Here is a 41985-nt window from a genome sequence, read left to right on the forward strand (position 1 = left end):
ACCCCGGCAAACCCAAAAACGGCGGCTCCCCGGCCCATTACCCCGCCGCACGGGGGGGTGGGGTAGGCCACAAACCCGCCCCCCGCACCCCCTGTTCCCCTCCCCTCACCGGTCACCTCACTCATTCGGGTGACTATCCGGGTCGATACGTCCGGATCAGGCCACACGGTCGACAGAATCAGACCGGCCTCTCGAGGCCGGTCTGCGCTGTCCGGGCCTATATGGGGGGCCATCGGCATGATCCGCTTCAAGCCTGGGGCTCCCCGCAGGGTGCCACCCCGGTTCCTGTCCTCACGGGTACCCACCCTCGCGGTGCCCACGGCGCTGGGCGCCACCGCGGTCGCCTACCGGCTGACCTGCCCGCTCGCCCACGACGAAGCCCTCGGCGCGCGCCTCGTCAGCAGCGCCGTGATGTGCGCGATCGTCACCGGCCTGGTGATGCACGTCCGGCACCGGCTGCTGCGCGAACTGCGGCTGGCCCGCCGGGCCGCGGAGGCCGCGCAGAGCGCGCTGCTGCGGCCGCCGCCCCCGCGGGTCGACGGCCTGGCCGCCGCCGCGGTCCACCTCTCCGCCGACCCCGGGGCCCGGATCGGCGGCGACCTGTACGAGGTGGTCGCCACCGAGCACGGCGTACGGGCCGTCATCGGTGACGTCCGCGGCCACGGACTCGGAGCCGTGACGACCGTCGCCGCCGTCCTCGGCAGCTTCCGCGAGGCCGCCCACGACGAGGCCGAACTGGCCGGTGTGCTGCGCCGGCTGGAGCGGGCGATGGCCCGGCACCTGCGGGAGCGCGCCCACGGCGGGCACGATCCGACGGGCGTCGCCGCCCAGGACGGTCCACTCGGCGAGGAGTTCGTCACCGTCCTGCTGCTGGAGATCCTCCCGGACGGGGGCGTACGGGCCCTGAACTGCGGCCACCCCTGGCCGTATCTGCTGACCGGCGCACGGGCCGAACCGCTCGCCCGTACCGATCCGCTCCCGCCGCTCGGCCCGTTCCCGCTGCCGCCCGAACTCCCCGCCGTGTCCTGCGGACCCCTGCTGCCCGGCGACGCGCTCGTCCTGCACACGGACGGAGCCGAGGAGGCACGGGACGCCGAGGGCCGGTTCTTCCCGCTGCGGGACGTCCTCACCCAGGCCGCGCGTGAACACCCGCTCACACCCCGGTCCGTGCTGTGCACGGTCCTCACGGCGCTGCTGCGGCACACCGCCGGCCCGCCGAAGGACGACGTGGCCCTGCTGGTCCTGAGGAACGAGCGGCACGGGGGAGGAGGCGTCCCCACAGAACTACGCACCACCATGCGGCAGACCACCACGCACCCGCACCCGACGACTCGCCTCCAGTCCCCGGCGTGACCGGCGGCGCCACGCCGTCCGTCCCGCCACGGAGTGTCGGGCAGGCAGCAGGGCGGACGGCGTGGAGACGGGCCGCCGCACTGTACGAGGGGGAGCCGACGGCCCGGCCGGCCTCTTTCGAGGCAGTTCAGTCAACCGGCCGGACACGTTCGGCGACAGCGCGCGCACACTGCGGATTCGAGCACTCCGTTCACACCCCGTGTGAACGTACAGCCACTACTCTGTCCGGCACCGAGCCACCGGGGGCCCGAATGCAGCCCAATTCTCTGCTCGACGCGATCCTGGACGAGGCCGGGGTCTCGCACGCGGGCCTGGCCGCGCACGTCAACCAGGCCGGACGGGCACGCGGCCTGTCGCTCCGCTACGAGCACACCGCCGTGGCGCGCTGGCTGAAGGGACAGCGGCCCCGGGGACAGGTGCCCGACCTGATCTGCGAGGTGCTCGCCGCCCGGCTGCACCGCCAGGTCACCCTCGACGACATCGGCCTCGGCGTGCCCGGCGGACCCTCCGCCCCGCACACCGGCTCGCTCTGCGGGTTCGTCGAGCGGGCCACCGCGCTGTGGCGCTCCGACCAGCAGCGGCGCCCGCACGTACTCGGCGCCCCCGCCGTCACCGGCACGCCCGCCGTCATGCCCGTATGGGAGTGGGAGAACCCGCCCGAGGACGTGGACGTCTCCCGCGGCGGCCGGCACCGGGTCACCCCCGGCGACCTCGACATGCTGCGCGCCGCCCGCACCCACTACGAGCAGATGTACCGCAAGGCGGGCGGCGTCGCGACCCGCGCCCGGATCGTCGGCTTCCTCGACGCCGAGGCCGCCCCGCTGCTGCGCGGCCGCTACACCGACGCCACCGGCCGCCAGCTGCACCGGGCCACCGGCGGCCTGGTGGCGGTCGCCGGCATCTGCGCGTACGACTCCGACGCGCACGGCCTCGCCCAGCGCTACTTCCACCAGGCGCTGCGACTGGCGAAGGCCAGCGGGGACCGGGGACTCGGCGCCTATGTGATCGCGCTGCTCGTCAACCAGTCGCTGTACATGCGGGAGTACCGGCAGGCCGTCGCCTTCGCGGAGGCCGCGCTGCGCGCCGCCGGCACCGACATCACCCCGGCCCTCGCCTCGGACCTGTACGCGATGCAGGCCAAGGCGTACGCGCACCTCGGTGACGGCAGCAGCGCGCTGTCCCGCATCCGGCGGGCCGAGCGGGCCGCCGAGCGGATCCGGCGCGGAACCGAACCCGACGAGACCGGCTATGTCCAGCCCGGTCTGGTCAACGTCCAGGTGGCGGAGGCGCTGCTCAGCCTCGGCGAGCTGGCGGCGGCCGGGGAGCACGCGGCGGCGGCCGTGGACAACCCCGCGCACGACCGGGGCCGGGTGCACCGGCTGGCCATGCTGAGCACCATCGAACTGCGCCAGGGCAACGCCGACAAGGCGGTGGCCATCGCGGTGCAGATGGCCGAGCAGGCCCGGGGAATGGAGTCGCAGCGACTGCGGGACAGACTGCGCGAGGTGCGCGAGCACCTCGTCCGCAGCGGCTGCGCGGGCACCGCCGAGGCGGCCGAACTCATCGACGGGGCACTGCGCGTACCGCTGTAGCACGGGCCCGGTCCAAGGCCCCCCGTGCCCGGCCGCGCGCCTCCGCCGCGCCCGCCGCTGCGCCACGGGCTGCCTCCCGTGCGCCTGCCTGCCGGACTGCCGCTGCTGCGATATTGCCCCCTACCCGTCGGAAGGTGGCAGAACCGTGCAGTGGGCGAAGCGGAACGAACAGAATGTGTACTCAAATCGCTGGTTCAGCGTCAATCTCGCGGATGTCGAACTGCCGGACGGCCGGCATCTCGACCACTTCCTCATCCGGCTGCGGCCCGTCGCCGTGGCCACGGTGGTCAACGAGGCCAACGAGGTCCTCCTGCTGTGGCGCCACCGCTTCATCACCGACAGCTGGGGATGGGAACTCGCGGCCGGAGTGGTCGAGGACGGCGAGGACGTCGTCCGGGCCGCCGCGCGGGAACTGGAGGAGGAGACCGGCTGGCGGCCGGGACCGCTGCACCACCTCATGACCGTGGAGCCCTCCAACGGCCTCACCGACGCCCGGCACCACGTCTACTGGTCCGACGAGGGCGAGTACGTCGGACACCCCGTGGACGACTTCGAGTCGGACCGCCGGGAGTGGGTGCCCCTGAAAGTGGTCCCCGACCTGGTCGCCGCCGGCGAGGTCCCGGCCGCCGGCATGGCGGCGGCGTTACTCCTGCTGCACCACCTCAGGCTCGGCCAGGACGGCAGGCCCTGAAACGCCGAAGGCCCGGCACCCCGCGGGGTGCCGGGCCCTCACGGAGCTCAGTACGTGTAGAAGCCCGAGCCGCTCTTGCGGCCCAGCCGGCCCGCGTCGACCATGCGCTGGAGCAGCGGGGGAGCGGCGTACAGCGGCTCCTTGTACTCCTCGTACATCGAGTACGCCACCGAGGCCACCGTGTCCAGGCCGATCAGGTCGGACAGCTTCAGCGGGCCCATCGGGTGGGCGCAGCCCATCTCCATGCCGTTGTCGATGTCCTCGCGGCTGGCGATGCCCGACTCGAACATCCGGATCGCGGAGAGCAGGTACGGGATCAGCAGCGCGTTCACCACGAAACCGGAGCGGTCCTGGGCGCGGATCGCGTGCTTGCCCAGCAGCTTCTCGGTGAAGGCCTGGGCGCGGCTCAGCGTGCCCTCGGAGGTGGTGAGCGCCGGGATCAGCTCGACGAGCTTCTGCACCGGGGCCGGGTTGAAGAAGTGGATGCCGATGACGTGGTCGGGCCGCGAGGTGGCGACCGCCAGCTTCACCAGCGGGATGGAGGAGGTGTTGGAGGCCAGGATCGCGTCCGGCCGGGTCACCACCTGGTCCAGGACCTGGAAGATCTCGGTCTTGACCTGCTCGTTCTCGACCACGGCCTCGATCACCAGATCACGGTCGGCGAACTCGCCGAGGTCCGTGGTGAAGCTCAGCCGGGCCTGCGTGGACTCCAGCTCCTCCGCGGAGATCTTGCCGCGCTCGGCCGCCTTCGACAGGGAGTTGAACAGCCGGGTACGGCCGATCTCCAGGGCCTCGCCGGTGGTCTCGGCGACCTTGACGTCCAGTCCGGCACGGGCGCACACCTCGGCGATCCCCGCACCCATCTGACCGCAGCCCACCACTCCGACGCGTTCGATGTCGGTCACATCGGTCCTTTCGCTCCTGCTTATGGCCGTGGCAGGTCGCCGGGTCGCGGGTCCTGCTCCGTCCGTGCACGTTACTCCGAAGTATCGATGATCGATCGCGGGGGTGGGGCATCCTGGGCGCAGGGCCGTGTCCGGCCAGGGGTTCGTCGGTGTTCCGGGGGAGGGCGCGATGGGGCGGGTGCCACGCAGGATGTTCGCGACGGCGGCGCTGGCCGCGCTGGCGACGGTGCCACGGGCGTCCGCCGCGCCGCGGCCACGCGCGGCACCGTCCGCGGCGACCGGTGAGATGCGGGGCATGTGGGTGGCCACCGTCACCAACCGGGACTGGCCCTCCCGGCCGGGGCTGAGCGCCGCGCGGCAGCGCGCCGAGCTGCTCGACCACCTCGACACGGCCGTCCGCAACCGCCTCAACACGGTGATCTTCCAGGTACGGCCCACCGCCGACGCGCTGTGGCCCTCGCCGTACGAGCCGTGGTCGCAGTACCTCACCGGCACCCAGGGCACCCACCCCGGCTGGGACCCGCTCGGCACGGCCGTCGCGGAGGCCCACGCCCGGGGTCTGGAGCTGCACGCCTGGTTCAACCCGTACCGGGTGGCCCTGCACACCGACCCCGCCCGGCTCACCGCCTCCCACCCCGCCCGCCGGAACCCGGGCTGGACCGTCCCGTACGGCGGCAGGCTCTACTACAACCCGGGTCTGCCCGAGGTCCGCGCCTTCGTGCGGGAGGCGATGCTCGACGCGGTGCGCCGCTACCCCGTCGACGCGGTCCACTTCGACGACTACTTCTATCCGTACCCGGTGGCCGGGCAGACCTTCGACGACGACCTCGCCCACGACACCCACGGCGGCGACTTCCCGGACCGGGCGGCCTGGCGGCGGGACAACGTCGACCGGCTGGTGCGCGAGACGGCCGCCCTGATCAAGGAGATCAGGCCCGGCACCCGCTTCGGCATCAGCCCCTTCGGCGTGTGGCGCAACGCCGACGTGGACGAGCGGGGCTCCGACACGCACGCGGGCGTGCAGACGTACGACGACCTGCACGCCGACACCCGCCGGTGGGCGCGGGAGAACTGGATCGACTACATCTGTCCGCAGCTGTACTGGAACATCGGCTTCGCCGCCGCCGACTACGCCGAGCTGCTGTCCTGGTGGGCCGGGGTCGTCCGGGACTCCGGGACGCAGCTGTACGCGGGGGAGGCCCTCTACAAGGCGGGCGACCCGGCCCAGCCCGCGGCCTGGCGGGACCCGGCCGAACTCTCCCGCCACCTCACGCTGGCCGCCGAGCACCCCGAGGTGCGCGGGCACGTCTTCTTCGCCGCCCGCGAGGTGGCGGCCGATCCGGTCGGGGCGATGGCGCGGGTGGTCGCCGACCACTACCGGCGGCCGGCCGCGCCTCCGCGCTGATCGCAGGGGTGTCGTCCGGACCTCGCCGTGCCGGGAGGGGCCCGGCACGCACTCCTCCGGCGCCCCTGCTCGGCTCGACCGCATGGCGCCACCGATCCGAACGACGCCTCCTACCGCTGTCGCGTCGCCCTGTGCCGGATCTCGGTGTCGGGGCCGGGTGAGCACACGCCCTCGTGTCCGTCCTGGAAGCGGACGCGGTAGGGCGGGTTCCCTTCCTGGCCCATCACTTCGACGATCTCTCCGACCTTGTCGTGCTGGCCGACCACCCTGCCGTGCTGGACAAGCTGGTCACCCTCGGTTGCGCGCATCGGGGCCTCCTCTCAACCGCGTGCCCGCTGGGTGACGGCGATGCACACGAGCACAGCCGCGGCCGTCAGCGGGGCGGCCACCGTCAGCTGCTCGCTCAGCAGCAGCACCGACCACACCAGTGTGAGCAGCGGCTGGGCCAGCTGCAACTGGCTGGCCTTGGGGATGCCGATGGCCGCCATGCCCCGGTACCAGACGATCAGCCCGAGGAACTGCGAACCCGCCGCCACCCACAGCAGGCCGGCCACGCTGTGGGCGGTCGGTGTCACCGGCTCGACGGTCAGCGCGACCGCGGCGACGGGCAGGGTGAGCGGCAGGCACAGCATCAGCGCCCAGCCGATCACCTGCCAGCCCGGCATCACCCCGGCCAGCCTGCCGCCCTCGGTGTAGCCGGCCGCGCACACCAGGAGCGCGGCGAAGAGGTACAGGTCGGCCGTGGTCAGAGCGCCGCCGCTCTGCTGCACGGTGAACGCCAGCACCGCCGCCGCGCCCGCGAGGGCCGCCGTCCAGAAGGTGCGTGAGGGGCGGGAGCCGACGCGCAGGGCGGACAGCAGTGCCGTGGTCAGCGGGAGCAGGCCGACCACGACGGCCGCGTGCGCGGTGGTCGAGGTCTGCAGGGCGAGGGTGGTCAGCATCGGGAAGCCGAGCACCACTCCGGCGCCGACCACCGCGAGGCCGGGCCAGTGCTTCCGGTCCGGCGGCGGCACGCGCAGCGCCAGCAGACAGCCGCCGGCGATGAACGCCGCGAGCACACTGCGCACGGCCACCAGCGACCAGGGCCCGAACCCTTCGAGACCCCAGGCGGTGGCCGGGAAGGTGAGGGAGAAGGCGATCACGCCGAGGGCGGCCTGGAGGGTGCCGAAGCCGCGGCGGTCGCGGGGGACGGTGACTGCTATCGGCGATGCGGCAGTAGCGCTACTCTGTGCTCTCATGCATGAGCGTAGCAGTGTCGGTGAACTGGCGGAGCAGCTGCGAAGGGAGCTGAACCGCTACTCTCCCGGTGGAAAACTCCCGTCCAGCCGGGCCCTGGTGGAGCGGTACCGGGTGAGTCCGGTGACCGTCTCCCGGGCGCTGGCACAGCTCGCCGCCGAGGGACTGGTGGTCACCCGGCCCGGCGCCGGCGCCTTCCGCGCACAGCCCCGGGCCACGGCCGCGCCCGCCGGGGACACCTCCTGGCAGGAGGTCGCCCTCAGCGCCGACGGCGCCGCCGACCTCGTACCGCGCTCGGTGGACGCCTCCGGGGTGCTGGTCTCGCTGGCGGCGCCACCGCCCGGCGTGATCGAGTTCAACGGCGGCTATCTGCACCCCTCCCTGCAACCGGAGCGGGCCATGGCGGCGGCACTGTCCCGCGCCGGACGCAGACCGGGCGCCTGGGGACGGCCGCCCATGGAAGGGCTGCCCGAGCTGCGCGAGTGGTTCGCGCGCAGCATCGGCGGGCCGGTGACGGCGGCGGGCGTGCTGGTCACCTCGGGCGGGCAGTCCGCGCTGACCACCGCCCTGCGCGCACTCGCCCCGCCGGGCGCCCCCGTCCTCGTCGAGTCGCCCACCTATCCCGGCATGCTCGCCATCGCCCGCGCCGCCGGACTGCGTCCCGTGCCCGTTCCGGTGGACGCGGACGGCGTACGGCCCGCACTGCTCGCGGACGCGTTCCGCGCGACCGGCGCCCGCGTCTTCGTCTGCCAGCCGCTGTTCCAGAACCCCACCGGCGCCGTGCTCGCCCCCGGCCGGCGCGGCGAGGTGCTGCGCATCGCCCGCGAGGCGGGCGCCTTCGTGGTCGAGGACGACTTCGTACGGCGGCTGGTGCACGAGGACGCGGGCCCGCTGCCGCGCCCGCTGGCCGCCGACGACCCCGACGGGGTGGTGGTGCACGTCTGCTCGCTGACCAAGGCGACCTCGCCCAGTTTCCGGGTGAGCGCGCTCGCCGCGCACGGCCCGGTCCTGGAACGGCTGCGGGCCATCCAGATCGTCGACACCTTCTTCGTGCCCCGCCCCCTTCAGGAGGCCACGCTGGAACTCGTCGGCTCGCCCGCCTGGCCGCGCCATCTGCGCGCGATCTCGGCCGCGCTGCGGGCCCGCCGGGACGCGATGACCGCCGCGCTCCGCCTCCACCTGCCCGAACTCGCCCTGCCGCACATCCCGTCCGGCGGCTACCACCTGTGGCCGCGGCTGCCCGCCGGCGCGGCGGAGTCCGCCCTGACCGCCGCCGCCCTGCGCGCCGGCGTCGCCGTCACCCCCGGCCGGCCCTACTTCAGCGCCGAACCCCCGGCCGGCCACCTCCGTCTGAGCTTCGCGGCGGTGGCCGGCACCGAGGAGATCACCGAGGGCGTACGGCGTCTGCGCACCGCCTGCGACGAGGTGCTGGGATAAGGGTTCGACGCCGTACGGCCCGACCTGCGAGCATCCGGCCATGACCGACTCCCCGCGCCTGCCCGAAGGCTACGAGATCACCACCGACCCCGCCCGCGTCGACGCCGAGCGCGTGCACCGGTGGCTGTCCACCGACGCGTACTGGGCGCTGGGCCGCTCCCGTGAGAAGCAGGACCGGGCGATCGAGGGCTCGCTCAACTTCGGCGTCCACGACACCCTCTCGGGGGAGCAGGTGGCGTACGCCCGGGTCATCACCGACCGGACGACCTTCGCCTGGCTGTGCGATGTGTACGTGGACCCGTCGGTGCGCGGCAAGGGCGTCGGTACGGCCCTGGTGGCGGCCGTGCGGGAGGAGCTGCGGCCCTGCGGGCTGAAACGGATCATGCTGGCCACGCACGACGCGCACGAGGTCTACGCCAGGCTCGGGTTCCGGCCACTGGAGCGGCCCGACCAGTGGATGGCGCTCGTCGAAGGATGACGGAGTGTTTCGGGGCACTTGTCCGCCCCGTCCTTACCGGCCGGTGAAGCCGGATGCACCTTGAGTGACGGCTCGGTGACACCTCTTGACCCGCGCACCTCGGCGACTCACGATCGCCGCATGGCACTTCGGGTCACGTTCGTCGCCGCCGCGGGGAGCTCCTCGGTGCTCGCCGAACGCTTCGAGGACGACCGGCCGCTGGACCAGGCCGGCTGGAGCGAGGTGCAACGGGTCGCGCACGAGCTGCTGCCGCTCGCCGCGGCCGATCTGCGCTACTGCTCCCCGGCCCCGCGCAGCCGCGCCACCGGGGAGGGTCTCGGATACGCGCCGCTGGTGCAACTCGCCCTGCGCGACTGCGACATGGGCCGCTGGCGGGGGCTGACCCTGGGGGAGGCGATGGCCCGGGAACCGGAGGCCGTGGACGCCTGGCTCGCCGATCCGCGGTCCACCCCGCACGGCGGGGAGTCACTGCTCGACTTCATCGGCCGCGTCGGCGGCTGGCTCGACACCCGGCCGGTCGAGGACGGCTGCCGGGTCGTCGCGGTGGCCGAGCCGTCGGTGATCCGCGCGGCCCTGGTGTACGTGCTCAAGGCCCCGCCGGCCACGTACTGGAACATCGACGTCCGCTCGCTGTCGGCGACCGGTGTCGCCGGCCGGGCGGGCCGCTGGAACCTGCGCCTCGAAGGGGTGTCCGCTCAGCCCACGCGCGCGTAGCCGGTGGTGAGCTCCAGGTCCTTGGCGGGACCGCGCACCCGCCAGACCGTCCGCCAGTGGTCCGCGTCCCGGACGGTGAACTCGCCCCGGTAGAGGTCGGCCGAGCAGGGGTGGTCGGCGACGTGCCGTCCCGAGGTGAGGTCCAGGTCGTGGAAGGGGCGCCCGTCCGCGAATCGTACGTCCGCCGTGCCGCCCGGTCCGGGCAGGAAGCGCAGGGTCCGCTCGGCGGGCCGGGTGACGCCCCGCCAGGTGAAGTCGCCGGACTCGCTCTGCAGCAGACCGCCGCCCTCCAGCGGGCCGAAAACGACCGTCCCCTCGAAGCGGCCCTCCTCGCCGTTCGCCAGATCCCGCACGGTCCGTTCCGCCCGCCAGTGGCCGCTCAGATAGCCCAGTGCGTCGGGCACTGGCCAGAACTCGCCCATCCCGCCTCGCTCCCGCGTGGTGTCCGTTGTCGCACGACCCATTGACGTGCTCCTGTCTCCTCTTTATCTTGCCGTTCGAAGTGCTGACCAATGATCGATATATCGAACACCTCCTAGAGTCACCCACTCCTAGAGAGAGCCGCCGAGTGTCCATGTCACGCACAGCACGCCACCGCGCCCGCCTCAGACTCGGGCTCACCGCCACCGCGCTCCTGACGGCCACCGCCCTCGTCCCGGCCCCCGCACACGCCGAGGCCGCCGCCGACTACACGATCACCGTCGACCCGGAGGCCAAGGGCGCGGAGATCGACGACACGATGTACGGCGTCTTCTTCGAGGACATCAACCGGGCCGCCGACGGCGGTCTGTACGCCGAACTCGTGCAGAACCGGTCCTTCGAGTACTCCACCGCCGACAACGGTTCCTACACACCCCTGACCTCCTGGTCGGTGGGCGGTACGGCCGAGGTGGTGAACGACTCCGGCCGGCTCAACGAGCGCAACCGCAACTACCTCTCCCTGGCGGCCGGTTCGTCGGTCACGAACTCCGGCTACAACACCGGCGTCCGGGTCGAGGAGGGCGAGCGGTACGACTTCTCGGTGTGGGCCCGCGCCGAGGGCGCCACCACCCTCACCGTCACGCTGAAGGACGCCGCCGGTGAGCTCGCGAGGGCCCGCAAGGTGGCCGTCGAGGGCGGCTGGGCGAAGTACGAGGTCACCTTCAAGGCGTCCCGCACCAGCAACCGCGGCCGGCTCGCCGTCGCCACCACGGACGCGGCGGCCCTCGACATGGTGTCGCTCTTCCCGCGCGACACCTACAAGAACCAGTCCAACGGCCTGCGCAAGGACCTCGCCGAGAAGATCGCCGCCCTGGAACCGGGCTTCGTCCGCTTCCCCGGCGGCTGCCTGGTCAACACCGGCTCCATGGAGGACTACAGCGAGGCCTCCGGCTGGCAGCGCAAGCGCTCCTACCAGTGGAAGGACACCGTAGGCCCGGTCGAGGAGCGCGCCACCAACGCCAACTTCTGGGGCTACAACCAGAGTTACGGTCTCGGTTACTACGAGTACTTCCGCTTCGCCGAGGACGTCGGCGCCATGCCGCTGCCCGTCGTCCCCGCCCTGGTCACCGGCTGCGGCCAGAACAAGGCCACCGACGACGAGGCACTGCTGAAGCGGCACATCCAGGACACCCTCGACCTGATCGAGTTCGCCAACGGCCCGGCGAACTCCACCTGGGGCAAGGTGCGCGCCGAGATGGGACACCGGAAGCCCTTCGGCCTCACCCACATCGGGGTCGGCAACGAGGAGAACCTGCCGCGCGAGTTCTTCGCCCGCTTCCAGCGGTTCCGGGCCGCCATCGAGGCGGAGTACCCGGACATCACCGTCGTCTCCAACTCCGGCCCCGACGACTCCGGTACGACCTTCGACACCGCCTGGCAGCTCAACCGCGAGGGCGAGGTCGACATGGTCGACGAGCACTACTACAACAGCCCGCAGTGGTTCCTGCAGAACAACGACCGCTACGACTCCTACGACCGAGGCGGCCCCGAGGTCTTCCTCGGTGAGTACGCCTCCCAGGGCAACGCCTGGAAGAACGGCCTCGCCGAAGCCGCCTTCATGACCGGCCTGGAGCGCAACGCGGACATCGTCAAGCTGGCCTCGTACGCGCCGCTGCTCGCCAACGAGGACTACGTCCAGTGGTCGCCGGACATGATCTGGTTCAACAACCACGCCTCCTGGGGCTCGGCGAACTACGAGGTCCAGAAGCTGTTCATGACCAACGTCGGCGACCGCGTGGTCCCGTCGGAGGCGAGCACCACCCCGGACGTCAGCGGCCCCATCACCGGAGCCGTCGGCCTGTCGACGTGGGCGACGAGCGCGGCGTACGACGACGTGAGGGTGACCTCCGCCGACGGCACGTCGCTGCTGACCGACGACTTCTCCGGTGACGCCTCGCAGTGGACGCACAGCGGTGGCGGAAGCTGGAGCGTCCAGGACGGGCAGTACGTGCAGACCGACGAAGCCGCCGAGAACACCCTGGTCACGGCGGGGGACCCGGCCTGGCAGGACTACGACCTGCATGTGAAGGCCACCAAGAAGGCCGGCAAGGAGGGCTTCCTCGTCGCCTTCGGCGTCAAGGACACCGGCAACTACTACTGGTGGAACCTCGGCGGCTGGAACAATACCCAGTCCGCCGTCGAACAGGCCTCGGACGGCGGCAAGTCGACGCTGATCTCCAAGGCCGGCTCGATCGAGACGGGCCGCGCCTACGACATCGACATCAAGGTGCGGGGTCGCCAGGTGACCCTCTACCTCGACGGACAGGAGTGGGGCAGCTTCACCGACGACAAGCCGGCCGAGCCGTTCCGCCAGGTGGTCACCGAGGACGCCCGCACCGGCGACCTGATCGTCAAGGTCGTCAATGCCCAGCCGTCCGAGGCCCGCACGGCGATCGACCTCGGCGACGCGAGGGTCTCCTCGCGGGCCCGCGTGACCACCCTGGCCGCCGACGCGGACGCGGTCAACACCGAGACGGACGCCCCGGTCGCCCCGGTGACCTCCACCTTCCGGGGTGTGGCGAGCGAGTTCACGTACACCTTCCCGGCGAACTCGGTGACGTTCCTGCGGATCGGGCGGCGGTGACCCCCGGCCCGCCGGGAGACCGGCGGGCTAGGCTCTCGTACTCATGAGCGTCGTGAGGGTCTGGAAGGGGGTGCGGCGGGCCGACAGGTCCGTCGCACCCTTCGTCGTGGCGGGCAACGTCCTGGTGGGCGGCGTGCTCCTGTGGCTGGCGATCGGCGGGATCGGGAACCCCGCCACCCGCGAGGAGGAGACCGCCGCACAGGACCTGGCGCTGCGGATCTTCGGCTGCTGGCTGCTGGGCGGAGTGACGCTGTTCGCCGTGCTCGGCATGGTCCGCTCCCTGCTCGGACACCTCGCCGCCCTGCTCCTCACCCCCCTCGTGATCACCGCCGCCCTGATGGCCCTGGCCTGACCCCCGCCGCCGACGGCCGCGGGATCGTTCCGGGACCGCATTGCATAAACGTGCAAGGAAACGTATAGTCATGCCATCCAGGAGGAGGGTTTTCCATGGTGGTACGTGCGGCGGTGGCCGGAGCGAGCGGGTATGCGGGCGGTGAGCTGCTGCGTCTGCTCCTCGCGCACCCCGAGATCGAGATCGGTGCCCTGACCGGCAACTCCAACGCCGGGCAGCGGCTGGGCGCGCTCCAGCCGCATCTGCTGCCGCTGGCCGACCGCGTACTGGAGCCGACCACGCCCGAGGTGCTCGCCGGGCACGACGTCGTCTTCCTCGCGCTGCCGCACGGCCAGTCCGCCGCCGTCGCCGAGCAACTCGGCGAGGAGGTGCTCGTGGTCGACATGGGCGCCGACTTCCGGCTGCGGGACGCCGCCGACTGGGAGGCGTTCTACGGCTCCCCGCACGCCGGCACCTGGCCCTACGGCCTGCCCGAACTGCCGGGTGCCCGCGCCGCGCTGGAGGGGTCCAAGCGCGTCGCGGTGCCCGGTTGCTACCCGACCGCCGTCTCCCTCGCCCTCTTCCCGGCGTACGCCGCCGGCCTCGCCGAACCCGAGGCGGTGATCGTCGCCGCCTCCGGCACCTCCGGCGCAGGCAAGGCGGCCAAGCCCCACCTGCTGGGCAGCGAGGTCATGGGCTCCATGTCGCCGTACGGCGTGGGCGGCGGGCACCGGCACACCCCCGAGATGATCCAGAACCTCAGTGCGGCGGCGGGCGGGCGGGTCTCCGTCTCCTTCACGCCGACCCTCGCGCCGATGGCCCGCGGCATCCTCGCCACCTGCACCGCGAAGGCGAAGCCCGGCGTCACCGCCGAGTCCGTGCGCGCCGCCTACGAGAAGGCCTTCGCCGACGAGCCCTTCGTCCACCTGCTGCCCGAGGGCCGGTGGCCCGCGACCGCGTCCGTTTACGGTTCCAACGCCGTTCAGATCCAGGTCGCGTACGACACCGCCGCCGGCCGGATCATCGCGATCAGCGCCATCGACAACCTGACCAAGGGCACCGCGGGCGGTGCCCTCCAGAGCATGAACATCGCCCTGGGCCTCGACGAGGCCACCGGGCTGACGACGATCGGAGTTGCGCCGTGAGTGTGACGGCAGCGAAGGGATTCACGGCGGCGGGCATCGCCGCCGGGATCAAGGAGAACGGCAACCCCGACCTGGCCCTCGTGGTCAACAACGGCCCCCGCCGCGCCGCCGCCGGCGTCTTCACCTCCAACCGCGTCAAGGCAGCGCCCGTGCTCTGGTCCGAGCAGGTGCTGAAGAGCGGGCAGTTGTCCGCCGTCGTCCTCAACTCCGGTGGTGCCAACGCCTGTACGGGACCGAAGGGCTTCCAGGACACCCACGCCACCGCCGAGAAGGCGGCCGAGGTGCTCGGCACCGGCGCGGGCGAGATCGCCGTCTGCTCGACGGGACTCATCGGCGTACTGCTCCCCATGGACAAGCTGCTCCCGGGTGTCGAGACCGCCGCCGGCCGGCTCTCCGAGCACGGCGGTGAGAAGGCCGCCATCGCCATCAAGACCACCGACACCGTCCACAAGACCTCCGTCGTCACCAAGGACGGCTGGACCGTCGGCGGCATGGCCAAGGGCGCCGGCATGCTCGCCCCCGGCCTCGCCACCATGCTCGTCGTCCTCACCACCGACGCCGACCTCGGCTCCGACGTGCTCGACAAGGCCCTGCGGGACGCGACCCGGGTCACCTTCGACCGGGTCGACTCCGACGGCTGCATGTCCACCAACGACACCGTGCTGCTGCTCGCCTCCGGTGCCTCCGGGGCCACGCCCGGGTACGAGGAGTTCGCCGAGGCCGTACGGGCCGTCTGCGACGACCTCGGGCAGCAGCTCATCCGCGACGCCGAGGGCGCCAGCAAGGACATCAAGGTCGAGGTGATCAACGCGGCGACCGAGGACGACGCCGTCGAGGTGGGCCGCTCCATCGCCCGCAACAACCTCCTCAAGTGCGCCCTCCACGGAGAGGACCCCAACTGGGGCCGCGTCCTCTCCGCGATCGGCACCACGAAGGCCGCCTTCGAGCCCGACGAACTGAACGTCGCCATCAACGGCGTCTGGGTCTGCAAGAACGGCGGCGTCGGCGAGGACCGCGAACTGGTCGACATGCGCTACCGCGAGGTCCACATCGTCGCCGACCTCGCCGCCGGTGACGCCACCGCCACCATCTGGACCAACGACCTCACCGCCGACTACGTCCACGAGAACAGCGCGTATTCGTCATGACCAGCACCCGCAAACACACCGCGCTGCCCAAGGCCCAGATCCTCATCGAGGCGCTGCCCTGGCTGACCCGCCACCACGGCAGGACGGTCGTCATCAAGTTCGGCGGCAACGCCATGATCGACGAGGACCTGAAAGCCGCCTTCGCCCAGGACGTCGTCTTCCTGCGCCACGCGGGCCTCAAGCCCGTCGTCGTGCACGGCGGCGGCCCCCAGATCAGCCGCGCGCTCGACCGGCACGGCATCGTCAGCGAGTTCAAGGCCGGCCTGCGCGTCACCACCGAGGACGCCATGGACGTCGTACGCATGGTGCTCGCCGGACAGGTGCAGCGCGAGCTGGTCGGGCTGCTCAACCGGCACGGCCCGCTCGCCGTCGGCCTCACCGGCGAGGACGCGCACACCCTCACCGCCACCAAGCACCGGCCCGAGATAGACGGCGAGCTCGTCGACATCGGACGGGTCGGCGAGATCACCGACATCGACACCGGCGCGATCGAGGCCCTGCTCGCCGACGGCCGCATCCCGGTCGTCTCGTCGATCGCCCGCAGCCAGGACGACCACCATGTCTACAACGTCAATGCTGATACGGCGGCTGCGGCACTCGCTGCTGCACTGGGCGCCGAGACCCTCATGGTCCTCACGGACGTCGAAGGACTCTACGAGGACTGGCCGAACAGCGACGAGGTGATCAGCCGCCTCACCGCGTCCCAGCTCGAGAAACTCCTGCCGGAGCTGTCCTCCGGCATGGTGCCGAAGATGGAGGGCTGTCTGCACGCCGTACGCAACGGCGTGACCACCGCCCGCGTCATCGACGGCCGGGTCCAGCACTCGATCCTGCTGGAGATCTTCACGGACGAGGGCATCGGCACGATGGTCGTGCCCGACGAACAGGGGGAGTCGTGACCAACGCAGAACTCACCGCACGGTGGCAGGGCGCGCTGATGAACAACTACGGCACGCCCCGCCTGCCCCTCGTACGCGGCGAGGGCCCGAAGGTCTGGGACGCCGAGGGCACGGAGTACCTCGACTTCGTCGGCGGCATCGCGACCAACGCCCTCGGCCACGCCCACCCGGCGATCGTCGAGGCCGTCAGCCGGCAGATCGGCTCCCTCGGCCACATCTCCAACTTCTTCATGGCCGAGCCGACCGTCGCCCTCGCCGAGCGGCTCCTCCGGCTCTTCGGCCGGGACGGCAGGGTCTTCTTCTGCAACTCCGGCGCCGAGGCCAACGAGGCCGCCTTCAAGATCGGCCGGCTCACCGGGCGGACCCACGTCGTCGCCACCGAGGGCGCCTTCCACGGCCGTACGATGGGCGCCCTCGCGCTCACCGGACAGCCCGGCAAGCGGGAGCCGTTCCAGCCGCTGCCCGCCGACGTCACCCACGTGCCCTTCGGCGACGCGCAGGCACTGGCCGCCGCGGTCACCGAGGAGACGGCCCTGGTGATCATCGAGCCCATCCAGGGCGAACTCGGCGTCGTCGTCCCGCCCGCCGGCTACCTGAAGGCGGCCCGCGCCATCACCGCCGCCACCGGCGCGCTGCTCGTCCTCGACGAGGTGCAGACCGGCATCGGCCGCACCGGGCACTGGTTCGAGTACCAGGCCCACGAGGGCGTCCTGCCGGACGTCGTCACCCTCGCCAAGCAGCTCGGCGGCGGCCTGCCGCTCGGCGCCACCGTCGCCTTCGGCCGCGCGGCCGACCTGCTCCGGCCCGGCCACCACGGTACGACCTTCGGCGGCAACCCGGTCGCCTGCGCCGCCGGACTCGCCGTTCTCGACACCATCGAGGACGAGGGGCTGCTGGAGAACGTCAAGCGGCAGGGCGAGAAACTCCGCGACGGGATCGAGGGGTCCGGCCACGCCTTGATCGACCATGTCCGGGGCTCGGGCCTCCTCCTGGGTATCGTGCTCACCGAGCCGCTCGCGCCCCAGGTGCAACAGGCGGCTCAGGACGCCGGTTTCCTCGTGAACGCGCCCGCCCCCGATGTCGTACGGCTGATGCCGCCGCTGAACCTCGGCGACGACGCGGTGGACGCCTTCCTCGGGGCGCTGCCCGGCATCCTGGACCAGGCCGGTACGGCGGGCGGGGAAGGACGATCCGGAGAATGAGACGACGATGAGCCAGGAGCAGGGGCAGCAGGCCGGGCCCGCCGTGCCGCAGACGCGCACCGCACGCCACCGCCGGATCGTGGACATCCTCAACCGGCAGCCGGTGCGGTCGCAGAGCCAGCTCGCGAAGCTGCTCGCGGACGACGGGCTGAGCGTCACCCAGGCGACGCTGTCGCGGGACCTGGACGAGCTGAACGCGGTGAAGATCCGCAACAACGACGGCGACCTGATCTACGCGGTGCCGAGCGAGGGGGGGTTCCGCACCCCCCGGGCGCCGCTGGGGGAGTCCGCCAAGGAGGAGCGGATGCGGAGGCTGTCGCAGGAGCTGCTGATCTCCGCGGAGGCCTCCGCGAACCTGGTCGTCCTGCGCACCCCGCCCGGTGCGGCCCAGTTCCTGGCCTCGGCCATCGACCAGGCGGAACTCCACGACATCCTCGGCACGATCGCCGGCGACGACACGCTGCTGCTGATCAGCCGGGAACCGACGGGAGGCCAGGCCCTGGCGGACCACTTGCTCCGCCTGGCCCAGAACGGCCACTGATCGCTCCGCGGATTTCCGGTACGTCCCCTGCGGGCCGTACGCGGCCGGTCGCGCAGTTCCCCGCGCCCCCGGAGGAGTTGCGGTACGGCCGGCCGAGTACTCGCGTTCCCGCGGCTGTGGTCTGCCGGCTGCGGGCCGTCCGTGGCCGGTCGCGCAGTTCCCCGCGCCCCCGGGGGAACTGCAGTACTCCCGACCGCGGGGCCCCGCAGCCACGGCCCCGCAGCCTCGGCCACCGCCCCCGCAGCCGCGGGCAGTCGTGCCGCTGGGGCGGCACGGGTGGGCGCGGCGGCACCTCGCGAACGCGGGCGAGTGAAACGTCGGTACCTCAGCCGCAGCACCGCTCACCCCGCAGCACCGCTCACCCCAGCCACCCCGCCAGCCCCCCGGTGCACCGCACCTCGTCGCCCGCCGTGATCAGCAGCGCCTCGACGTCCGGGAGGGACTCCAGCCACCGCAGCCCCTCCCGCGACCCCATCGCGAACGCCGCCGTGGCCCAGCAGTCCGCCCACGTCAGGCGAGGGGCCACGACCGTCACCGCGACCAGGTCGGTCACCGCGGAACGGCCCGTGCGCGGGTCGACGATGTGATCGCCCCGCTCGGCCGTGCCGGACGTCGCCACAGCCAGTTCCGAGGCCCCGGCCGCGGAGACGACGGCGGCGAGACCGCCCGGACGCAACGGGTCCGACACCCCCACCCGCCACGGCCGCCCCGCCCCCGGCGCCCCCAGCAACTGGACGTCCCCGCCCCCGTTGACACTCACCCCCGTCACCCCCGCGGCAGCGAGCCGCCGCGCCGCCCGCTCCGTGGCCCAGCCCTTCACCACGCCCGTCGGATCGAGCCGCCCCCGGTAACGCGGACTGAACCAGCCCTCGCTCACCCGCTCCGCCTCCGCCGCCAGCTCCAGCACCTCGGCGACCTCGGCATCGCACTCCCCGACGCTCAGCTCACCCCGCGCCAGCCGGGAGACCTGGCTGTCGTCGCGGTACGTGCTGAACACCTCGTCGACCCGGTGCAGCCCCGCGACCGCCTCCTGGAGCGCCGCGCGCACCACAGCGGGTTCCCCGCCGCGGACGTCGAGGGAGAAGACGGTCCCCATCGTCTCCTCCGTGTGACGCACCGCGGCGGGAGCCTCGGCCGGCTCGGCCACCGTGTCAGCCACCGGCCTTGTCCAGCGCCGACTGAAGCGACTGTTTGTACCCCGCGCTCGTGTACGTGGCCCCCGACACCGCGTCGATCCCCGCGTCGCCGGCCGCCACCGCCGCCTGGTTGAGCTTCGGCACCGCGTCGGAGTTGACCTGGTCGCTCTGCCCGCCCTCGGGCTTCTGCACCGCCTCCGCCTCGGTGATCCTCCCGCCGCTGACGGTGATCCGCACCTGTACCGGCCCGTACTGCGTCTGCGCCACGTCCCCGGTGACGGTCCGCGCCTGCGCGCTCCCGGCACCGTCCGATCCGGAAGACCCCGAGGACCCCGAGGACCCGGCCGCCCGCGCCTTGTCCAGCGCCGACTGCAACGACTTCCTGTACCCGGAACTCGTATAGGTCGCCCCCGACACCGCGTCGATCTCCGCGCTCTGCGCCGCGACGGCCGCCTGGTTGAGCCTGGGCACGGCGTTGGAGGTGATCCGGTCGCTCTGCCCGCCCTCGGGTGCCTGCACCGCCTCGGCCTTGGTGATCTTCCCGCCGCTCACCGTCAGCCGGACCTGCACCGCGCCGTACTGGGTCCGCGCCGCGTCACCGGTGACGGTGCCGTTCCCGATGGGCTGGGCGGCGCCGCCCTGCGGCGACTGGGCCGCCACGGGCGGGGCCGCGCCGCCGGCCGCGGCGGCCGAGCCGGGATCGGACGCCGGCTTGAGCGACAGCAGCAGCACGATGCCGGACACGGTGGCGGCGGTCGCGAGCACGGCACGCCGGACGGGGTGACTCTTCCTCATCGCTTCTCAAGCTCCTGGTGGCTGTGGATGACCCGGGTGGATGGCCCGTCGCTCACATCTCGAACGACTCGTGATGGATACGGCGCGCGGGGACCCCGGCGCCGCGCAGCGCTTCGTACACCGACTGCGCGAACCCGGGCGGACCGCACATGAACACGTCGTGGCGGTCGACGTCCGGGATCTTCCGCTGCAGGCTCTCCGCCGAGATGTCCGGGCGCTCCCCGTCGGGGCTGTTCACCGCGTACATCAGCCGGGCGCCCCGCTCGTCGGCGATCTTCGCCAGCTCGCCCCACAGCGCCAGGTCCTGTGTGCTGTTGGCCCGGTACAGCAGCGTGATGTCACCGGAGGCGCCGGGCAGCGTCTCGAACAGCGCCCGCATCGGGGTGATCCCCACTCCGCCCGCCACCAGCAGCACCTTGCCACGGCTGCGGCGCTGCGCGGTCAGCGCCCCGTAGGGGCCCTCCGCCCACACCTTCGTGCCGGGCTCCAGCTCGCGCAGCCGTGAGGTGTGGTCGCCGATCGCCTTGACCGTGATCCGCAGCATGTCCGGGCGGGGCGCCGCCGACAGCGAGTACGGGTGGGAGCTGAACCGCATGCCCGGCGCCTTGAACCGCCAGCGGAAGAACTGCCCGGCCTCCGCGCCCATCCGGTGCAGCCTGCGCCCGCCGATCAGCACGGACACGATGCCCGGCGTCTCCTCGACGACCGCCTCGACCCGCATCCGGTGCCGCATGTTCAGCCGTACCGGGGTGATGATCCGGTACCACAGGACCAGCGCGGTCACGATGCCGTACAGCCCGTACCAGAAGGTCTTCGCGGTCGGCTCGACGGCGAACTCGTTGCCGGTGGTGATCTGGTGCCAGAACGTCAGGAAGACCGACGCGTACGTCAGCAGGTGCACGTGGTACCAGCCGTCGTACGGCAGCCGGCGCCGGATCGGGCCGATGGAGAGGAAGGCGATGACGAACAGCAGACCGGTGCCGATGGCGGCCTTGCCCATGTCCGGCAGCGTGTTGATGGAGGTGATGGTCTGCTGCACGATGTCGCCGAGGCTCCTGCCCGCCTGGCGGGCGTAGCCCCACATGATCAGGAAGACGTGCGCGATCACCAGGCTGACGGTGTAGCGGCCGCTCATCGCGTGCCAGCGGGCGACCCGGTCCGAACCCACCCGGCGCTCCAGCGCGGGCACCCGCGCCATCTGGAGCACCACCAGGGCCATCAGATAGCCGGCGAGCAGACCGGTGATCCGGCCCGCGGCGACGATCTTCCCGGTGGTGTCCGCGATGGACGGCGTGTTGGTCCACCACAGCCACAGCACGGCCACCGCGCCCGCGCCGACGGCGAGCAGCAACGGCACGGCGGGGGAGCGGCGCGGACGGATGCGGCGCATCGTCTGGCGGCGGGCGGCACGGCCGCCGGCGAGCGTGGTGGTCACGGTTCCTCCGTGGGGACTTGACCCTTGGCCCACAGATACGTGCCGTCACGCAGGAGTGTTCAGAGGGAATCCCGGTTCAGTGGCGAGTGATCGCCGTGCGCCCGCTCCTGATCCCGATCCCGATGTACGGACCCCGCGCGGAACCGGCCGCCACCCAGCGGCCGTCCTCGCGGTCCCACCAGGTGACCGTGCCGGTCCTGGAGCCGGTGCCCGGTGCCACCGCGGTGATCAGCCGGGTGCCGCCCCCGGTGTCCGCCATCCGGTCCGGCGGCGGCGCGGACGGCCGGCGCCGAGCGGGAGCAGGGACAGGGGGACGAGTACGGCGGCGGGGGCGGCACCCGGGCGCATGGCTCAGACGGTGGAGGGCGGCAGGGGCAACGGCAGCCCGGGGAGTCCGTCCAGGCTGGTCGCGATGTACTCCTTCTTGGTGAAGTACGCGTCGAGCGAGGCGTCGTCCTCCCGCGCGAACCGCTTCGCGTGCAGGTCCCGTTCGCTCTCGTACGCCATGAAGGGCACCCCGTATCCGCAGGTGTCCCGGATCAGTTCGGCCGTCACGACGACGACGGCGCGCAGGCCGTGGAGCGAGGGGTCGATGCCGGGGAAATGGGTGAGCAGTTCCCCGAAGCGGGGGTCGTCCCGGAAGACGGGCTCCCCGCGCCCGTGCACGCGCACGATGTTCGGCGGCCCCTGGAACGCGCACCACATCAGGGTGATCCGGCCGTTCTCCCGCAGATGGGCGATGGTCTCGGCGTTGGAGCCGGCGAAGTCGAGGTAGGCGACGGTGAGCTCGTCGAGGATCGCGAAGGACCCCTTGAGCCCCTTGGGCGAGAGGTTGACCGTGCCGTCGGCGGACAGGGGGGCGGTGGCGGTGAAGAAGACCGGCTGTTCCTCGATGAAGGTGCGGAGGCGGCCGTCTATGCGCTCATAGGTCTTTCCCATGTCCACCGATTATGGGACCAGGTCTTTCGTTTGTCTAAGCAATTGGTGACCGGCCGGGGAAAAACCGTGGCCGCCCCGGCCGGCGCTTGTACGGGGCGGCCACGGCGCCTGTCACCTCACTTGGTGAGTGTGCAGGCGGCCAGGGAGTCCAGCCCGGAGGGGCGTTCGGCGGTGCGGCCGATGGCGGTGGCGATGCGGTTGATGACGGCGACGCGCTTGTCCTCCAGGGGGCCGAGGATGGCGTTCTGGACGAAGTTGGGTCCGCCCTGTCCGACGGTGTCGACGAGGCGCTGGTCGGCTTCGGCGATCTGCTTGTCGAGGTCGTCGAGGTTGCGGTCGACCTCGGCCTGCGCGGAGGCGGGGATGGCGGGCAGTTCGGGGGCCACGTCCGGGCAGGAGACCGTGCCGACGCCGGTGTCGTTCCCGGTCTGGCCGGTGTCCTCCCCGGCGCCCTGACCGGCGTCCTGCCCGCCGTTCTCGGCCGGCGGTGTCGTCGCCTCCTCGCCGGCGCCCGCCTCGTCCTGCCCGGCCTGCCCCTCCGCGTCGAGCGAGCACGGGGCGAGCGCGTCGAGTCCGGAGGGGCGTTCGGCGGTGCGGCCGATGGCGGTGGCGATGCGGTTGATGACGGCGACGCGCTTGTCCTCCAGGGGGCCGAGGATGGCGTTCTGGACGAAGTTGGGTCCGCCCTGTCCGACGGTGTCGACGAGGCGCTGGTCGGCTTCGGCGATCTGCTTGTCGAGGTCGCCGAGGTTGCGGTCGACCTCGGCCTGCGCGGAGGCGGGGATGGCGGGCAGTTCGGGGGCCACGTCCGGGCAGGAGACCGTGCCCGGCCCCGCCAGCGTCCGGACGTCCGCGTCGCCGCCGTCCCCGGACGACTCACCGGCGAGTGCGGAGCCGGCGATCACCGCGCCGGACAGCGCCAGCGCGGCGGCGCCGCCGATGAAGCCGATACGGCGCTTGTTGTACTTCGGAAGGGCCCTGGACATGCGGATGCCTCACTCGGGTCGGGGGTGTCACGGGTGTCTGTCGTGCTGTCTCGATCGGTCCGACGCGGCGCCTGCGTCCGGCGACAAGTACGCGAAAGCGGTTTCCGATGTTCAGCCCGGCCCCGGATTCGCGAGCAGATTGACGATTCATGCGGACTCCTGCATACTCATGCATGTCAGCGAATGCACTGTAAGGAGAAACCCGTGACCGAGCGCGTCGTACTCGCCTACTCGGGCGGTCTGGACACCTCCGTCGCCATCGGCTGGATCGCCGAGGAGACGGGCGCCGAGGTCATCGCCGTTGCGGTCGACGTCGGCCAGGGCGGCGAGGACCTGGACGTCATCCGCAAGCGCGCCATCGCCTGCGGTGCCGTCGAGGCCGAGGTCGCGGACGCCAAGGACGAGTTCGCCGAGGAGTACTGCCTCCCGGCGATCAAGGCCAACGCCCTCTACATGGACCGCTACCCGCTGGTCTCCGCGCTGTCCCGCCCGACGATCGTCAAGCACCTCGTCGCCGCCGCGCAGAAGCACGGCGCCACCACCGTCGCCCACGGCTGCACCGGCAAGGGCAACGACCAGGTCCGCTTCGAGGCCGGCATCGTCGCCCTCGCCCCCGACCTGAAGTGCATCGCCCCGGTCCGCGACTACGCCATGACCCGCGACAAGGCCATCGCCTTCTGCGAGGCCAAGGGCCTGCCGATCGCCACCACCAAGAAGTCCCCGTACTCCATCGACCAGAACGTCTTCGGCCGCGCCGTCGAGACCGGCTTCCTCGAGGACATCTGGAACGCGCCGATCGAGGACGTGTACGAGTACACGCAGAACCCCGCCGTGGCGCGCGAACCCGACGAGGTCGTCATCACCTTCAAGGAAGGTGTGCCGGTCGCCGTCGACGGCAAGCCCGTCACCGTCCTCCAGGCGATCCAGCAGCTCAACGAGCGCGCCGGCGCCCAGGGCATCGGCCGGATCGACATGGTCGAGGACCGCCTCGTCGGCATCAAGTCCCGCGAGGTGTACGAGGCCCCCGGCGCGATCGCCCTGATCACCGCCCACCAGGAGCTGGAGAACGTCACCGTCGAGCGCGAGCTCGCCCGCTACAAGCGGCAGGTCGAGCAGCGCTGGGGCGAACTGGTCTACGACGGCCAGTGGTTCTCCCCGCTCAAGCGCGCCCTGGACGGCTTCATCACCGAGGCGAACCAGCACGTCAACGGTGACATCCGGATGACCCTGCACGGCGGCCGCGCCGTCGTCACCGGCCGGCGCTCGGAGTCGTCGCTGTACGACTTCAACCTGGCCACGTACGACACGGGCGACACGTTCGACCAGGCCGCTGCCAAGGGGTTCATCGACATCTACAGTCTGTCGGCGAAGATCGCCGCGAAGCGGGATCTGGCCTGACCGGTCAGGTTGTCGCTGTGGAAGGGGAACTGCGGGCCCGCTGCGGCTGGTCGCGCAGTTCCCCGCGTCCCTATGGGGCGCGTGGTACATCACCATCTTTGAGGAGCGCAGGCAGTGAGCAGCAACAGCGGTGACGTACGGCTCTGGGGCGGCCGTTTCGCCGACGGTCCCGCCGAGGCCCTGGCGAAGCTGTCCGCGTCCGTCCACTTCGACTGGCGGCTCGCGCCCTACGACATCGCCGGCTCGCGTGCCCACGCCCGCGTGCTGCACACGGCGGGGCTGCTCACCGAGGACGAGCTGACCCGGATGACCGCCGGTCTCGACCAGCTCGAAGCGGACGTCGCGGACGGCTCCTTCACCGGCACCATCGCCGACGAGGACGTGCACACCGCCCTGGAGCGCGGCCTGCTGGAGCGCCTCGGCCCCGACCTCGGCGGCAAGCTGCGCGCCGGCCGGTCCCGCAACGACCAGGTGGCCACCCTCTTCCGCATGTACCTGCGCGACCACGCCCGCATCGTCGGCGGTCTGATCGCCGACCTCCAGGACGCGCTGACCGGCCTCGCCGAGGCCCACCCGGACGTGGCCATGCCCGGCCGCACCCACCTCCAGCACGCCCAGCCGGTGCTCTTCGCCCACCACGTCCTCGCCCACGTCCAGGCGCTGTCCCGGGACGCGGAGCGGCTGCGCCAGTGGGACGAGCGCACGGCGGTGTCGCCGTACGGCTCGGGCGCGCTCGCCGGTTCCTCCCTGGGCCTGGACCCGGAGGCCGTCGCCGCGGACCTCGGTTTCGAGCACGGCAGCGCGGCCAACTCCATCGACGGCACGGCCTCCCGCGACTTCGTCGCCGAGTTCGCCTTCATCACCGCGATGATCGGCGTGAACGTCTCCCGGATCGCCGAGGAGATCATCATCTGGAACACGAAGGAGTTCTCCTTCGTGACCCTGCACGACGCCTTCTCCACCGGCTCGTCGATCATGCCGCAGAAGAAGAACCCGGACATCGCCGAGCTGGCACGCGGCAAGTCGGGCCGCCTCATCGGCAACCTGACCGGCCTGATGGCCACCCTCAAGGCCCTGCCGCTCGCCTACAACCGCGACCTCCAGGAGGACAAGGAGCCGGTCTTCGACTCCATCGACCAGCTGGAGGTCCTGCTCCCCGCCTTCACCGGCATGATGGCCACGCTCACCGTGCACCGCGAGCGCATGGAGGAACTGGCCCCGGCCGGCTTCTCCCTCGCCACCGACATCGCCGAGTGGCTGGTCAAGCAGGGTGTGCCGTTCCGCGTCGCGCACGAGGTGGCCGGCGAGTGCGTCAAGGTCGCCGAGTCCGAGAACAAGGAACTGGACGAACTCACCGACGAACAGTTCGCCAAGATCTCCACCCACCTCACCCCGGACGTCCGCTCGGTCCTCAGCGTCCCCGGCGCCCTCGCCTCCCGCGACGGCAGGGGCGGCACGGCCCCGAGCGCGGTCGCGATCCAGCTGGCAGAGGTGAAGGCGAACGTGGCGGCCCAGCACGAGTGGGCGAACGCAAAGCGGCAGAGCTGATCGGACGCCGCTGGGGGCAGCTCCCCAGGGGCGCGGGGCCGTACCGAGGTGCGGCTCCGCCGCGTGGGCGCGACAGGCCATGACGCACCCGCACCCGCGAAACAACCGCAGGACCCGAGCTCTTGGGCGAAGCCAAGGTCATCGGGGGTTACGTTGGTCGGGAACCGTACCGGTCCCGACCAACGGAGCCCGCGATGCCCTTCGCCCGACTGGCAACAGCGACAACCCCCACCTGCCACCTCGGCCTCGGCCTCGCCGCCATCGGCCGCCCCGGCTACATCAACCTCGGCCGGGACAACGACCTCGGAGAGGACCGCAGCGTCGAGACGCTGCGCACCCGCAGTCACGAACTCCTCGACGCCGCCTACGCCCAGGGCGTCCGCTACTTCGACGCCGCCCGCTCCTACGGCCGCTCCGAGGAGTTCCTCGCCGACTGGCTGAAGAAGAGGACCGACGTCGACGACATCGTCATCGGCAGCAAATGGGGCTACACCTACACCGCCGACTGGACCACCGACGCCGAGCGGCACGAGGTCAAGGACCACTCCCTCACGGCGTACGAGCGTCAGCGCGCCGAGACCGAGGAACTGCTCGGCGACCGGCTCGACCTCTACCAGATCCACTCGGTGACCCCCGAGAGCCCCGCCCTCACCGACAAGGAGCTGCACGCCCGGCTCGCGGAGGCGGCCGGGCAGGGCCTCACCGTCGGCTTCTCCACCAGCGGCCCGGCCCAGGCGGACGCCATCCGCGCCGCCCTCGCCGTCACGGTCGACGGCGAGCCCCTCTTCCGTACCGTCCAGTCGACGTACAACGCCCTGGAGACCTCCGCCGGGCCCGCGCTCGCCGAGGCCCGTGACGCCGGGCTCACCGTGATCGTCAAGGAGGGCATGGCCAACGGCCGGCTCGCCGCCGCGAACGCCCCGGAGGCGCTGCGGACCGTCGCCGAGGAGACCGGGCTCGGCTGTGACGCCGTCGCCCTCGCGGTGGTCCTGCGGCAGCCGTGGGCCGGTGTAGTGCTCTCCGGCGCGGCCACCACCGTCCAGCTCGCCTCCAACCTGCACGCCGCCGCCGTCGACCTCACCGACGACCAGGTGTCCCGTCTCGCCACCCTGGTCGAGGAGCCCCGGGCCTACTGGGAGCGGCGCGGAGAGCTGCCCTGGCACTGAGGCACCCAGCCGTTCATCACGCGACAGCCGTGAGACCCGTACGCCTTGAATGAGACATCAATGTCTCACATGGGGTATGGTTGTCTCATGGCTGTCGATCGTGACCATGTGCTGCGCAGTGCCGCCGCCCTGCTGACCCGTAGATCCACCGCGACCATGGACGAGGTCGCCAAGGCCGCCGGGATCAGCCGCGCCACCCTGCACCGGCAGTTCGCCGGGCGGGACGCGCTGGTGCGGGCACTGGAGGCGCTCGGGATCGCCGAGTGCGAGGCCGCCCTGACCGCGGCCCGGCCCGACGAGGGGCCCGCCGCCGACGCCGTACGCCGCCTGGTCGCCGGGATCGAACCGCACGCCCCCCTGCTCGCCTTCCTCTACAGCGAGAACCAGCTGTTCGAGGGCGAGGAGCAGAACCAGGGCTGGGCCGCGATCGACGAGCGCATCGCCGCGCTGTTCCGGCGCGGCCAGGCGAGCGGTGAGTTCCGCATCGACCTCACCCCGGCCTGGCTCACCGAGGCGCTCTACGGACTGCTCGCCTCCGCCGCCTGGGCGGTGGCCGAGGGCCGGGTCGCCCCCAAGGACTTCACCCACATGATCGTCGAGCTGCTGCTCGGCGGCGTACGACGCCCGGACGCCCCGGCGCGAAGGAAGGAATCATGACCAGCGCCCTGCGGCCCGAGACCACGACCGGGACGGTGAAGCGGCCGGGCCGGTGGCTCGCGCTCTCCGTCCTCGTGCTCGCCGTGCTGCTGGTGGCCGTCGACGCGACCGTCCTCGGCCTCGCCACCCCGTACATCAGCGAGGACCTCGCCCCCACCGGCACCCAGCTGCTGTGGATCGGCGATGTCTACTCGTTCGTCATCGCCGGTCTGCTCGTCTCCATGGGCAGCCTCGGCGACCGCGTCGGCCGCAAGCGGATCCTGCTCGTCGGCGCCACCGCGTTCGGCGCGATATCCGTGCTCAACGCCTACGCGCACACGCCCGAGGTGCTGATCCTCGCGCGCGCCCTGCTCGGTGTCGCCGGCGCCACCCTGATGCCGGCCACCCTCGCCCTGATCCGCAACCTCTTCCACGACCCGCGCGAACGCAGCCTCGCCATCGGCATCTGGGGCGCGACCGCCTCCGCGGGCACCGCCGTCGGGCCGGTCCTCGGCGGCTTCCTGCTCGAACACTTCTGGTGGGGCTCGGTCTTCCTGATCAACCTGCCCGTGATGGCCGTCCTGGTGGCCGTCGGCGTCAAGCTGCTCCCCGAGTCCCGCACCCCGGCCCCCGGCCCCTGGGACCTGGCCAGTGTCGTCCTGTCCCTGGTCGGCATGGTCGGCGTCGTGTACGCGGTGAAGGAGACCGCGAGCCACGGCTTCGCCCGGTCCGCCCTGGTCGCCGGGCTGCTGGGCGCGGGCGCCCTGTACGGCTTCGTACGCCGCCAGCTCACCCTCCCGGTCCCGCTGCTGGACATGCGGCTGTTCCGCCACCGCGGGTTCAGCGGAGCCGTCCTCGCCGATCTGCTGACCATCCTCGGCCTGTCCGGGCTGGTGTTCTTCCTCTCGCAGTACCTGCAACTCGTGCAGGGCAGGCGCCCGTTCGAGGCGGGACTGGCCGAACTGCCCGCCGCGATCGGCGCGGTGGCGGCCGGACTGGTCGCCGGCCGGGCCGCCCGGCGCTGGTCGGTGCGCTCGGTCGTCGCCGGGGGACTGGCGGCCATCGGCCTGGCCCTGGCCGCGCTGACGGTGATCGGCCGGTCCACCGGCTACCCCCTGCTCGGGGCGGCACTGCTGGTGGTCGGCCTGGGCGCCGGTCTCTCCTTCACGGTGACCGCCGACGTGATCCTCTCCAGCGTGCCCAAGGAACAGGCGGGCGCGGCCTCCGCCGTCTCCGAGACGGCGTACGAACTCGGCGCGGCCCTCGGCATCGCCGTACTCGGCTCCATCGTGACCGGCGTCTACCGCGGCTTCACGGGCCCGGCGGGCACCCCGGCGGAGGCCCACGAGTCCCTGGGCGGCGCGCTGGAAGCGGCGTCGCACCTGCCCGCCGGCATCGCCCAGCCGATGCTGGACGCGGCCCGCCAGTCCTTCGTGGACGGCCTCACCCTGGCAGCGGGCACAGGAGCAGCGGTCCTGCTGGCAGCGGCGGCAGCGGCATGGTTCATGCTCCGGAACCAACGGCTCTAGGAGCACGGGCACCTGAAGTCAACGGCTGGGCAGCGAGCCGTCAGGGGCGCGGGGCTGTCTCGATATGCGGCTCCGCCGCGTGGGCGCGGCCAGCCACAACGCACCCGCGCCCGAAAGGCGACCCGAGCCCGCCCCCACCCCCGGGAAGCCGGTGCTACGCGGCCTTCGCCTTACTGGCGTACATGTCCACGTACTCCTGCCCGGACAGCCGCATGACCTCGGTCATCACCGAGTCGGTCACCGCCCGCAGCACATACCGGTCACGCCCCATCCCGTCGTAACGGGAGAACTCCATCGCCTCACCGAAACGAACCGTCACCTTGCCCGGCCGGGGCACCCCCGCACCCCCCGGCTGCAGCTTGTCCGTGCCGATCATCGCGAACGGCACGACCGGCGCGCCGGTCATCAGGGTGAGCCGGGCGATACCGGTACGGCCCCGGTACAGCCGGCCGTCGGGGGAGCGGGTGCCCTCCGGATAGATGCCGAAGATCCGGCCCTCCTCCAGCACCCGGCGCCCGGTCATCAGCGCCGCCACCCCGCCCCGGCCGCCGTCGCGGTCGACCGGGATCATGCCGACGCCGGTGAAGAACCACGCCATCAGCCGCCCCTTGAGGCCCTTGCCGGTGACGTACTCGTCCTTGCCGATGAAGACGACCTGACGGTCGCAGACGAGCGGCAGGATCATCGAGTCGATGAACGTCAGGTGGTTGCCGGCCAGGATGACGGGACCGTCGCCCGGGATGTTCTCCGCGCCCTCCACCTGTGGGCGGAACATCAGGCGCATGATCGGACCGAGCACTGCCTTGATGAGCGCGAAGCGGGACAACGGGCCCTCCGGTGGGAAACGGACGTGAGTTCATGCCGTACGAGTCTGTGCAGGTGAGGACATTACTCGCGGCCCGGGGGGTTGCGCACATCGAGATCGCGGGAGTTCACCGAGGTCTTACTCACTCTTGACCCGGGTTCACCTGCGGTGGCCTGCCCGTGGCCGGTGAGCAACACGGCCGTCACGCTGTGACGCAACTCGCCCGGGCCGAGCCCGGGACCGCACACCGCACGCGTGCCCCTCCCCGCCCGGCCCAACCGGACGAGCCGTCACATCCCGGCCGGAATACGACAGACGTACGTCATCCGTATGAGGGGCGTACGTCACGTGACATCACCCGTGTGTTCGGCCCGGGGTCTCCCGTGCGTCATCCACACGCACCTACGATCGCCCCGCACCGGACGAGCCGACACCAGGAGGACCCTCATGGCAACGCGGGAGTCGAACGAACAGGCGGGCGGAACCGGACGGCGGGCCCTCCTCGGAGCGGCGGTGCTCGGCGCCTCCGGATCGGTCCTGGCCCTGGGCGGCACGGCGAGAGCCGCCGACGCCCGGCACGGCGGCCGGCACGGCGGCGGCCGGGGGCTGAAGAGCCTGCCCGTCCCCACCATCGTGGGCCACCGCGGGGCCAGCGGTTACCGGCCCGAGCACACCCTCGGCGCCTACCAGCTCGCCCTCGACATGGGCGCGGACATCGTCGAGGCGGGCGACCTCGTCCCCACCAGGGACGGCCACCTCGTCTGCCGGCACGAACCGGAGATCGGCGGCACCACGGACGTAGCCGACCACCCCGAGTTCGCCGGCCGCCGGACCACCAAGACACTGGACGGCGCCTCCGTCACCGGCTGGTTCACCGAGGACTTCACCCTCGCCGAGCTGAAGCGGCTGCGCGCCGTCGAGCGCATCCCCGCCAACCGCCCGCACAACACCCTCTACAACGGCCGATGGGAGATCCCCACCTTCGAGGAGGTGCTGCGCTGGCAGGACGAGCAGACCCGCAGGCGCGGCAGGCAGGTCTGGATCTACCCCGAGCTCAAGCACCCCACCTACTTCCGCAAGCTGGGGCTGGACCTGGAGGAGCGAGTCGCCGAGCTGCTGCGCCGGCACGGCAAGGACGACAAGAACGCGCCGGTCATTCTCCAGTCCTTCGAGCCGACCAGCATCGAGCGCCTGAACAAGCTGGTCGACAACCCCCTCGTCGTCCTCCTCTCCGGCGCCACCACCCGCCCCTGGGACTTCGTCGAGACGGGTGACCCGCGCACCGTCGCCGACCTCGTCACCCGCAGGGGCCTGCGCGAGATCGCCGGCTACGCCCAGGGCATCGGCCCCACCCTCGACCTGGTCATCCCGCGCGACGCGGCCGGCCGGCTCACCGAGCCGACCACGCTGGTGCGGGACGCCCACCGCGCGGGACTGATCCTGCACCCCTACACCCTGCGCAACGAGAACCCCTTCCTGCCCGCCGACTTCCGCGAGGGCACCGACCCCGACGCCTACGGCGACGTCTTCGGCGCCTACCGGGCGTACTTCGCCACCGGCATCGACGGCGTCTTCACCGACAACCCGGACACCGGACTGCTGGCCCGCGAGGAATTCGTCAACGGCTGACCTGCTTTGCCCCGGCAGGGGGGATTTCGGGCCGCTCCGGGCAACCCTGCCCGGAGCGGCCGAGTCGTTGCGCGTATGACACACGAGCCGGTCATGGCGTACGAGCTGGTCGCCTCCCTGCGTCCGCTGCTCACCGCGGAGGCCGCCGCCGAGGCGTTCGGCTCCGGGACCGAACCGGGCGACCTGGAACAGGCGGTGTGGCTGCGCCTCCTGGAGCGTCTCGCCACCTGCGGTCCGCCGTCCGACCCTCCGGGCTGGATCCGCCGGGCCGTCCGTGCGGAGGCCCGCCGCGCCCGCCGCCGCGCCCGCCGGGAGACGGCGCTGGCCGGCGACCCCGCGGACACCGGCCACCACGGTCCCGAAGGTCTCGCGCTCGCCGCCGCCCGCCGCCGTGCCCTGCGGGACGCCGTACGACGGCTGCCCGGCCGCTGCCCCGAGCTGATGGAGGCGCTGCTCTCCCCGCGCGACCCGACATACCGGGAGATCGCAGGGGAGTTGGGTATCTCACAGGGCAGTCTCGGTCCGGAACGTTCCAGATGCCTGGGATGTCTGCGTCGTTTGCTCACACGGGAGGTTGCGGCGCGCTGAGGACGGGGATAGGAGTGGGGGACGACAGGTGATCAGGTGAGCGGGAGGCATGCGCACATGGGCATGAGCGTGACCATCTCTGCGGCGGCCGAGCAGGACGCGGAGCAGATCTTCAGGTTGCAGTACCTGTGCTTCCAGAGCGAGGCGGCGCTCTACGGCAACTACCGCATCGACCCGCTCGTCCAGACCCTCGACTCGGTCCGCGAGGAGGTCGCCGCCGACTGCGTCTTCGTCGCCCGCCTCGGCGACGAGATCGTCGGCTCGGTGCACGGCAGGATCACCGAGGAGGGCGCCGCCGCGATCGGCAAGCTCTGCGTCCACCCCCGACTCCAGGGACACGGCATCGGCGCGCGTCTCCTGCGGGCCGCGGAGTCCGCCCTGGCCGGCGAGCGCGGCGCCAGGACCTTCCGCTTGCACGCCGGGCACCGCAGCGAGAGCAACCTGCGGCTTTACAGCAAGGTCGGCTACCAGCGGGTGGGCACCTCCCAGGGCGCCGACGGCGTACCGATGATCGTCCTGGAGAAGCAGGCGCAGGCCTACGCGACGACCGCCTGATCAGGACACGGGCCGCTGCCCCCGCTGCCCCGGCCGCGCCTTGCGCAGCCAGTACAGGGCGGTGAGGGGCAGCAGCACGGGGATGAAGAGGTAGCCCATCCCGTAGTCCGACCACACGGTGGCGTCGGGGAACGCGGACGGTTCCACCAGCGTCCAGGTCCCCACGGTCAGTACGCCCACGAGTTCGGCGGCGCAGCACACCAGCGCCGCCCTGCGGGCCGTCTCCCCGCCGCGCACCAGGGTGTAGGTGATGAAGCCGTAGACCACACCGGCCGCCGCCGACAACGCGTAGGCGAGCGGCGCCCGGTCGAACTCGGTGGCGATCTGGTACGCGGAGCGCGACACCGCGCCGACGACCATCACCCCGTACAGCCACACCAGCAGCAGTCCGGGACCGCCGATCAGCCGCGTCCTGGCCGGCTTCTCCTGCGTCGCGGCCATCTCAGCCTCCCCAGATGTCATAGAGGCGCACCTCGAGCACGGCCAGCACGACACCGCTCGCGGCGACCGTCAGCGAACCCCAGCGGGAGCGCTCGCCCAGCGACATGAAGCCGGCCGCCGGGACGCACGCGAACGCGCCGAGCAGATACGCCACGAAGATCGTCGTGCCCTGCTCCGGCTTCTCGCCCCGGGCCAGCTGCACGATCCCGACGACCAGCTGCGCCAGCGCCAGCAGCGTGACCACGGCCATCCCGATGAAGTGCCAGTCCTTCGTCGGCTGGTCACGGTAGGCGGCCCACCCGCACCAGGCGCCGAGCAGCAACGCGGCGACACCGGTCACCACCGTCAGGACATCAAGCATGGCAGTGACCCTATTACGCCGGAAAACCCCCGCCGTCCTCGCCCCCGGGAGCGCCGGGCCCGGTGTCCTCCGTGACCAGTCCGGCGGCGACCGCCCACCCGCGGATCCGCGCGTGCGCGCCCACGTCGGACGCCGGTTCCGGCGTGTACACCGGGCCCGGGGCGGTCTCGATCAGGTGGGCCATCGTCCAGGCGAGCCCGTAGCAGTCGTCCGGCCCGAAGCAGCCGGCCAGGGCCTCCGCCTCAGCGAGGCCCAGCGGGCGCGTCATCGCCTCCAGTTGCCGCGCCCTGCGGTCGATCTCCGCCTCCTCCCCGGTCTCCTCGTCGGGCAGCGGTCCGTCCGCCACGAAGGCGCTCACCTCGGGTCTCATGCCGTGATGATCGCCACGGCCGGGGAATCCGGCAAGGTCCGGCGGGCCCGTAAGGTCGATGGCATGACCATCCACGCACAGGCCCTGCTGTTCGACAACGACGGAACCCTCGTCTCCTCCCTCTCCTCCGTGAACCGCTGCTGGACGCGGTGGGCCGTCGAGTACGGGATCACGGCCGAGGAGTTCGGGCGGGTCGAACTGCACGGGCGGCCGGCCGCGGAGATAGCCGCCGATCTGCTGCCCGCCCGTGTAGTGCCGGAGGCCGTCGCGCGGATCGAGGACCTGGAGGTCGAGGACGTACCCAACGGCGGTGTGGAACTGCTGCCGGGGACCGCTGACTTCCTCGCCGCGCTGCCCGCCGAGCGGTGGGCCGTCGTCACCTCCGCCACCCGGCGCCTGGCCGAGGCCCGCCTGGAGGCCGTCGGCATCCTGCCCAAGACCCTGGTCGCCGCCGACGACATCACCCGCGGCAAGCCCGACCCCGAGCCCTACCTCCTCGCCGCCCGCACCCTCGGCGTCGACCCCGCGCACTGCGTCGTCTTCGAGGACGCCCCCGCAGGACTCCAGGCCGGCCGCGCCGCCGGCATGACCACCGTGGCCTTGGCCACAACCCACCGGGCCCACGAGCTGACCGCCGACCTCGTCGTCGAGGACCTCTCGGCCCTGTCCGCACTGGTCACGGACGGGGGAGTGGAGATCTCCGTACGTCCCTGACGCGCGCGCACCACTGTCCACGGCTGTCCAGAATACGGACAGCCGTGTCCGGTCAGGAGCAAACGTCTGCTTTACTGATCGCATGACCACGACGAGCGACCGCATCCCCGCGACCGAGGCGCCCACGACGCCCGGTGCTCGGTGTATGTGTCGCCGAATGTGCGCCTGACAGAGGGCCCCTGCACCATCTGAGCCTCGCGCCCCGAAGCGAGAGCCCGCTCATGTCCGCCCGCATGCCCCGCATGTGTGACTGAGTCACGCCCCCGCGCGCACGTTTCTCCACGGTCTCCACCGCCACGCCCCACCGAGATCCGTGCCGCCCGGCTGCTTTCGACCCTGAATGCCTCGTGCCCGGCGCCCACGACGCGCCGCGCACTCGACAGTGACGGATACCCACGTGATCACCACCTCGGGCCTCACCAAGGTCTACCGCTCACGCGGCCGTGAGGTCACCGCCCTCGACGGCGTCGACCTGCACGTCCGCGAAGGCGAGGTCTACGGCGTCATCGGCCAGTCCGGCGCCGGCAAGTCCTCCCTCATCCGCTGCGTCAACCTGCTGGAACGCCCCACCTCGGGCACCGTGACCGTGGCCGGCCAGGACCTCACCGCGCTCGCCGGCCGCGGCCCCCGGGCCGGCAGGGAACTGCGGCAGGCGCGCAGCCGTATCGGCATGGTCTTCCAGCACTTCAACCTGCTCTCCTCGCGCACCGTGCAGGACAACGTCGAACTGCCCCTGGAGATCCTCGGGAAGTCGGGGAAGGAACGTTCCCGCAAGGCGCTGGAACTGCTCGACCTGGTCGGCCTCGCCGACAAGGCCAAGGCCTACCCCGCCCAGCTCTCCGGCGGCCAGAAGCAGCGCGTCGGCATCGCCCGCGCCCTCGCCGGCGACCCCAAGGTGCTGCTCTCCGACGAGGCCACCAGCGCCCTCGACCCGGAGACCACCCGCTCGATCCTGCAGCTCCTGCGCGACCTCAACCGGCAGCTCGGCCTCACCGTCCTGCTCATCACCCACGAGATGGACGTCGTGAAGTCGGTCTGCGACTCGGCCGCCCTCATGGAGAACGGCCGCGTCGTCGAGTCCGGCACGGTCACCGAACTCCTCGCCACCCCCGGCTCCGAACTGGCCTCCGCGCTGTTCCCGGTCGGCGGCGAGGCCTCCGGCGACGACCGCACCGTCCTCGACGTCACCTTCCACGGCGAGAGCGCGACCCAGCCGGTCATCTCCCAGCTCTCGCGTACCTACAACATCGACATATCGATCCTCGGCGCCGCCATCGACACCGTCGGCGGCCTCCAGGTCGGCCGGATGCGCATCGAACTGCCCGGCCGCTACGAGGACAACGTCGTCCCCGTCGGCTTCCTGCGCGAACAGGGCCTCCAGATCGACGTCGTGAACCGGGAACAGCCCGCGCTGGTGAAGGAGGGGGCCAAGTGACCTGGACCCAGATGCAGCCGCTGCTCGAACAGGCGTGTACCGAGACGCTGATCATGGTCGGCTGGTCCACCCTGATCGCCGTCGTCGGCGGCCTTCCCCTGGGCATCCTGCTCGTCCTCACCGACAAGGGCGGGCTGCTCCAGAACACCCTGGTGAACAAGGTCATCGGGCAGATCGTGAACATCGGCCGCTCGCTGCCGTTCATCATCCTCATGGTCGCCCTGATGGACTTCACCCGCTGGATCACCGGCACCACCATCGGCAGCGAGGCCGCGATCGTGCCGCTCGCCATCGGCGGCATCCCCTTCTTCGCCCGCCTCGTCGAGACGGCCGTGCGCGAAGTGGACCACGGGCTCGTCGAGGCCGTGCAGGCCATGGGCGGCAACACCTGGACGATCGTCCGCAAGGTCCTCGTCCCCGAGGCGCTGCCCTCGCTGATCGCCAGCACCACCACCACGGTCATCGCCCTCATCGGCTACTCGGCCATGGCCGGCACCGTGGGCGGCGGCGGACTCGGCGACCTCGCCGTCCGCTACGGCTACCAGCGCTTCGAGACCGGCCTGATGTGGATCACCGTCGCGATCCTCGCCGTGGTCATCTCGCTCATCCAGTTCGCCGGCGACTACGCGGCCCGCGCCCTGCACCGCCGCGGCGGCCGCTCCGGCCCCTCGCCCAGGCTCCGGCTCCTGAAGGCCAAGGAGCCCGCCGCGGCCGACATCAGCAAGGTCGCCTGAGCCCCAGCCCCACCCCAGACTCCCCGTCCACCCATACGGGGCCGCACCACCCAAGGAAAGGCACTTTTCGTGCGTAACACCGCCAAGATCACCACCGCCGTCCTCGCCACCGGAGCCCTCACCCTCGGGCTCACCGCCTGCGGCTCGGACAAGGACGCCGCCTCCGACACCTCCGGCCCGCTGGTCGTCGCCGCGAGCCCCGTGCCGCACGCCGAGATCCTGACCTTCGTCAAGGACAACCTCGCCGAGAAGGCCGGCCTCGACCTCGAGGTCAAGGAGTTCACCGACTACGTCACCCCGAACACGGCGACCGAGGACGGCTCCGTCGGCGCCAACTTCTTCCAGACCCAGCCGTACCTCGACGACTTCAACAAGAAGAACGGCACCCACATCGTGTCCGTCGTCGACGTGCACCTGGAGCCGCTCGGCCTCTACTCGAACAAGGTCGACAAGGCCGACGCGCTGAAGAGCGGCGCCACCGTCGCGATCCCCAACGACACCGTCAACGAGGGCCGCGCCCTGCAGCTGCTCGCCGCCAACGACCTGATCACCCTCAAGGACGGCGTCGGCACCGCGGCGACCCCCGCGGACATCACCAAGAACCCGAAGAACCTCACCTTCAAGGAGCTGGAGGCGGCCCAGACGCCCCGTTCCCTGGAGGACGTCGACGCGGCGGTCGTCAACGGCAACTACGCCATCGAGGCCGACCTCAAGCCCGCGGAGGACGCCCTCGTACTGGAAGCCGCCGAGGGCAACCCGAACAACAACCTCCTCGCCGTCAAGGAGGGCCAGGAGGACGACCCGCGCGTGAAGAAGCTCGCCGAGCTCCTCACCTCCCCCGAGGTGAAGAAGTTCATCGAGGACAAGTACGACGGTTCCGTCCTCGCCTCCTTCTGATCCGGCCTCGCGCCACTCACGGGGTCCACTCCGCTACAAGGGGTGGACCCCGTGGTGCGGTTCGGTGCCTGCATGCTGCATGCTGGGCAGTTCAGCAGCACCCGACGGTCTCTCAGGTTACGGAGCGGCGCATGACGAGCACCTTCCCCAACATCTCCATCAGCACGGAGCGGTTGGTGCTGCGTCCCCTCGACACGGACGACGTCCCCGCCCTCGCCGAGATGATGAACGACGAACAGGTCGCCGCCTGGACCGACGTCCCCCGGCCCTTCACCGAACAGGACGCCCGCACCTGGATCACCGGACAGGCCCCCGCCGAACGCGCGGCCGGCCACGGACTCGACCTCGCCGTCACCGAGTTCCTCACCCAGCGCCTGGTCGGCGTCATCCGGCTCACCAGGACCAACTGGCACGTACGGTCGACCGAGATGTCCTACATCGTCGCCCCCTGGGCGCGCGGCGAGGGCTACGCCTCCGAGGCCGCGCTCGCCACCGCCCAGTGGCTCTTCGGCGACCAGAAGTTCGAACGCGTCGAACTGCGCACCGCCGCCGACAACACCGCCTCGCAGCAGGTCGCCCAGAAGATCGGCTGCATCAGCGAGGGCGTGCTGAGAGGCGCCTGCATAGCCCACGTCCGCACCGAGGACGGCGGCTGGAGCGACGTACGCACCGACTTCATCGTATGGAGCCTGCTGCCCGAGGACATCGAGGGCGCGGACGGACAACTGGCCGACACCGGCGGATTCACCCCGTACACGGACTGGAACTGACCTTCGCGCGAGGCACCGGCGGCGCGGTCCCCGGTCGCACCAGGTAGTCTCACGGAGCCCGCCCCGTGGCGGGACAGCCGACGACGACCTGCGCAGACCCCAGGAGACTGACGACGATGGCCGACCGGGTCACGGTGATCGGCTGGGACGGTTCGCCGCTGACCGCGGCGGCCCGCGCCGCGCTGGGCGCCGCCACGCTGGTGGCCGGCGCCGCCCACCATCTGGCACTCCCCGAGGTGCCCCCCGGCGCCGAGCGCGTCCGGCTCGGCTCCGTCGCCCTCGCCGCCCGCCGTATCGCCGCCCACCGCGGCACCGCGGTCGTCCTCGCCGACGGCGACCCCGGCTTCTTCGGCGTCGTACGGACCCTGCGCGCACCCGAGTTCGGCCTCGAGGTCGAGGTCGTCCCCGGCGTCTCCTCCGTCGCCGCCGCCTTCGCCCGCGCCGGAATGCCCTGGGACGACGCCCACGTGGTCGTCGCACACCCGCGCACCCTGCGACGCGCGGTGAATGTATGCCGGGCCCACACCAAGGTGGCGGTTCTCACTTCGCCCGGCGCCGGTCCCGCCGAGCTGGGCCTGCTCATGGAGGGCGTCCACCGCACCTTCGTGATCTGCGAGGAACTCGGCACCGAGCGCGAACGGGTCAGCGTGGTCACCTCCGACAAGGCCGCCGACCACACCTGGCGCGACCCCAATGTCGTCATCGTCGTCGGCGGCCGGGCCGGTGCCGGTGAGTCCGGCGGCTGGCTCGCCGGACGCGACCCCTCCGCCGGCCCGCGCGGCTGGTCGCTGCCGGCCGAGGAGTACGGCGGCGACCTCGGCGAGGGCGAGCGGGAACCGCTGCGCATCTCCCAACTCGCCCGGCTCGGACCGCGGACCGGCGACCTCGTCTGGGACATCGGCTGCGGAAGCGGCGCCTTCGCCACCGAGGCCGCCCGCGCGGGCGCCGCCGTCATCGCCGTCGACAGCGACCCGCGCGCCTGCACCCGCACCGAGTCCACCGCCCACCGGTACGGGGTCCAGCTCCAGATCGTCCACGGCACCGCCCCGCACGTCCTGGAGAACCTCCCCGAGCCGGACGTCGTCCGGGTCGGCGGCGGGGGAGCGGCCGTCGTCTCCGCGGTCGCCGACCGCCGTCCGCAGCGCATCGTCACGCACGCCGCCACCCGCGACGGGGCCGAACTCATCGGCCGGAACCTCACGGAACACGGCTACCAGGTGGAGTGCGCCCTGCTGCAGTCCGTCGAACTCGACACCAGGGCCTGGACGGAGAAGGAGCGGAGCGTCGCGTTCCTGCTCAGCGGGGTGCTGCCCGCGCGCGGCAACTGATCCGATTGCCGTCCCCGTGATCGGATTGTCCGACCATGCGAGGTAGGCTGGCCGATCGTTGTACCGCACCCGGACGCCCGGCGCTTCGTCGGCCAATGTCCGGAAAACGCGCCCGTTTTGGGGTGGGTCGTGGTACGGCAGGAACCGGAGGACGCGCAACGTGGCGCAGTCCACAGCGGAACCGTCGCCGATCAAGCTGACGCGACGGCCGTACGGCCGCGAGAATGACGGTGAAGGGCTTTGTCGCCTTTTCCGGACGCGCCGTTCGTGCCGCTGGGGACGCACGCTCGTTCTTCAGTGTGGGGCGGTCGGTGCGCCGTTCCGGGTGAGCTGGTCGTAGGAGCACTAACCGATGGGCGAGGGGTACGCATGACCGACACCGGCCAGGTCCCGGGCGAGGGACTGCCGGAGAACGCAGGCATGGTGGAGCAGCCGGGCGTCCCCGCGCCCGACGCGTACACCTACCTCTCCGACAGTCCCGCCGAGGAAGAAGACCTGCTGCTGCCCGGCGCCCAGAGCGCCTGGGGCAACGAGATCGCCCCGCCCGTGCCCGAGCCGGTCGTCGAGACCGTGCACCAGCCGGGCCCGCACGAGATGTCCGGCCGTGACAGCGGCTCGGTCGACCTCGGCGGCGTCCGGCTCCCCGAGCCGCCGCAGCCGGCGCCGCCCGCGCCGCGCCGCCCGCTGCACCTCGGCCCGCCCATCCCCAACGTCAACGCCGGCCCGGTGCGATCCCTCGCCGACCGCGGTCCCGCCGACGTGCCGGCCCGCCAGGCCGGCCCGCCGTCCCTCGGCCCCGAGTACCTCGACATTCCGCACGCGCGCGAGGCGGCGGCACCGCAGGCCGCGGCTCCCTGGGGCGCGCAGCCCGCGGTGGGCGCGGGGGCGGTGGCCGCGGAAACGGTTGTTCCGGCTCCGGAACCGATGGGTGCGGCCCAGGCAGTCGTGACCCGCGTCGCCGCGGAGGCGGGGGCGGTACAGCAGGACACCGGGGGTGCCGTTGCCGCCGTTGCGGGGAGCGCCTCGGTCGAGGGCGGGGAACAGGGGACCGTCCCGGTCCCGGCCGCGGAGCACGGCCCGTCCGGCACGTCTGCCGCCGAGCCCGCGCAGGCTGCCCGGACGCCCGTACCCGAGCCCGCGGCTCCGGAACCGGAGGCGTCCCCGGTCGCCGGGCCCACGGCACCGGAGCACGCCCTGGCGGCCGAGGTGCCGCAGGCCGGTCGGGCACCGGTCGCCGTGCCGGACCCCGCTCAGGTCGCCGAGGCACCGCAGGCCGCCGTTTCCGAGTACGCCCCGGGGGCGGACGCTTCCCACGGCGCTCAGGTACCGGGTCCCGACCCCGCGGCACCACAGGCCGGTGAGGCGGTCGCGGAGGCCGCCGAGGCACCGCAGGACGCCCAGGCCCCGGGTGCGGTGGCCACCGCACCGGACCACGCCCAGGAGGCTGAGGCACCGCAGGCTGTTCAGCAGCCCGGACCGGCCGCCGTGCAGGAGGGCGAGGCGCCTCAGGCCGGTCAGGTGCCGGGTGCCGAGGCTGTCGAGGCGCAGGCGGCTGAGGTTCCTCAGGCCGTTCAGGCGCAGGCCGCCGAGGCCGTCGTGCCGCAGGCTGGTGAGGTGACTGAGGTTCCTCAGGCCGTCCAAGCGCAGGC

General features: G+C 72.1%; 42 protein-coding genes and 1 pseudogene. 29 read left to right on the forward strand and 14 right to left on the reverse strand.

Annotated elements, in window-relative coordinates; genetic code table 11:
• Positions 1-237: 237 nt before the first annotated feature.
• From ACFV5H_RS07180 to ACFV5H_RS07190, 3 genes are all read left to right on the forward strand, one after another.
• A complete protein-coding gene (locus ACFV5H_RS07180; protein WP_385193253.1) occupies positions 238-1353 on the forward strand; it encodes a PP2C family protein-serine/threonine phosphatase in 1116 nt (371 codons plus the stop codon).
• 251 nt (positions 1354-1604) lie between these two features.
• Complete coding sequence (locus ACFV5H_RS07185) at positions 1605-2945, forward strand: transcriptional regulator (protein WP_385193255.1); 1341 nt, start codon at positions 1605-1607, stop codon at positions 2943-2945.
• A gap of 145 nt (positions 2946-3090) precedes the next feature.
• Positions 3091-3636, forward strand: coding sequence for an NUDIX hydrolase (locus ACFV5H_RS07190; protein WP_385193257.1), 546 nt, complete (start codon positions 3091-3093; stop codon positions 3634-3636).
• Positions 3637-3683: 47 nt separating this feature from the next.
• Here the strand turns inward: ACFV5H_RS07190 and ACFV5H_RS07195 are convergent, their stop codons facing one another.
• On the reverse strand, positions 3684-4541 hold the full coding sequence (locus ACFV5H_RS07195) for a 3-hydroxybutyryl-CoA dehydrogenase (protein WP_385049299.1): 858 nt from the start codon (positions 4539-4541) through the stop codon (positions 3684-3686).
• 190 nt (positions 4542-4731) lie between these two features.
• Between ACFV5H_RS07195 and ACFV5H_RS07200 the strand changes: the two genes are divergently transcribed.
• Positions 4732-5946 carry a glycoside hydrolase family 10 protein gene (locus ACFV5H_RS07200; RefSeq protein ID WP_385193308.1) on the forward strand — a complete coding sequence of 405 codons (1215 nt, stop codon included), beginning with the start codon at positions 4732-4734 and terminating at the stop codon, positions 5944-5946.
• 110 nt (positions 5947-6056) lie between these two features.
• Here ACFV5H_RS07200 and ACFV5H_RS07205 read toward each other — a convergent pair whose 3' ends face one another.
• Both ACFV5H_RS07205 and ACFV5H_RS07210 read right to left on the reverse strand, forming a co-directional pair.
• Positions 6057-6254 carry a DUF1918 domain-containing protein gene (locus tag ACFV5H_RS07205; RefSeq protein WP_085575587.1) on the reverse strand — a complete coding sequence of 66 codons (198 nt, stop codon included), beginning with the start codon at positions 6252-6254 and terminating at the stop codon, positions 6057-6059.
• 12 nt (positions 6255-6266) lie between these two features.
• Positions 6267-7184, reverse strand: coding sequence for a DMT family transporter (locus ACFV5H_RS07210; RefSeq protein ID WP_385193260.1), 918 nt, complete (start codon positions 7182-7184; stop codon positions 6267-6269).
• On the opposite strand from ACFV5H_RS07210, the gene ACFV5H_RS07215 reads away from it, so the two are divergent.
• From ACFV5H_RS07215 to ACFV5H_RS07225, 3 genes are all read left to right on the forward strand, one after another.
• A complete protein-coding gene (locus ACFV5H_RS07215) occupies positions 7183-8619 on the forward strand; it encodes a PLP-dependent aminotransferase family protein (protein WP_385193262.1) in 1437 nt (478 codons plus the stop codon). The genes ACFV5H_RS07210 and ACFV5H_RS07215 overlap by 2 nt on opposite strands.
• Before the next feature lie 40 nt (positions 8620-8659).
• A complete protein-coding gene (locus ACFV5H_RS07220; RefSeq protein ID WP_385193264.1) occupies positions 8660-9097 on the forward strand; it encodes a GNAT family N-acetyltransferase in 438 nt (145 codons plus the stop codon).
• Positions 9098-9217: 120 nt separating this feature from the next.
• Positions 9218-9811, forward strand: coding sequence for a histidine phosphatase family protein (locus tag ACFV5H_RS07225; protein ID WP_385049288.1), 594 nt, complete (start codon positions 9218-9220; stop codon positions 9809-9811).
• Here the strand turns inward: ACFV5H_RS07225 and ACFV5H_RS07230 are convergent.
• Positions 9793-10233 carry a DUF6314 family protein gene (locus tag ACFV5H_RS07230; protein WP_385193311.1) on the reverse strand — a complete coding sequence of 147 codons (441 nt, stop codon included), beginning with the start codon at positions 10231-10233 and terminating at the stop codon, positions 9793-9795. The two genes, ACFV5H_RS07225 and ACFV5H_RS07230, sit on opposite strands and share 19 nt — an antisense overlap.
• A 152-nt stretch (positions 10234-10385) precedes the next feature.
• Here ACFV5H_RS07230 and ACFV5H_RS07235 point away from each other — a divergent pair, with 152 nt between their 5' ends.
• The 7 genes from ACFV5H_RS07235 (at position 10386) to ACFV5H_RS07265 (ending at position 18141) form a co-directional block, all read left to right on the forward strand.
• The gene (locus tag ACFV5H_RS07235) at positions 10386-12875 is read left to right on the forward strand and encodes an alpha-L-arabinofuranosidase C-terminal domain-containing protein (protein ID WP_385193266.1); all 2490 of its coding nucleotides are present in this window, start codon (positions 10386-10388) and stop codon (positions 12873-12875) included.
• A 43-nt stretch (positions 12876-12918) separates the two neighbouring features.
• A complete protein-coding gene (locus ACFV5H_RS07240; protein WP_385049282.1) occupies positions 12919-13227 on the forward strand; it encodes a hypothetical protein in 309 nt (102 codons plus the stop codon).
• 95 nt (positions 13228-13322) lie between these two features.
• Positions 13323-14351 carry an N-acetyl-gamma-glutamyl-phosphate reductase gene (gene argC, locus ACFV5H_RS07245; RefSeq protein WP_385193269.1) on the forward strand — a complete coding sequence of 343 codons (1029 nt, stop codon included), beginning with the start codon at positions 13323-13325 and terminating at the stop codon, positions 14349-14351.
• Positions 14348-15499, forward strand: coding sequence for a bifunctional glutamate N-acetyltransferase/amino-acid acetyltransferase ArgJ (gene argJ / locus ACFV5H_RS07250; RefSeq protein ID WP_385049276.1), 1152 nt, complete (start codon positions 14348-14350; stop codon positions 15497-15499). The genes argC and argJ overlap by 4 nt, the downstream gene beginning before the upstream one ends.
• A complete protein-coding gene (gene argB, locus ACFV5H_RS07255) occupies positions 15496-16398 on the forward strand; it encodes an acetylglutamate kinase (protein ID WP_385049274.1) in 903 nt (300 codons plus the stop codon). Before argJ ends, argB begins: the two co-directional genes overlap by 4 nt.
• Entirely contained in the window at positions 16395-17600 is a 1206-nt protein-coding gene (locus tag ACFV5H_RS07260; RefSeq protein ID WP_385193272.1) for an acetylornithine transaminase, read from the forward strand. The genes argB and ACFV5H_RS07260 overlap by 4 nt, the downstream gene beginning before the upstream one ends.
• 7 nt (positions 17601-17607) lie before the next feature.
• Positions 17608-18141: an arginine repressor gene (locus ACFV5H_RS07265; protein ID WP_385049268.1), complete on the forward strand. Its 534-nt coding sequence runs from the start codon at positions 17608-17610 to the stop codon at positions 18139-18141.
• A gap of 358 nt (positions 18142-18499) precedes the next feature.
• Here ACFV5H_RS07265 and ACFV5H_RS07270 read toward each other — a convergent pair whose 3' ends face one another.
• The 6 genes from ACFV5H_RS07270 to ACFV5H_RS07295 all read right to left on the reverse strand — a co-directional run bounded on the left by ACFV5H_RS07270 (position 18500) and on the right by ACFV5H_RS07295 (position 23432).
• Positions 18500-19237 (reverse strand): FAD:protein FMN transferase, encoded by a 738-nt coding sequence (locus tag ACFV5H_RS07270; RefSeq protein WP_385049316.1) that lies wholly within the window; start codon positions 19235-19237, stop codon positions 18500-18502.
• A 55-nt stretch (positions 19238-19292) separates the two neighbouring features.
• Positions 19293-20072 (reverse strand): FMN-binding protein, encoded by a 780-nt coding sequence (locus ACFV5H_RS07275; protein ID WP_385049266.1) that lies wholly within the window; start codon positions 20070-20072, stop codon positions 19293-19295.
• Positions 20073-20124: 52 nt separating this feature from the next.
• Entirely contained in the window at positions 20125-21507 is a 1383-nt protein-coding gene (locus ACFV5H_RS07280) for a ferric reductase-like transmembrane domain-containing protein (protein WP_385049263.1), read from the reverse strand.
• Positions 21508-21583: 76 nt separating this feature from the next.
• Complete coding sequence (locus ACFV5H_RS07285) at positions 21584-21766, reverse strand: hypothetical protein (RefSeq protein ID WP_385049260.1); 183 nt, start codon at positions 21764-21766, stop codon at positions 21584-21586.
• Between the two features lie 92 nt (positions 21767-21858).
• Entirely contained in the window at positions 21859-22446 is a 588-nt protein-coding gene (locus ACFV5H_RS07290; RefSeq protein WP_385049257.1) for a pyridoxamine 5'-phosphate oxidase family protein, read from the reverse strand.
• A gap of 116 nt (positions 22447-22562) precedes the next feature.
• A complete protein-coding gene (locus ACFV5H_RS07295; RefSeq protein ID WP_385193274.1) occupies positions 22563-23432 on the reverse strand; it encodes a hypothetical protein in 870 nt (289 codons plus the stop codon).
• A gap of 204 nt (positions 23433-23636) precedes the next feature.
• Between ACFV5H_RS07295 and ACFV5H_RS07300 the strand changes: the two genes are divergently transcribed.
• The 5 genes from ACFV5H_RS07300 to ACFV5H_RS07320 all read left to right on the forward strand — a co-directional run bounded on the left by ACFV5H_RS07300 (position 23637) and on the right by ACFV5H_RS07320 (position 29709).
• Positions 23637-24830: an argininosuccinate synthase gene (locus ACFV5H_RS07300; protein ID WP_385049252.1), complete on the forward strand. Its 1194-nt coding sequence runs from the start codon at positions 23637-23639 to the stop codon at positions 24828-24830.
• Positions 24831-24944: 114 nt separating this feature from the next.
• A complete protein-coding gene (gene argH / locus ACFV5H_RS07305; RefSeq protein ID WP_385049249.1) occupies positions 24945-26378 on the forward strand; it encodes an argininosuccinate lyase in 1434 nt (477 codons plus the stop codon).
• A 194-nt stretch (positions 26379-26572) separates the two neighbouring features.
• The gene (locus ACFV5H_RS07310; RefSeq protein ID WP_385049246.1) at positions 26573-27544 is read left to right on the forward strand and encodes an aldo/keto reductase; all 972 of its coding nucleotides are present in this window, start codon (positions 26573-26575) and stop codon (positions 27542-27544) included.
• Between the two features lie 87 nt (positions 27545-27631).
• On the forward strand, positions 27632-28201 hold the full coding sequence (locus ACFV5H_RS07315; protein ID WP_385049244.1) for a TetR/AcrR family transcriptional regulator: 570 nt from the start codon (positions 27632-27634) through the stop codon (positions 28199-28201).
• Complete coding sequence (locus ACFV5H_RS07320; protein ID WP_385049242.1) at positions 28198-29709, forward strand: MFS transporter; 1512 nt, start codon at positions 28198-28200, stop codon at positions 29707-29709. Before ACFV5H_RS07315 ends, ACFV5H_RS07320 begins: the two co-directional genes overlap by 4 nt.
• A gap of 154 nt (positions 29710-29863) precedes the next feature.
• On the opposite strand, the gene ACFV5H_RS07325 is transcribed toward ACFV5H_RS07320, so the two are convergent.
• Complete coding sequence (locus ACFV5H_RS07325; protein ID WP_085573336.1) at positions 29864-30535, reverse strand: 1-acyl-sn-glycerol-3-phosphate acyltransferase; 672 nt, start codon at positions 30533-30535, stop codon at positions 29864-29866.
• 426 nt (positions 30536-30961) lie between these two features.
• On the opposite strand from ACFV5H_RS07325, the gene ACFV5H_RS07330 reads away from it, so the two are divergent.
• The 3 genes from ACFV5H_RS07330 to ACFV5H_RS07340 all read left to right on the forward strand — a co-directional run bounded on the left by ACFV5H_RS07330 (position 30962) and on the right by ACFV5H_RS07340 (position 33286).
• Positions 30962-32143: a glycerophosphodiester phosphodiesterase gene (locus ACFV5H_RS07330; RefSeq protein ID WP_385049239.1), complete on the forward strand. Its 1182-nt coding sequence runs from the start codon at positions 30962-30964 to the stop codon at positions 32141-32143.
• A gap of 75 nt (positions 32144-32218) precedes the next feature.
• Positions 32219-32731, forward strand: a complete 513-nt coding sequence (locus tag ACFV5H_RS07335) for a sigma-70 family RNA polymerase sigma factor (protein WP_385193277.1) — start codon at positions 32219-32221, stop codon at positions 32729-32731.
• 57 nt (positions 32732-32788) lie between these two features.
• Positions 32789-33286 carry a GNAT family N-acetyltransferase gene (locus ACFV5H_RS07340; RefSeq protein WP_381226138.1) on the forward strand — a complete coding sequence of 166 codons (498 nt, stop codon included), beginning with the start codon at positions 32789-32791 and terminating at the stop codon, positions 33284-33286.
• Here the strand turns inward: ACFV5H_RS07340 and ACFV5H_RS07345 are convergent, their stop codons facing one another.
• From ACFV5H_RS07345 to ACFV5H_RS07355, 3 genes are read right to left on the reverse strand one after another with little or no spacing between them, the layout of a single operon-like run.
• Positions 33287-33727, reverse strand: a complete 441-nt coding sequence (locus tag ACFV5H_RS07345; protein WP_385049236.1) for a hypothetical protein — start codon at positions 33725-33727, stop codon at positions 33287-33289.
• A gap of 1 nt (position 33728) precedes the next feature.
• The gene (locus ACFV5H_RS07350) at positions 33729-34088 is read right to left on the reverse strand and encodes a hypothetical protein (RefSeq protein WP_073933722.1); all 360 of its coding nucleotides are present in this window, start codon (positions 34086-34088) and stop codon (positions 33729-33731) included.
• A 13-nt stretch (positions 34089-34101) separates the two neighbouring features.
• Positions 34102-34458 (reverse strand): hypothetical protein, encoded by a 357-nt coding sequence (locus ACFV5H_RS07355; protein ID WP_385049233.1) that lies wholly within the window; start codon positions 34456-34458, stop codon positions 34102-34104.
• Positions 34459-34521: 63 nt separating this feature from the next.
• Here ACFV5H_RS07355 and ACFV5H_RS07360 point away from each other — a divergent pair, with 63 nt between their 5' ends.
• The 7 genes and pseudogenes from ACFV5H_RS07360 to ACFV5H_RS07390 form a co-directional block, all read left to right on the forward strand.
• Positions 34522-35172, forward strand: coding sequence for an HAD family hydrolase (locus ACFV5H_RS07360; protein ID WP_385049231.1), 651 nt, complete (start codon positions 34522-34524; stop codon positions 35170-35172).
• Positions 35173-35569: 397 nt separating this feature from the next.
• Positions 35570-36607, forward strand: coding sequence for a methionine ABC transporter ATP-binding protein (locus ACFV5H_RS07365; RefSeq protein WP_073933724.1), 1038 nt, complete (start codon positions 35570-35572; stop codon positions 36605-36607).
• On the forward strand, positions 36604-37341 hold the full coding sequence (locus ACFV5H_RS07370; RefSeq protein ID WP_385049228.1) for a methionine ABC transporter permease: 738 nt from the start codon (positions 36604-36606) through the stop codon (positions 37339-37341). The genes ACFV5H_RS07365 and ACFV5H_RS07370 overlap by 4 nt, the downstream gene beginning before the upstream one ends.
• A gap of 69 nt (positions 37342-37410) precedes the next feature.
• Complete coding sequence (locus tag ACFV5H_RS07375; protein ID WP_385049226.1) at positions 37411-38238, forward strand: MetQ/NlpA family ABC transporter substrate-binding protein; 828 nt, start codon at positions 37411-37413, stop codon at positions 38236-38238.
• 131 nt (positions 38239-38369) lie between these two features.
• Positions 38370-39008 (forward strand): GNAT family N-acetyltransferase, encoded by a 639-nt coding sequence (locus tag ACFV5H_RS07380; RefSeq protein ID WP_385049223.1) that lies wholly within the window; start codon positions 38370-38372, stop codon positions 39006-39008.
• Between the two features lie 116 nt (positions 39009-39124).
• Positions 39125-40336, forward strand: coding sequence for a precorrin-6y C5,15-methyltransferase (decarboxylating) subunit CbiE (cbiE, locus tag ACFV5H_RS07385; RefSeq protein ID WP_385049221.1), 1212 nt, complete (start codon positions 39125-39127; stop codon positions 40334-40336).
• A gap of 369 nt (positions 40337-40705) precedes the next feature.
• A pseudogene (locus ACFV5H_RS07390) lies at positions 40706-41985 on the forward strand (5,6-dimethylbenzimidazole synthase); the annotation flags it as partial.

Source organism: Streptomyces sp. NPDC059787 (assembly GCF_042732315.1).
Lineage (GTDB): Bacteria > Actinomycetota > Actinomycetes > Streptomycetales > Streptomycetaceae > Streptomyces > Streptomyces atrovirens.

What these genes read in the sequence shown, in the direction of transcription:
- ACFV5H_RS07380 (WP_385049223.1), top strand. Translation starts at nt 38,370, where the DNA reads ATGACGAGCACCTTCCCCAACATCTCCATCAGCACGGAGCGGTTGGTG.
- ACFV5H_RS07310 (WP_385049246.1), top strand. Translation starts at nt 26,573, where the DNA reads ATGCCCTTCGCCCGACTGGCAACAGCGACAACCCCCACCTGCCACCTC.
- ACFV5H_RS07330 (WP_385049239.1), top strand. Translation starts at nt 30,962, where the DNA reads ATGGCAACGCGGGAGTCGAACGAACAGGCGGGCGGAACCGGACGGCGG.
- ACFV5H_RS07360 (WP_385049231.1), top strand. Translation starts at nt 34,522, where the DNA reads ATGACCATCCACGCACAGGCCCTGCTGTTCGACAACGACGGAACCCTC.
- ACFV5H_RS07340 (WP_381226138.1), top strand. Translation starts at nt 32,789, where the DNA reads ATGGGCATGAGCGTGACCATCTCTGCGGCGGCCGAGCAGGACGCGGAG.
- ACFV5H_RS07225 (WP_385049288.1), top strand. Translation starts at nt 9,218, where the DNA reads ATGGCACTTCGGGTCACGTTCGTCGCCGCCGCGGGGAGCTCCTCGGTG.
- argB (WP_385049274.1), top strand. Translation starts at nt 15,496, where the DNA reads ATGACCAGCACCCGCAAACACACCGCGCTGCCCAAGGCCCAGATCCTC.
- ACFV5H_RS07335 (WP_385193277.1), top strand. Translation starts at nt 32,219, where the DNA reads ATGACACACGAGCCGGTCATGGCGTACGAGCTGGTCGCCTCCCTGCGT.
- cbiE (WP_385049221.1), top strand. Translation starts at nt 39,125, where the DNA reads ATGGCCGACCGGGTCACGGTGATCGGCTGGGACGGTTCGCCGCTGACC.
- ACFV5H_RS07205 (WP_085575587.1), bottom strand. Translation starts at nt 6,254, where the DNA reads ATGCGCGCAACCGAGGGTGACCAGCTTGTCCAGCACGGCAGGGTGGTC.
- ACFV5H_RS07220 (WP_385193264.1), top strand. Translation starts at nt 8,660, where the DNA reads ATGACCGACTCCCCGCGCCTGCCCGAAGGCTACGAGATCACCACCGAC.
- ACFV5H_RS07180 (WP_385193253.1), top strand. Translation starts at nt 238, where the DNA reads ATGATCCGCTTCAAGCCTGGGGCTCCCCGCAGGGTGCCACCCCGGTTC.
- ACFV5H_RS07315 (WP_385049244.1), top strand. Translation starts at nt 27,632, where the DNA reads ATGGCTGTCGATCGTGACCATGTGCTGCGCAGTGCCGCCGCCCTGCTG.
- ACFV5H_RS07285 (WP_385049260.1), bottom strand. Translation starts at nt 21,766, where the DNA reads ATGGCGGACACCGGGGGCGGCACCCGGCTGATCACCGCGGTGGCACCG.
- ACFV5H_RS07290 (WP_385049257.1), bottom strand. Translation starts at nt 22,446, where the DNA reads ATGGGAAAGACCTATGAGCGCATAGACGGCCGCCTCCGCACCTTCATC.
- argC (WP_385193269.1), top strand. Translation starts at nt 13,323, where the DNA reads ATGGTGGTACGTGCGGCGGTGGCCGGAGCGAGCGGGTATGCGGGCGGT.
- ACFV5H_RS07185 (WP_385193255.1), top strand. Translation starts at nt 1,605, where the DNA reads ATGCAGCCCAATTCTCTGCTCGACGCGATCCTGGACGAGGCCGGGGTC.
- ACFV5H_RS07215 (WP_385193262.1), top strand. Translation starts at nt 7,183, where the DNA reads ATGCATGAGCGTAGCAGTGTCGGTGAACTGGCGGAGCAGCTGCGAAGG.
- ACFV5H_RS07270 (WP_385049316.1), bottom strand. Translation starts at nt 19,237, where the DNA reads ATGGGGACCGTCTTCTCCCTCGACGTCCGCGGCGGGGAACCCGCTGTG.
- ACFV5H_RS07295 (WP_385193274.1), bottom strand. Translation starts at nt 23,432, where the DNA reads ATGTCCAGGGCCCTTCCGAAGTACAACAAGCGCCGTATCGGCTTCATC.
- ACFV5H_RS07240 (WP_385049282.1), top strand. Translation starts at nt 12,919, where the DNA reads ATGAGCGTCGTGAGGGTCTGGAAGGGGGTGCGGCGGGCCGACAGGTCC.
- ACFV5H_RS07200 (WP_385193308.1), top strand. Translation starts at nt 4,732, where the DNA reads ATGTTCGCGACGGCGGCGCTGGCCGCGCTGGCGACGGTGCCACGGGCG.
- ACFV5H_RS07235 (WP_385193266.1), top strand. Translation starts at nt 10,386, where the DNA reads ATGTCACGCACAGCACGCCACCGCGCCCGCCTCAGACTCGGGCTCACC.
- ACFV5H_RS07275 (WP_385049266.1), bottom strand. Translation starts at nt 20,072, where the DNA reads ATGAGGAAGAGTCACCCCGTCCGGCGTGCCGTGCTCGCGACCGCCGCC.
- ACFV5H_RS07230 (WP_385193311.1), bottom strand. Translation starts at nt 10,233, where the DNA reads ATGGGCGAGTTCTGGCCAGTGCCCGACGCACTGGGCTATCTGAGCGGC.
- ACFV5H_RS07320 (WP_385049242.1), top strand. Translation starts at nt 28,198, where the DNA reads ATGACCAGCGCCCTGCGGCCCGAGACCACGACCGGGACGGTGAAGCGG.
- ACFV5H_RS07345 (WP_385049236.1), bottom strand. Translation starts at nt 33,727, where the DNA reads ATGGCCGCGACGCAGGAGAAGCCGGCCAGGACGCGGCTGATCGGCGGT.
- ACFV5H_RS07350 (WP_073933722.1), bottom strand. Translation starts at nt 34,088, where the DNA reads ATGCTTGATGTCCTGACGGTGGTGACCGGTGTCGCCGCGTTGCTGCTC.
- ACFV5H_RS07355 (WP_385049233.1), bottom strand. Translation starts at nt 34,458, where the DNA reads ATGAGACCCGAGGTGAGCGCCTTCGTGGCGGACGGACCGCTGCCCGAC.
- ACFV5H_RS07210 (WP_385193260.1), bottom strand. Translation starts at nt 7,184, where the DNA reads ATGAGAGCACAGAGTAGCGCTACTGCCGCATCGCCGATAGCAGTCACC.
- ACFV5H_RS07265 (WP_385049268.1), top strand. Translation starts at nt 17,608, where the DNA reads ATGAGCCAGGAGCAGGGGCAGCAGGCCGGGCCCGCCGTGCCGCAGACG.